Raw genomic sequence first — 56072 nt, 5'->3', positions numbered from 1 at the left:
GTGGCAGCCCTACTGGGGCCCTTGCTGGCACTGCCGCAAAAGTGGCATCTTCCTGTGGTGATTGGTGAGCTGCTGGCTGGCATCATTATTGGCCGCACCGCCCTAAACCTGGTGGATTCCACCGACCCCACGTTTACCTTCTTGGCGAACATGGGGTTCGCACTGGTCATGTTCGTTGCCGGCACCCATGTGCCGGTCCGGGACGCTGAAATTCGCTCCGCCCTGGGCCGTGGGGCACTTCGCCTGCTTGCTGTTTCTGTTGCGGCTGCTGCCGTCGGCATAGCGTTGGCCAGTGTATTTGGCAGCGGTCATGCGTCGTTGTACATAGTCTTGCTGGCGTCGTCGTCCGCTGCTTTAGTTTTGCCAATCGTTGGCTCGCTGGGTCTGGCCGGGCCCAGCGTACTGGCCATGACGGCCCAGGTGGCTTTGGCGGACACGCTTGCAATTATTGCGCTGCCACTTGCCCTTGACCCCAGCACTGCAGGGCGTGCGGCACTGGGATCCCTGGCGGTGTTGGCCTGCGCCGCCGTAGTGTTCTTCGTGTTGCGGCACGGCGAACGGACCGGCCTGCGGGCCCGCATCCACAAGGTGTCCGAATCCAGAAAGTTTGCCCTCGAGCTGCGTATCCAGCTCATCATCTTGTTTGCCCTAGCCGGACTGGCCGTTTGGGGCCACGTTTCCATCATGCTGGCCGGCTTTGTGTTCGGGCTGGTCGTTTCAGCCGCCGGGGAGCCCCGCCGCCTGGCTCGTCAGCTTTTTGCCGTCACCGAAGGCTTTCTGGGACCGTTGTTCTTCCTGTGGCTGGGTGCCTCCCTGAACCTGCACGAACTCGCTGCGCATCCGGCCATGATCCTGCTCGGGCTTGCCCTGGGTCTGGGCGCCATCGCGGTCCATTCCATCACCAAGTTCTTTGGCCTGCCCCTGCCGTTAGGTGTCCTCTCAGCCTCGCAACTGGGGGTGCCAATCGCCGCGGCAACCATCGGAATTCAGCAAAACCTGCTGGCCCCGGGTGAACCGTCGGCGCTGGTCCTTGGCGCCCTCGTGACCATTGCGGCCGCCACCATTTCCGCGGGCAGGTTTGCCGCGACCGCCGCCAAGGCCGGTGCCCTTCCAGCCCCGGACGCCGAGTAAGACGGAGCCGTGCCGAGACAGACGATCCGCAACGTCGGTTTCGGCACTTTCCGTCTGTCTCGGCGTAGGGGCCAGCTTAAAGCACGACGCCGGCACCCCAGGAGGGTACCGGCGTCGAACGCTATGCGGTGGCTGGGCCCACAGTCAGGGACCCGAACCTTGGGCCCACGCGCCCGAGGGCCCCAGAGCGAGGCACGAGCTCTGGGAGGGCGTGGGGACTAGCGCCCGCGGCGCTGGTTGGATGCAGGAGCCGAGGCGCGACGAGCGCCACCACCGGCACGTGCCGGACGGCCTGCGCCGCCACCGTTGGAGTTGAAGCTGCCACCTGAGGTGCCACCGGTATTGGAGGACCAGACGGCCCCACCCTGACCGGCGCCGCGTGAAGTGCTGCGCGGGGCGTCGTTGTTGTGCGAGGAACCGCGGGGTGCGGAACCCTGGCCTGCGCGGTTGCCGCGGGCCACGTCGCCGTCGCGGGCCGGGCGGCCTTCACCTGAACGGGCCGGACGGCCCTCACCGGAGCGTGCCGGGCGGCCTGCGCCGCCACCTGCGCCGCCGAAGCGGGCGCTCTGCGGCTGGCCTTCACGGCGCTCCGAACGGTTTCCCTCGGCGGGGGCGTCGCCTGAAACGCGACCGCGTCCACCGCGGCCGCCACGGCCACCGGCTGTGGGGGCTGCACCGGAGCGGACTGCGCGCTTGCGCTGGGCGTTGGCGCCGTTGGAGGTGCCCCCACCCTGGGCCGGCTGCTTCGCTGCAAGCAAAGCTGCGCGGGTGCGGGGGTCAATCTTGTCAGCGACATCGCCCACCAGGTTGGCAATGGTCGGTGAGCTGGCGGTGACGCGCTCAAAGTTCACGTCAACGCCGGCTGCCTTCATGAGCTTCTTGACGTCGCTCTGCTGCTCGGGAAGCGTCAAGGTGACAACAACGCCGTCGGAACCTGCACGGGCCGTACGGCCGGAGCGGTGCAGGTATGCCTTGTGCTCTGTGGGCGGGTCAACGTGGATGACCAGTTCGATGTCGTCAACGTGCACGCCGCGGGCGGCAACGTCGGTGGCAACCAGGACGCGGACGTCGCCGGTGGAGAACTCGGCCAGGTTCCGATCACGTGCGTTCTGTGACAGGTTTCCGTGAAGGTCGACGGCGGGGATGCCGGCGTCGGTCAGGGTCTTGGCCAGCTTGCGGGCGTGGTGCTTGGTGCGCATGAACAGGATGCGGCGCCCTTCGCCGGAGGCCAGCTCTACGATGACCTGCTTCTTGACGGTCTGGTCGTTGACCACCAGGACGTGGTGCTCCATGGTGGACACCGACGCAACGGGCTCGTCCACCGAGTGGGTGAGCTGGTTGGAGAGGTAGCGCTGAACAATCTTGTCCACGCCGTTGTCCAAGGTGGCGGAGAACAGCATGCGCTGGCCCTGGGTGGGGGTGGTGTCCAGGAGGCGCTTGACGACGGGCAGGAAGCCGAGGTCGGCCATGTGGTCGGCCTCATCCAGCACGGTGATCTCAACGTTTTCCAGTGAGACGATGCGCTGCTTCATGAGGTCTTCAAGGCGACCCGGGCAGGCGATGACGATGTCAACGCCGGCGCGCAGGGCCTTTTCCTGACGGGCCTGGGAGACACCGCCGTAGATGACTGTGGTGTTCAGGCCCATGGCCTTGGCAAGTGGCTCAATGGTGTTGTTCAGCTGGGTGGCCAGCTCGCGGGTGGGTGCCAGCACCAGGCCCATCGGCTTGCCGGGCTTGCGGAAGTACGGTGCTTCGCGCTCGGCCAGACGGGCAACGAGCGGGATAGCGAAGGCAATGGTCTTGCCTGATCCGGTGCGGCCGCGACCCAGAACATCGCGACCGGCCAGGGTGTCCGGCAGGGTCTTGATCTGGATGGGGAATGCTTCTTCAATGCCCTGAGCGGCGAGTGAAGCAACGATTTCCTTGGGCGCACCAAGGGCAGCAAAAGTTGTCATGTAAAGAGAGAATCTTTCGTAAGGCGGTTCAACGTCCCGGGATCAGTTTTGAGCCCGGGTTCGCCGATTCAATGCCAGAGCGTGTCAACCGCGAGTTGCTTGAAGCAAAATCATTGCGGGACAAGTTGCATGCGTTCATCGACGCAGAATGCGCAAGATGCACATTAAGTAGTTCCATTCTAACAGCGGCACGACGCCGGACCATCACGTTAGTGCCGCAACTCACCTTCCGCGGCGGTCCAGCCCCCGCACCTTATGCGCTGGACTCGAGCCGGACTGGACGCATGTTGTTCACCGGCGCAAGACCGAGACCCGGTTTCACGCATAGGGGAAGGATCCTGTCTGGGAAGTGTTCCAGCTACCGGCGGTGGCAGTGCACTCGTGGGCCGGTACCCTTAAAGCAATGAGTGAAAACCCAGCCTCCGAGATCCCCGCCGCACCAGCTTCCGCCGCCGAATTGCCGGCGGACGGGCGCGCACCGCGTACCGCAGACGGCTCAGCCCGCCCCATCACCCCGGGAAGTCAGGCCGCTGAGGGTACCTACCGCGCCCAGCCGGTGTCCTTTGTGCGACGCGGAACCCGGTTGCAGGGCCGCCGCCAGCAGGCCTGGAATGACCACTCCGACACCCTGGCCGTGGATGTTCCCCGCCACATTGCGGACACCTCCGTCCACCCCGACTACGTTTTTGACGCCGAGGCCGAGTTTGGCCGCGTAGCCCCGTTAGTGGTTGAGATCGGCTCGGGACTGGGGGACGCCGTGGTGCACGCCGCCAAGGAAAACCCCGACAAGGACTTCCTGGCCGTGGAGGTTTACACGCCGGGATTGGCCCAGACCATCCAAAAGATCGTCACCGCGCAGCTCAACAACGTCCGCGTGGTGCAGGCCAACGCCCCGGAGGTCCTCTCCACCATGCTCCCGGCCGGTTCGGTCAGCCAGGTTTGGGTGTTCTTCCCGGACCCGTGGCACAAGACGAAGCACAATAAGCGCCGCATGGTTAAGGACACCTTCGCTCCGCTGGTGGCCCGGGTCTTGGCGGAAGGCGGCCTGTGGCGCCTGGCCACCGATTGGTCCACCTACGCTGAGCAGATTCGCGACGTCGGCGCCAGTTCCGCAGACTTTGCCAACGTGCACGACGGCGAACGCACCGGTGCCGACAGCCCGCTCACGGAGGCGCGGCTCAGCGGCGTGGACTGCGAGCAAAGCGACGAGCCGGACACCGTGGGTGGCTGGGCTCCGCGCTTTGACGGGCGCATCCTGACCAGCTTTGAGAACAAGGCTCACAAGGCTGGTCGGGTCATCTTCGACCTGACCTTCCGCCGCAAATAGCAGTGGAGGGCCGTTCCAACGCCCAAAGGTCACGGAAATAATGTGGCTTTTGGGCGCGCCCGGAACTTACAAGGTGAAACTGGACACCAATCCCGCCTAAGATTGCTTAGATGTGGTTCACCGACTAAGAGCCGCACAACTCCGTAAGGAAGCAAGCTCTGTGACGTATTCCTCTGCCGGTTCGCAACTGCTGACGCGGATCGCCGAGTTCACCGATAATTCCATTGCCGCCGGCTGCGCCTACGCCGATCAAGGCAGGGTAAGCGAGATCATGCTGGAGCCTGGCACCGGCCTGCTCTCGGGAAAAGTCATGGGCACCAGCTTGTACCGTTCCACGGCGAAGCTTGTTCGCGAGCACGACGGCGTGGTGGCCTGCCGGGTGGGCATCTGCAACTGCCCGGTCCGCCAGAATTGCAAGCACGTGGTGGCGCTGATTGCGGCAGCCGAATCCGATCCCAACTTCCAGGACTTCTTTGTCCCGGAAGTTGCCCCCGCCGAACCCACCTTTTTGGAAACGCTGCTCGCCAACGCCAAGGGAGCCAAGGCGAGCAAGCCAGCCGCAGGCCAGCCTGATGGTTCGGCTGCACCGTCCCAGGCCCCGGACTGGGAAACCTCGCTGAGCGAATTGTTGCCGGCCGCCGTCGCCGTCCCCGATGCCGACGCCCCAGCCCTTGGCCTGCAATTTGAGCTACAGGTTCCACCGCCGCGTTTTTCCTACCGTGGCAAGGGCGGAAAAATACCGTCGGCCCCCATCTTGAATGTGCGCCCGGTGGTTATGGGGACCCGCGGAAAATGGGTCAAGACAGGCATCAGCTGGAACACTCTGGGCTACCTGAGCTACGGCCGCCAGCACGACCCTACCCAACTGGAATGGCTCAGCGAATTCCTGACCTCCCACAGTCCACGCCAGTACAGCCACAGCAGCGCCGCATCCTGGCTGGCCGTCAACGACTTTGCCGGTCGCAACTTGTGGCAGCTACTTGCTGACGCCCACAAATACGGCGTGGCACTGGTCCAGTCAAGCACCGGGGATCCCGTGCGTATCTCAACGGATGACGCCACGGTCCAGCTTGATATCTCCCGGTCCGACACCGGCGGCCTGGAGGTGGGATCCCTCATCGAGGCAGGTGGGGTTCCCGTAACGGAAGCCGTGGTGGGCATCATTGGAACGCCTGCTCATGGCCTGTTTTTCAGTGACCATCCTGACACCACGTCAAACGTGAGCAGTGGCACGTCCGGGCGCAACGCCGTCGTCCGCGGAACCATCACGTTGGCTCCTCTGTCAGCCAACACTCCCCCGCAGTTGCTGGACTTCGCCCTGCGCAAGGAGGCCGTCCATGTGCCGGCCGACGGCGAGGAAAAGTTCCTCACCCAGTTCTACCCCCAGCTCAAGCAGACGGCGCCGGTGGTTTCCGCTGACCATTCAGTAGAGCTGCCCGCCTATGTTGAGCCGACGCTTTCGCTGCTGGCCGCCTACGGGGATGACCACACCATGCGCCTGCATTGGGAGTGGCATTACCCTGTGGGTAACCGGATCAATTCGCGTCCGCTGTGGCCCGAGCTGGGCGAGTCCGCTATCCGCGATGCGGCCGCCGAGGAACGGATCATCGCAAGCGTGGGCCGCCCGTGGGAAGAAATCACGGCCATGGGTGTGGCCGCCAACAGCGCATGGGGCGAGCCCCGCCTGGCCGGTTCGGCATCCCTGACAGGGCTGGACACCATGACGTTCAGCGAGACTGTGCTGCCTCGCCTGCGCGAACTCCCCAGCGTTTCGGTGGAGACCAGCGGTGACCCCGCCAACTACCGCGAGGTCACCGAGGCGCCGATCGTGACGATCTCCACGCACGCCACCGACGAGCGTGACTGGTTTGATCTGGGCATCGTCATCACGGTGGAGGGCCAGTTTGTCTCCTTCGCCGCCGTCTTCTCGGCACTGGCCGCCGGCAACTCGCGGATGCTGCTGCCCAGCGGCGCCTATTTCTCCCTTGACCGCCCCGAATTGCACCAGTTGCGGGCGCTTATTGACGAGGCTCGCGGGCTCAACGACAACAAGGACGGCGCCCTGCGGATCAGCCGTTTCCAGGCCGGGCTCTGGGATGAACTGGCCCAGCTGGGCATTGTGGATGAGCAGGCAGAGGCCTGGCGGAAGGCCGTTTCGGGGCTGTTGGAGGGCGGGCCCACGGAGCCGTTGCCCACCCCGGAAACCCTGAACGCCACCTTGCGCCCCTACCAGTTGGAGGGTTTCAACTGGCTGCACTTCCTGTACACCCATGGTTTAGGCGGCGTACTGGCCGACGACATGGGCCTTGGTAAAACAGTGCAAACGCTGGCCCTGATCTGCCAGGTCAAGGCCGACGGCGGCAACAAGAAGCCTTTCCTGGTGGTGGCGCCGACGTCGGTGGTGGGTAACTGGGCCAGTGAAAGCATCAAGTTCGCCCCGGGGTTGAAGGTTGTCACGGTCTCAGAAACCTTTGCCAAGAGCGGGCTGGATTCTGCCACGTTCTTTGCTGGTGCGGATATTGTCATCACCTCCTACGCACTGTTCCGGATCGACTTCGCCGAGTACGGGATGCAGCCGTTTGCCGGCCTGATCCTGGATGAGGCCCAATTTGTGAAGAACCACCAATCCAAGGCTTACCAGTGTGCCCGGAAACTGAACGCCCCGTTCAAGCTGGCAGTCACCGGTACACCCATGGAAAACAACTTGATGGAGCTGTGGACGCTGCTCTCCATCGTGGCCCCGGGGCTCTTCCCGAGCCCCAAGCGTTTCGCCGAGATTTACCAGCGCCCCATTGAAAAGAATGGCAACAACGAGCTGCTAACCAGGCTCCGTTCCCGGGTGAAGCCGCTGATGCTGCGCCGTACCAAGGAACAGGTCATCAAGGATCTGCCGGCCAAGCAGGAACAAATTCTTGAGGTGGAGCTCAACCCGCGCCACCAAAAAATTTACCAGACGCATCTGCAGCGCGAGCGGGCCAAGATTCTGGGTCTTTTGGAGGATGTAAACAAAAACCGGTTCACCATTTTCCAGTCCCTGACGCTGCTGCGCCAGCTGAGTCTGGATGTGTCCCTCGTGGATGAAACCCAGGCAGGTGTGCGCTCCTCCAAGCTCGATGTGTTGTTTGAACAGCTCGAGGATGTGGTCAAGGAAGGCCACCGCGCCCTGATCTTTAGCCAGTTCACCGGCTTCCTGGGCAAGGTGCGCGACCGCCTGGTCGCTGAGGGCATCGACTTCACCTACCTGGACGGGGCCACCCGAAACCGTGCCGCCGTGGTCGAAGAGTTCAAGACCGGCACGGCGCCGCTGTTCCTGATCAGCCTCAAGGCCGGTGGCTTTGGCCTGAACCTGACCGAGGCCGACTACGTGTTCATCTTGGATCCGTGGTGGAACCCGGCCTCCGAGGCCCAAGCCGTGGACCGCACCCACCGCATCGGCCAGAAGAAGAATGTGATGGTCTACCGGCTGGTCGCCAAGGACACCATCGAGGAAAAGGTCATGGCGTTGAAGGCGAAGAAGTCGCAGCTGTTCTCCGACGTAATGAGCGGGGATTCCCTGGCGGGCGGGGCACTCACAGCCACAGACCTTGCCGGCCTGTTCCGCGACTAGTTTCCGCTGAAAACGGGGGGACCGACGAAACACTGTCGTATATCGGGGTCACATTGGTGGCGTGCTATCAGTCGCCAGCTAGGATTTTCCACGGGTCCGTTTCGGTCCCTGCGCGGGCAAACGGGGGGGAACTGTTTGTGCGGCACCGGTCTCACCCCGAAATGGACTCCCATGCGTCGTTTTCTTGCCCTGAGTAGCGCCACCGCGCTTCTCCTCGCCTCCACGGTGGGGCTCTCAAGCCCGGCCTTCGCAACAACAGATCCCACCGACTGTGGCACGGACTGCGCCGTGGCCACGCCCTTCGTCCTCCCGCCGTCAGCGCCGGGTGCACCGACGGGACTGATGGCCATCCTGGACCCTGCCAGTGGAGGCGCGACACTCTCGTGGCTAGAACCCGCCGACAATGGCGGTGAGGCCATCACAAGCTACGTCCTGGAAAAAAGCACGAGCACCACGGACTGGGGAGTTCTTGCCACTCTCGGGGCTGGCGTCTTTAGCTACAACGACGATGCAACCGAAGCAGGTGAGGTCACCTACTACCGTGTGGCAGCCTGGAACAGCGCTGGCATGGGACTCTACGCGAATACGGCATATTTGGCTTCACCTACAGTCCCAGGCGGCGTCACAAGTTTCGGCGCTACGAACGCCGAACCGAGAAGCACCACCCTTAGCTGGGGCGCCCCAACTGCGGACGGCGGAGCTCCGATCACCGGGTATACGGTGCAATTTGCCGTCACCAATTACGACGCCCCGCAGAACATTGCCGAAGATCTCTGGTCCACCGTTTCGATCGCGGTTGCATCTCCTTTCACTGTGACGGGTCTGGTCAATAACACCGACTACGTCTTCAGGATCCGGCCGGTCAACGCAGTGGGTTCCCCTGCGGGATGGGAGTACGCGTGGGCCACTCCGCAGCCCCCTAATTACAACTACAATTTCGCACCGAATTTCAATACCCCTGCAGGCCTCAAGGTGGCATACGGCACCACTTTAACGCCGGGAACTCAAATTGTCGTGTCGCAGTCCGGACTGCCGGTCGGTGCGAAACTGACCGCCACCCTTCAGAGCTCTGCCGGAAGGCATGGAGCGGGCACCGCGATAGTTGACGGCTCCGGCGCAGTGATGCTGACCATGGTCATTCCGTCAGAAGCCCCCGACGGTGAATACTCGATATTCACCGACTTGAGTGAATTGCCGGAGGGCTACCATCCCGCCCTTTCTTACTCCGCCTACTTCGACGTGAAAGCCGCCAGCGCTGGCAATACAGGCTCCGGATCACAGCCCGGTTCCGGCGTAACTGCCGCCCCAGCGGTTGCCGCCGCCGCCGTCGTGCCCGTAGCCGCGAACGCCCTCGCCAACACCGGGGCGAGCGCCACGACCTGGATTGCCTCGACGGGCGCACTGCTTCTTCTGGCCGGATTCGCCAGCCGCCTGGCGGCACGCCGCCGCCGCGTCTAATCAGAACCGAAACCAAAAATGGCCGTTCCAGGCTGCCGTGGCAGCCTGGAACGGCCATTTTTTACTCCGCCGAACAGTGGGACTGCTAAGTCCTAGCGCTGCGGGCGCCAGACCACCACGGCCTGGCTGCGCGGGCGCGGGCGCTGGCCGCGGGCAAGTGCAACGATGTCATCACCCGTCAGGCCCGCGGCAAACACGCGGCTGTTGGAACGCGACGGACGAGCGTCGGCCTCCGCCGTCGCTACTTGCAGCAGTTCGCTGAGCTCGGCCACCTTGGCTTGAAGCGAATCTACCTGGTTTTGCAACTGCATGATGCGGCGGATTCCCTCAAGAGAAACACCCGACTGTGAGAGCCGCTGCACCTCACGGAGCATGTCGACGTCGTGCTGCGAATAGCGCCTGGCCCGGCCCGGGGCCCGGTTGGGCATCACGATGCCCAGACGATCGTACTGGCGCAAAGTTTGCGGGTGCATATCAGCCAGTTCCGCCGCCACGGAGATCACAAAGATGGGCGTGTACGGGTCAACAATCATTGCAATCTCCTTCCTAGTGGTGGCGACCCGCCCGCCCCCTGGCCTGGGCCCACAAGCGCGAGGGCCCCGCTGTGAGCTTGCGAGCAGTGGGAGGGGCCGGCTGGGCCCACGCCCGCAGGGTTCCCTGGCCGAGGTACGAGGTTAGGGTGCGGGTGGGGACTAAAGCTTGGCTTTTTCTTTCAACGCTCCGCGGGGGTCGGCGTCGGCTGTGGCCGCGGCGAATGCGCGTACCGCCTCTTCGGCTTCCTTGCTGAGTTTCTGCGGCACGGCCACGTCAATAGTGACCAGGAGGTCTCCGTCGCCCTTGGACGTTTTCACGCCCGCACCTTTGACGCGCAGTGTGCGCCCAGACGGAGTTCCGGCCGGAACCCGCACCTTGACGGTCTCGCCGGTCAGCGTGGGAACGTCAATGTTGGCGCCCAGGGCCGCCTCGGGGAACGTCACCGGCACATGGATGCGGATGTTGTTTCCGTCGCGGACAAAGAAGTCATGAGGCTTGACGTTGACGGTGACCATGAGGTCCCCGGCACCGGCCGCGCCCGGCTGGCCCTTACCCTTGACCCGGACCTTTTGGCCGTCCTTGATACCCGCCGGAATACGCACGTCGATGACGTCCCCGTTGGGTTCGCGCAGACCAATCTTGGTGCCGTGGATGGAGCCTGCAAAGGAAATACTGGTCGACGCCGTACGATCGGCACCCTTGGTGGGTTGGGGTTGGTAGCCGCCAAAGCCGCCACCACCTCCGCCTCCGCCGAAGAGGTCGGCAAATTCCGGTGGAAGTCCCTGGCCGTTGAAGCCCTGGGAACCTCCGCGCGGAGCCCGGCCGCCGCGTCCGCCACCAAAAAGGTCGCCAAACACGTCTTCGAACCCGGCGCTGCCGCCGCTAGCACCCGAACCGCCTGCGCTGAATCGGGCTCCGCCGCCCATGGCACGGATGGCGTCGTACTGCTCGCGATCATCCTTGCTGGAGAGCACGGAATACGCCTCGGAGACGTCCTTGAAAGTCTTTTCCGCGGCAGGATCACCGGAGTTGGTATCCGGGTGATACTTTCGAGCCAGCTTCCGATAAGCCTTCTTGATGTCGGCCTCCGACGCATCCTTGGATACACCGAGAATCTTGTAGAAGTCCTTTTCTGCCCAGTCCTGACTTGCCAAGACGCCTCCTTTCTAAAAGTTTGTGGGGATAGTGCTACTGCTTGGGCCTGTCGAAACTTGAAGGTTTCGACAGGCCCAAGCAATGGTTGTTACTCGGGTACTGCCACGATCACCTGAGCGGCGCGCAGGATACGCTCGCCGGACTTGTAACCGTTGCGCAGGACCTGGCTGACGGTGTCAACCTCAACCTCGGCCGACGGCTGCTGAATCAGCGCCTCGTGCACGGTCGGATCGAAAGGAACGCCGGTGGCGTCAATCTTCTCCAGACCGTACGTTGCCAAGGCGGTTTCCAGCTTTGCCGCGATGGCCGCGAACGGACCATCAACGATGTCGCCGTGGGCACGCCCTGCATCAATGCCATCGAGCACGGGGAGCAGCGAGTTCAGTACACCGATAACGGCCATCTGTCCTGCCACTGCCCGGTCCCGCTCAACGCGCTTGCGGTAGTTGACGTACTCGGCCTGCAGGCGAAGAAGGTCGTTCTTCAACTCTGCGGCGTCGTCGGGAGCCGCACCCTGGGCAACGGCGTCCTCGGCAGGAACCTCAACGCCGTTGAGGATCTCCTCTGCCTGGGACAACGCATCGCCTTCGGGGATTCCGTTGTCCGGGACCTCTTCGGGATTTACTGACTCAGACATGATTACTTCTTCTCGTCTGCGTCTTCGTCGATGATCTCGGCGTCAACGATGTCCTCGTCAGCGGCACCATCCGATGCAGCGCCCTCGGAAGCTCCGGCGTCGGCCGGTGCACCCTCAGCGGCGGAGGCAGCGTAGATAGCCTCGCCCAACTTGGACTGCGAAGCCTGCAACTTCTCAAACGCGGTCTTCACGGCTGCGTCGTCGTCGCCGGCCAGGGCCGTCTTCAACTCGGTGACATCAGCCTTGACCTCGGTCTTGACGTCCTCGGGCAGCTTGTCATCGTTGTCGGCCAGAACCTTGTCCACCGAGTAGTGCAGCTGCTCGGCGCTGTTGCGCAGATCGGCTGCCTCGCGGCGAGTCTTGTCCTCGGCTGCGTGCTCTTCAGCGTCGCGAACCATGCGCTCGATGTCTTCCTTGGAAAGCGAGGAACCACCGGTGATGGTCATGGACTGCTCGACGCCGGTGCCCTTGTCCTTGGCGGACACGTGCACAATGCCGTTGGCATCGATGTCGAAGGTGACCTCAACCTGCGGGACGCCGCGCGGAGCCGGAGCAATACCGGTCAGCTCGAACGTGCCCAGCGGCTTGTTGTCGCGGGTGAACTGACGCTCGCCCTGGAAGACCTGGATGGCCACTGACGGCTGGTTGTCATCAGCGGTGGTGAAGGTCTCGCTACGCTTCGTGGGGATGGCCGTGTTGCGCTCGATCAGGTGCGTCATGACACCACCCTTGGTTTCGATACCCAGGGACAGCGGGGTGACGTCGATCAGCAGAACGTCCTTGCGCTCGCCCTTCAAAACGCCAGCCTGCAGTGCAGCACCAACGGCCACAACCTCATCCGGGTTGACGCCCTTGTTGGGCTCCTGGCCGCCAGCCAATTCCTTGACCAGTTCAGAAACGGCGGGCATACGGGTGGATCCACCAACGAGCACGATGTGGTCGATGTCGGAAACCTTGATGCCGGCTTCCTTGATGACGTCGTTGAACGGCTTCTTGGTGCGGTCCAGCAGGTCAGCAGTCAGTTCCTGGAACTTGGCGCGGGTCAGCTGCTCGTCCAAGTGAACCGGGCCGTCGGGGGTGACAGAGAGGTACTGGAGTGAAACGCTGGTGCTGGAAGCCGAGGAGAGTTCCTTCTTGGCCTGCTCAGCAGCTTCCTTCAGACGCTGCAGGGCGATCTTGTCCTTGGACAGGTCAATGCCCTTGACCTTGAGCTGGTTCAGCAGGTAGTCAACAACACGCTGGTCCCAGTCGTCGCCACCGAGGCGGTTGTCACCGGCGGTTGCACGAACCTGGATGGTGGAGAAGTTGTCTTCGTCCTTGCCAACTTCAAGCAGGGAAACGTCAAACGTTCCGCCACCGAGGTCGAAGACCAGGATGAGCTCGTCTTCCTTGCCCTTTTCCAGGCCGTAGGCCAAGGCAGCAGCCGTGGGCTCGTTGACAATGCGCAGTACCTTCAGGCCAGCAATTTCGCCGGCTTCCTTCGTGGCCTGGCGCTCGGCGTCGTTGAAGTAGGCCGGGACGGTGATAACAGCGTCGGTGACCTTTTCACCCAAGTAGGACTCGGCGTCGTTCTTGAGCTTCATCAGGATGCGGGCGGAGATTTCCTGCGCCGTGTACTTCTTGCCGTCAATGTCGACAGTCCAGTCGGTGCCCATGTGGCGCTTGACGGAGGCGATGGTGCGGTCAATGTTGTTGACGGCCTGGCGCTTGGCGATTTCGCCGACCAGAACTTCGCCGCTCTTGGAGAAGGCAACAACTGAGGGGGTAGTGCGGCCGCCTTCAGCGTTGGCGATAACGGTGGGCTCGCCACCTTCCAGGACGGATACAACAGAGTTGGTGGTTCCGAGGTCAATACCTACGGCACGTGACATAAGTGTGGTTCCTTTCATGAGCCGCTGCCTAAACAGTTCCGCCCGAGTGGCGGTTCGCTCAACCAGCGGTATTGAGCGTTCTGCACTCAACTTTACTCAGCCTCGCTTTCATGTCAAGTGAAGTTGAGCGTAGTTGACTCAACTTTCACTTTTGGCGAACAAGAACGACGCCGGCGGGTCAAATTTGGTGGCGCGAGTCACCTCGATAGCATGAAAGTCCCACTCCCCGGTTAGGACAAGAATGCCCCGATCAATAACACTCATCAATTCGAGTGAACTTTCAAACGCGCAATATTCCTATGCCGCGACCGCTCCACGCGACGCGCGGCTAATCTTCCTGGCGGGCTCCTGCCCGTTGGATGAAAACGGGTTCACGGTGGGCGTGGGCGATTACGCCGCCCAAGCGACGCAGGCCCTTCTAAACATGCAGACCGCACTGCGTGCCGCCGGGGCCACCCTCGAGGATGTCATTAGTACCCGCGTACTGGTTGCCTCCAACAAGCGAGCCGATCCGGTAGCCGCCTGGGACGTAGTTCGCGACGGCTTTGGTGAACACAGCGTTCCGAGCACCTTACTAGGCGTCACGGTGCTGGGATACGACGAGCAGCTCGTCGAGATCGAGGCCGTCGCCGCCGTCGTTGACTGAATCGAGCCTGCCCCAGTGAGTGCGCAGCTAATGGGACTTTGAGGCCCACAAGTCGCGTTATCTGCGCACCCAGCGTGGCAACGACCCCCTCATTAGAGGAAAAGTCCACATTCTGGACTCGTAATCTCACAATATGGAAGCGCCTGGTGGATGGAAGCCCTGCGGGAATAGTCTGCTCGCATGAGCGAGCAACCCAAATCCGGCGACGTCTACACCCACGGCCACCACGAAAGCGTGTTGAGGTCACACACTTCCCGAACTGCGGCAAACTCCGCCGCGTATCTCATTCCGCACCTCAGTCACGGCCTGACCGTGCTCGACGTCGGCTCTGGCCCTGGAACCATCACCGCCGATTTTGCCCGCCTCGTGGCACCGGGCGAAGTTTTGGGCCTGGACATGTCGCCCGACGTGGTTGCCGCCGCCACGGCGTTGGCCGCCGCGCAGCATCTGGACAATCTCAGCTTCGACACCGGCGACATTTATGCACTCGAGTTCCCGGATGATTCCTTTGACGTGGTGCATGCCCACCAGGTTCTGCAGCATTTGAGCGACCCCGTGGCGGCATTGCGTGAGATGCGCCGGGTAGCCAAACCGGGCGGCATTGTGGCCGTCCGGGACGCGGATTTTCATGGCATGTCCTGGTATCCGGAGCTGCCCGAACTCGACGAATGGATGGCGCTGTACCAGCAGGTGGCGCGGCACAACCAGGCAGAACCCGACGCCGGCCGACGCTTGATCCACTGGGCGCAAGAGGCGGGATTCACCGAGGTGGCGCCGTCGTCCGCCAACTGGCTGTACGCAACACCGCAGCAGCGCGACTGGCTTGCAGGGGTCTGGGCGGACAGGGTGGTGGGCTCGGCCTTTGCGGAGCAGGCGGTGGCCTACGGTTTGGCGGACACCTCCACCTTGGCCCGAATCAGCGCCAGCTGGCGGAAATGGGGCGCCTCCCACGATGGCTGGTTCCTGATGCCCAACGGGGAAATCATCGCCAGGGCTTAATCCTTGGCTCGGAACCCCACACTGACCGAGTCAACGAGGAGGGACGGATGGAGAAGAACCGGCTTGAGGCGCTCAGTGACGGGGTCCTGGCGATCATCATCACCATCATGGTGCTTGAGTTCAGGACCCCGGAGACTGCCGACTGGGCGGGTCTGGCCAGCATTTTTCCGACCCTACTGAGCTACCTGTTGAGCTTCATCTACATCGGGATCTACTGGAACAACCATCACCATTTGATCAAACTGGCGAACGAGGTCACCGGCGGCATTCTGTGGGCCAATCTGCACCTGCTCTTTTGGCTGTCGCTGGTGCCGTTCATGACCCGATGGATGGATGAATCCGGGTTCGCGATGGTCCCGGTCTTCATTTACGGCGTCAATTTGCTACTCGCAGCCGTCGCCTACGCCATCCTGCAAACGGGATTTGTGCGCCAACAGGGCCCGGATGGCCCCTTGGCAACGGCCCTTGGAAAGAACCTCAAGGCCCGAATTTCCCCCGTCATCTATGTGGCCGGTTGCGCCCTGACCTTCATCTCACCCGTTTTCGGCTTGGCCGCCTACACCGTGGTGGCCGCGATCTGGCTGGTACCCGATCGCAGCTTGGAGCGGGCCATCCGAAACGGGGCAGCCGGGCGCTCCACTTAGCGTTTGGCCAACACCGTCTGGATTGCGGCACGGAGCGTCTCCAGCGTCGGTTGGCCGGCCAGTCCGTCTGGGGTGGCGTACACGCGGCAGCTCACCGCCGGTTCGGTGTTCGAGGGAAAGAGATCTTCCCCATTGGCCGTGAACGTGGGTGAGCCATGAAACCCCAGCTCAAGCGCCTCGGCGTCGCTGTTGACCTGGCGCAGCGCCGGGACGGTCTGCCCATCGGTTTCAAGCGCTACAGCGCGGGCAAACAACTCTCCTGCCGAGGTCTCGTGCGGGCATCCGGCAATGGTGCGTAATTCAAAGTCCATGCCGCCATTCTCCCAGCACCAAGAACGCACAGGAAGCGGTGACGTCACCCTCTTCGCGCACCGTATGCTGGGCGAGTGGAATTCTCTTTGTGGCTGGCCCTTGCTGGCGCCGGCGCCATGATCAGCCTGACTCCCGGCGCGGGTGCCATCAACACGATGTCCAACGCGCTCACCTCCGGCTTCAAACGGTCCTTTTGGGGCATCTTGGGCCAGCAGGTGGCCCTGGTCATCCATGTGATCATCGTGGCCGCCGGTGTGGGCATCCTGGTCTCCAGTTCACCCTTCCTCTTTCACCTGATCCGCTATGTCGGTGCCGCATATCTTGTCTATTTGGGTATCCGGAAGCTGCTGGCCAAGGCCGAGAAGAACGACGACGGCGCGTCACCTGCCGCGGTGGAGTCCGGGTTCTCCATGTTCCGGCGCGGCTTGTGGGTGAACTTACTCAACCCCAAGGCGATTGTCTTCTTCCTCGCCTTCATGCCGCAGTTCATTCGGCCGAACCAGCCCCTGCTGCCGCAGTACGTGGTCCTTACGGCCACCGTGGTGGTCATCGACATCATCGTCATGTGGTTCATCTTCGCCGCTGGAGCCAAACAGCTCAAGCACCTGACTACCAGCGAGCGCGGGCAGCTGATTCTCAACAGAATCTTCGGCATCTTGTTCATCGGCGTGGGCATTTTGCTGGCGCTCGTCTAAACGGCGCTCGGCCGAGCCGCATGGGGACAGCACCCCATAGGCAGCCGCTGCCCGTCGTGATTGAGTGGGAGTAAGACACCAACAAGTAAGCACAAAGGACCTCCATGACTGAGCCGTCGAACCCCAGCCAAGAAATACCGCGCGAACCCTTTGCTTACATGAGCCAACCCGGCGGTTCGCGGGCAAAGATCCGCAGCCCTCTAGGCTTGATCCTCTTCGCGGTATTCCTCATGGCTAGCGGCGTGGCCATTTTCGCCATAGCTGTGGCCTCCTCCCCTACCCGGGGCGGCGGCGCCATTGCCGCGGGAATCATGATGCTACTGATGTTTGGTGGGCTCGGGGTCACGGCACTCGTGATGGGGATCAAGCGACTGCGGTGGAAAAACCAGTACGTGCACGTCACCGGCCACCAGCCGTGGACCTGAAACCACGGTCACTTAGGTCATCGGAGCCGTAGAGACGAGCCCTACCGTCCGTATCGCCTCGATAGACTGATCCAATGACCAATCCCTACCGGATCATCGCCGTCTGTACCGGCAACATCGCCCGCTCCCCCATGGCAGAGTTCATGCTGGCCAGCGCCGCAGAGGCTGCCGGCTTGGACGTGGTGATTGACTCGGCGGGAACCACCGCCTGGGAAGTCGGCAACCCGATGGATCCGCGCACACTGGACGTTTTGAACAGCCACGGCATTCACACCACAGCCCACGTGGCTCGCAAGTTCCAGACCGCCTGGTTCGCTGAACGGGATTTGATCCTGGCCTTGGACACGGACCACTTCGACGCCCTGAAGGCCATGGCCCCTTCCCCGGAGGCTGCCGCCAAGGTCCACATGCTGCGATCCTTTGATCCCGCCATGGCCGGGCAAAACCCCCAAACTCAGGGCATCTATGACCCCTGGTACGGCGACGAACACGACTTCCAAGCCAGTTGGGACATGATTTCTGCGGCGGTACCCGGGGTCCTGGCCTATGCAACCGCACACGGCACTGCCCGTGGCTGATCCCCTGTTCCTCCCACCGCTCGCAAGCTCGCCGCGGGACCCTCGAAACAGTGGGCCCAACCAGTCCCGCGCACGCCCGGTGATCATCGCCGTCGACGGCCGCTCGGGTGCCGGAAAAACCACCGTTGCCCTGGAACTGGCGGCCCTCTTACGTCGCCACCACACAGTTTCCCTGTTCCACCTTGAGGACATCTACCCGGGCTGGGACGGACTGGCGGACGGCGTGGAACGCTATGTCTCCACCGTTTTGGAGCCCTTGCGCCTCGGCCAGCCCGCCACCTGGACGGCATGGGATTGGGCGGCCAAGCACGACGGCGCCTCCCGCACCACCGCTGTGTCCGACGTCGTGCTGGTGGAAGGTGTTGGTGCCGCCCATTCCAGCGCGATGCCCTTGGTGGACGTGGTGATTTGGGTGGAGGCGCCCACGCCGCAGCGCAAGCGCCGGGCACTGGATCGCGACGGCGAAACCTACGCACCATTTTGGGACCGCTGGGCGGCTCAAGAGGAACTGCTTTTTGCTAGCGGTTCCGCCGCGGCGGCAGCGGACATCATGGTGGACGGTTCCGCCGGCGTGGCCTCGGCCCCCGTCCGCGTGCTCTCCGCGTTGACCGAGCTGCCGGCCATGGAATCGCTCATGGCCCCGGAACTGGCACGGCGCCGCGGGCTGGAATTCACCGCCGAACGAGTTGATTCCTACCCTTGCGGGCCCGCGCTCTTCGCCGCCCTCTACGGCAACTCACCCGACGCTGTGTGGCTGGACAGTTCCATCGCCGATTCCCAGGACGGGGAATCCATCACGTTCCCGGCCGGACGCTCCCGGTTTTCCATCATGGCCGACGCCGGGGGCTGGTTTGGTCGCATCGCCGAACATTCGGCCGGGCTGACCACGGTCCGGGCCGGCCACATCACCTCCCGCATTCGCGCCCCGTTCTTCCGATGGTTGGACACCGCTTGGGGGCGCAAGGCCGTCCGCGCCCCCGAACATTACCCGGGCGACTTCACCCTCGGCTGGCTGGGCTACCTGGGCTACGGCCTTAAGAGTGAAACCGGCGGCAGCCAGACACCCCCGGCCATGGCCGGGGAGAATGCCCCTAAGGCGGCGCCACCCACCGCGGCACTGCTATTCGCTGGGCGGGCTGTGGTGATTGACCACCAAGAAAAATGCTTGTTCCTGCTGACCCTGACCGAGGCCAACAACCCGCTCTCCCGTACCGAAGCCGCAGCGTGGACCCACGATGTGCACCAGAGACTTGCCCAGACGCTGAGCCAGAACGAACCGGCACTGCCCCCCGGACCCGATTTCACCCTGGCAGACACCGAGGCCCGCTACAAGGCCATGATTGCCGCCTCCCGCCACCAGATCCACGAAGGAAACTCCTACGAGGTCTGCCTGACAACACAGCTGATGGCGCAAACGGCGGCACCCGTTGATGCGTGGGACACCTACCGGGCTTTGCGCCGGCGCAGCCCGGCCCCCTTCGCCGCCTTCCTGCGCTTTGGCACGCTTAGCGTGTGCAGCACCTCGCCCGAGAGGTTCCTGCGGATCGATTCGGCCGGGCAGATGCGCGCCGAACCCATCAAGGGCACACGCCGCCGCGACCCCAACCCGGCCGTGGACGCTGCCCTGAAGGCCGATCTGGCATCTTCCCCCAAGGACCGGGCCGAGAACGTGATGATCGTTGACCTGCTGCGCAATGACCTCTCGCATTTCGCCTTGCCCGAGACACTGAGGGTCCCCCGCCTGTGCGTCATCGAAAGCTACGCGACAGTCCACCAACTGGTCAGCACCATCGAGGCTCAACTGGCCCCGGGAAGCTCGCGCGCCCAAGCACTGGCCGCCGCCTTCCCCGCCGGATCCATGACCGGCGCCCCTAAGATCAGCACCATGGCCATCATTGACGCCTTGGAGGCTGGTCCCCGCGGGATCTACTCCGGGGCCATCGGCTATTTTTCTCTCAACGCTGCCATGGACTTGTCGGTCACCATCCGCACCCTTGTCTTGAATGACGCGCCCGACGGCGGCACTCACCTTTCGCTGGGGGTGGGCGGTGCCATCACGGCCGACTCCGATGACGAGGCGGAGTGGCAGGAGATCCAGGCCAAGGCTTTCGGCGTACTTTCCACCCTGGGCTCGGGCTTCCCGGCCTGAACAAAGCCAGCATTCGAGGGCGCCGGAGCCGGTCTTACTGCAGGGTGGCCGTCAGGCGGGCCACGTTGTCAATGTAGCGGGCAAGGACCGGCCTGTTCACCCACTCGTCAAAGTGGAGTTCGCGTGAAACCTTGCGGTAGGCGTCTTCGACGTCACGCATATCCTTCACCACGTCCTTGTCGATCATCATCACCGACACCTCAAGGTTCAAGGAGAAGCTGCGCATGTCCATGTTGGAGGAGCCAATGATTGCCACATCCTCATCAACTGTGAAGTGCTTGGCGTGCAGCACCAGCGGCTTGGGGTACAGGAAGATCCGCACGCCAGCCCTGAGCAGGGCCTCATAGTAGGAGCGCTGGGCATGGTGCACCAGGAACTGATCGCCCTTTTCGGAAACAAACAATTCCACCCGGACCCCGCGTTGCGCCGCCGTCGTAATGGCGTAGAGCAGGGAGTCGTCGGGCACAAAGTACGGGCTGGAGATGGTGATACGTTCCTCCGCCGAATACAGCAGTGTGTTGAACAGGCGCAGGTTGTTTTCCGTGACGAAGCCCGGACCACTCGGCACCACCTGGCACAGTACCCCGTCGGTAAAGGAGTCCCAGTGATGGGTGGCCAGCTGGGATTCCAGGTTCTCCTCGGTCTCACTGGACCAGTCGGTGGCGAACATGACGTTGAGGGTGCCAACAATGGGACCCTCAAGCCGTGCCATCAGCTCAACCCATTCGCGCCCCACCTTGTGGTTGGCTTTCTTGCGGTAAGAGGGTTCAATGACATTTTGTGACCCCGTGTAGCCCACACGGCCATCAACCACCAGGATCTTGCGGTGGTTGCGCAGATCCGGCCGACGCCACTGGCCTTTCACGGGCAGTAGGGGCAGCATTCGCCGCCACTGGATATCGCTTGCCTTCAGCCGGTGAATCATCTTGCGGTAGCCGGGCACCCGCAGCGAACCGATATGGTCAAAAAGAACGCGAACCCGCACACCGCGGGCGGCTGCTTCTTCAAGCGCCCTGAACAAATTATCCGTGGATTCATCCGAGCTCATAATGTAAAACTCGGCATTGACATAGTGGGAAGCCGTACGAATCTCCGCAGCCATAGCGTCAAGGGATTGTTGGTAACCCTTGATCAATTCCACCGAATTTCCGCCCAGGGCCGGGAAGAAACCGAGATTTCTGTTCAATTGAATGGCCGAATTCACCCAGGCGGGGCCCTCGTAGGCATTGACCTGTGCAGCAATTTCCTGGGTGCCTTCCACAATCCGAAGATTGACAGCAGCCTGGGTCTCACGCCGTCGTCGTGAAAGCCGGAAGTTACCGAACATCAGGAACAAGGCCAAGCCAATATAGGGCAAGAAGAAAATACACAGTAGCCAGGCCATGGCCGTGGTGGGGCGACGGTTGCCTGGTATAACGCCGAGAACCACAATGCGGATGACCAGATCAATCAGGGCCACCACCACCGACAACCAGACACTTGAGGTGGGCACACTAAACACGGTCCAGATCAAGCGGTCCTCCTTGGCATGCGGCTGTTGACTTTAGCCTACCGTCCCCCTCGAAAAGCCACCCCACGCAACATTGGTCAGGGAATTGAGGCGGCCACCGGCTAGTGTTTAGAGCAATCGCATTTATGCACCACTTTTAGGAGAGAAACCATGAGCTCACCGCAGTCCCCCACTTTTACCCTCGACGAATTCGCCCTTGACCCGGCAAAGCTGGCCAAGTCAGCCATCAAGGGTATTCGCTTAGCCTTTGGCATCAGCGGTGCCGTTGCCCTGATTTTGGGTGTTGTTTTGCTTTTCTGGCCCACCAAAACCCTGGCCGTTGTAGCCATCTTCCTTGGCATCAATTTCCTTATCACCGGCGCCATCAAAGTGGCTTTGGGAATTTTCACGTACGGATTGTCCGCAGGAATGCGAATTCTGGACATCCTCTTCGGCCTGATCTTGCTGGTAGCGGGCATCGTTGCCATTAAGAACTCCGCGGCCACGGGTGAAGTTTTGCTCATCTTCACGGTCATCATCATTGGCATTGGTTGGATTATTGAAGGCATCTTGGCCATCGTCGAGTCGGGCAAGACCGCCTCACGCACCTGGGCCGTCGTCTTCGGCGGCCTGAGCATTGTGGCCGGCATTGTTGTGCTGGTTGTCCCCACCTGGTCTGCCTTGTGGCTGCTGCTCATCACCGGCATCTCCCTGGTCATCCTGGGTGTCCTGGGCATTGTCCGCGCCATCACCTTTGGCCGCGGCGTCCTCTCGAACCTGAGCTGAACCAACCACAGGCATTAAGCTTTCACGTATGACTGTTTTGGTGTTTCTAGACCCCGCTTTCCCCGCCGGACGCCTCGTTGACGCCGGCACGCCCGCCCTCCTGGCCACCGACCAGGGCGTGACCCGCGGCGACGGCATCTTCGAATCGCTGCTGGCCGTGAACGGCGAGCCGCGCAAGGTTGCAGCCCACCTTGCGCGGCTGGCGGACTCCGCTGACACCATGGATCTGCTGATCCCGGAGGATGGGACCTGGCTGGCAGCCATGACGACGGCGGTCACTGCTTTCCTCGCCGCCGAACCTCCCGCCGCGGACGAGTTTGGCAACACCAACGTGGTGCTGAAACTCATTGTCACCCGTGGCCCGGAGGGCTCGAACAAGCCCACCGCCTGGGTCCAGGCCACCGGACTTTCCCCCGCCCTGGCCGAACAGCGCGCCAACGGCCTTGAGGTGATCCTCCTTGACCGTGGCTACGACACCACTGTTTCCCAGCGCGCCCCCTGGCTCCTGCTGGGCGCCAAGACACTCTCCTACGCCGTAAACATGGCAGCCCTGCGTCACGCCCAGAAGCAGGGCGCCGACGACGTGATCTTCACCAGTAGTGACGGAAAAGTGTTGGAGGGCCCGACGTCGTCGGTCCTGCTGGCGCATATCACCGACGACGACGGAGCCCCCGTCAAGCGCCTCATCACACCCAACCTGGACAGCGGTATTTTGCCCGGCACCACCCAGGGTGCGTTGTTCGCCGCCGCAAGTGAGGCTGGATGGGAACTGGGCTACGGCCCGGTGGAGCCGGCGGACCTCCTGGACGCCGACGCCGTGTGGCTGATCTCCAGCCTGCGGCTACTAGCCCCAGTCAATCGGATCGACGGGCAGGAAATCGGCACCGCAGAGACTCGGGCACGCTTGAGTGCTGAGCTGGGCGCGCTCCTGGCCACCACCTTGTAGGCAGTCGCCCGGACCTGTCACTGGGTAGGGGCCTTGGCCGTCATTTGTCGCAGGAATCGGCCACTGTCACGCGCCGAAAGCTCCGGCAGATACGCGGCCGTGATGGCAAGGCCAATGGCCGGTAGGGCCAGCGGATCGTTGTAAAACAAGAAAAGTGTCTGGTGAACAGGCTGGAATCTGGATTTGAAGGCAGCCAGAGACCGGAACCCGTACATGGGTTCAAGTGCGTTGCCCAACATCACCAGCACCTTCTCAATGGCCGAGGGCTCCTGATCCGTGCCGGCGTCGCCCGTGGATGCCAGCGGCGAACCAGAGAGCGAAATGACTGACACTTCCTCCTTGAAGTGCGTCACGGCACTGGCAATCAGGAATTCCATGACCCCCTTGAACCCGTTGGAACGCCTCCTCATGAAATCCAAGGTCCAGCTGGTGACCTTTCGTTCTGTATGAACCGGCAGCCAACTGGTGACGCCGTGGACTAGCCCATCCCCGTCCACGGCCACGCAACACAAGACGGCCGGATCCTTGAGCTCGTTCAGACCACCAAGGGTGAATCCCATCTCCGGCAGTGACTTCTCGGACACCCACTCTTCGGAAATTTCGGCAAGCTGGGCGCGGATACCGGGCGGCATGGCCGAATAGCTGTACCACTGGTCCTTGATACCCAGTTTGTCGGCCCGGTTGAGCGCCGTCCGAACGTTTTGCCATTCCTTACCCTTGAACGTCATGGACTCTAGGGGCAGCAGCGTCTCCTCGGCCACGTCCAAGCGTTCAAAGGACAAGCCCTCCAATGACTCGCCCACGGCGGCTGTGGCCGAATAGAAGCACGGGATCAGTCCTTCTTCCGTGCAGTGGGCGACAAAGTCCCGGCCTGCTTGGGCTTGTCCGTCGGCGGCGCCAAAAGGACCGGCCAGCGTCAACGCGACCCCGTTGTGAACTTGATAGGCAACAGCATTGCGCCCGCCCTCGCTCAACCAGTAGACATTGTTCGCCCAAAGAGACATCCACGACAAGGACCCGCCGCCGTCTTGGAGAAGGTCACGGATTCGACCCTGCTCCTGCTTCGCATTGCTCGAATTGACCGTGTAAGCCCGCAGATCCCTCAGTGCCAGCGCACCGAAGGACAGCCAGAGCACGGCACCACCAAATCCGTAGACGATGGTTGTCACCAGGCCCTGCGGCAGCACAATGACAATCGGCAGCGGGAACGGTATGAGGATGTGAGTCAGTTGGGCCAGGAGGTCGCCAATGTTGGACCGCCCAAGATTGCCCTCAACAAACCACATGAGCGAGTACAACAAGATCAGGGCCACTGCAATAGTCAGGGTCCTGCGCACCAGTTTCCCGGCCGCCGAAGCACTCGACTCCACCGGAAACTTCCCCCGGTGCAAGAACAGCACAAGTGCAATCGCCGCAGGTACCAGTCCCGCTGGGAAGATGTAGACGGCGAGGAAACCCCAGTCCAAGTCCCCCGTGGCAAGATCCGGCGACGTCAGGAATACCACGATGGAAACCAGCACAACCACGGCAATAAGTGCGTTGATGACCAGGGCGGTCCACAGCGCCAGACGTCGCCCCCGCCGCAGTCCCTCCGAACACACCAGCAACAAGAGCACCGGAACCAAAGACAGCAACACACCGCCGACGCTGCTGACGCCCACTATGGACTGCAGCTTCATACACGCGGTGTCCCCGTTGCATAGCTCCTGAAGTTCATCCGCGTTCGGGCCCACCTGGAGCATGAGGGACGAGGCTGTGGATAACGGTCCCATGGCAAAAGTGGCTGTCACCTGGGCCAGCAGTGGTCCGACGGCGAACACCCCAACAATGGTCGCCAGCAGGAACCGGGCCTCCCGCAGGGATGGCGGGGGAAACAACTTCACGCTCTCCTGGCGTCGGCCAGTGCCCAGCAAACGCCCGATCAGGATGCCAAATACCGCTCCGATCAGAAGCTGCAGTGTCTGGGCCACCCCGACATACAGGGCAAACATCAAGGAAAACGCCAGAAGCCAGGTGCGCAAGCGATGTCGCCATAGATTGTTCAGGGAGGCTGTGGCCGCTCCAAGGGCCGCCGCAGCGCCGCCGTAGGCCCCCACCACGTAGTCGCCGCCAAGGTAGCTGAGCCAGCTGTCGTTTCCTGCGGTCCCGGCAGCCACCAGGACAAGTAGGCCCACGGAACTGACAACGCTGCCGATCAAGAACATGCTCACAGCACGGAGCGAACCAACAATGCGTTCGGCAATGCCCATACCCAGCGCAATAGTCAGCAACGCAAGCAGGCAGTCCGGCCACGACGTGGCAAAGAAGGCGCTGACCAACAGGGTCCACCAGGATTCGGCCACGTTGCTAAGGTCGATCCCCACCAACGCGAGGGTCTCCTCGGATGGACCAGTACTCAATCCGCCGATGGCGGCTGTGGCGGCGAGGACGACGAGCATCAGCGCCGCCGTCGCCGGAGACCTCCGCACGGCAGAAATCAGGCCGCCCCACAGCTGTTTGGCTAGGCTGACGTCCGCCGACTGGGTGCTCATGGTTTTCCTCGTGTTAGTTTGCTCAAGCGGCGACGTCGGCCAATCGTCTGGTGGTGCCGGGGCAAACAGCTAGGCGGCGACGTGGGCCGGTTGGACCGGCGGGACCAGAGGGCGCAGCTTGTTGCCGAGCACAATCAGCACCGTGCTGGTGACAATGAACGCCACGGCAATGAGCACGCAGGTCACAGCCACCGCACCATAACCACCGTTGGCCGGGTTCAGGAACGGATAGGCGTACCAGTCAATGGCGGCGCCCCGGATCAGCGAGTACGCAAGATAGACCAGGGGAAAGATCACGGCGATGCCGAGCTTGCTCAAGGGAATCCGCAGGCGAGGCGACTGCACCAGCCAGTCCGCCACGACGGCGATGGGCATAATGTAGTGCATCCAGGTGTTGACCCACGGCAGCAAGGACCCCAGGTCCACGTTGCGCAGCAGGGCGCTGAACACTATGCCGACCAGGGCCATGCACACCACGGAGACGCAGCGCAGGACCTGCCACAACGGGCCCAATTCCTTCCCGCGCCAGATCAGCACAGCCTCCACCATCAGCACCACGGCGGCCAGCAAGTTGCCCAGATTGGTGAAATAGCTGAAGAAGTTCACCACGGGGAAACCGTTGCCGACGTGAATGCTTAGCTGGGTGCCCATGGCGATCAAGGTCACGGCACCGAGGATGAACCTGATCGCCGCGAGGATTCGTCGTGTAGTCATGGCAATATCCTGCCATCCCGGCACCATTTATGGTGACCATAACGCCGTCATGTTCGGCAATACTTCTCGTCACGATTCATCAGCCACCCACAGGGGTGTGTTAGTTTCAAAGGGAGTAATGAGTGCCAGTTTTAAGCCCTGACTTGCTGGCCGGCAACCCTCTTTTGCGGTGGGGTGCCTCAGGTGACTACTCGGCAAACCCAGTTACCCACGGCTGTGGCTTGCAAGCGCGAATACCCTGCCTTGGCTGCACAACTCTCACTGTGGAAGCCCCGTAGGTGGATGTCCCGTTTGCAGGCGACGCCAATTGCACTCAAGGAGTCCATGTGTCCGCCGAAGATACCCCACTCACCTACCGCCTGATTACCGGCCCAGACGACCGTTCCTTTTGTGAGCGCATCTCCGCGGCCCTGGACGATGGATACATCTTGCACGGCGGACCGGCCGTGACGTTCAATGGCACCACGGTGATTGCCGCCCAGGCCGTCATACTGCCCCATGCCGTGGCCCATGCCGACTCCGCCATTGCGGACGCCGTCCTTGACCTCGAAGAGGACGAAGAGTTCGACGGCGAGGGAATCGCATGAGCTACGCCGGAGACTTGGCCCCCGCAGCCGCCTGGGACAAGCTTTCCCAGGGTGCCGTCCTGGTGGACGTGCGTACCGAGGGCGAATGGGCCCACATTGGCGTCCCCGACATTTCCGCGCTGGGCGCGGCGCCGGTATTCATCCAGTGGAACCTGGCCGACGGTTCCCACAACGCTGGCTTTGCCGCTGAGCTGGCAGCCGCCGTCCCGACCGAAAAGTCGCTGGTGATCCTGTGCCGTTCCGGGGCACGTTCCGTTGCCGCCGCGCAGGCCGCCACGGCCGCCGGCTACACGGCGTTCAACGTCCTGGAAGGCTTTGAGGGCGAGCCGGACGGCTTTGGTGAGCGGACCGTCAATGGGTGGAAGAACCGTCAGCTGCCCTGGAAGTAGACCTTTCCCGTACCTAAACACCGCATCATCTGTGAACGCTAAGGAAACACGCGAACGTGAGCAATTTTAATGAGCATGCCCCCACCTGGGCCGAAGACACCCAGGCAGTCCGGGGCGGGCTGGACCGCAGTAATTTCCAGGAAACCTCCGAGGCCATCTTCCTCAATTCCGGTTTCGTCTACGAATCCGCCGAGGCCGCCGAACAGGCGTTCACCGGCGAGGTAGACCGTTTTGTGTACTCCCGCTACGGCAACCCGTCGGTGGCCACGTTCCAAGAACGCCTGCGCCTGCTCGAGGGCAAGGAGGCGTGCTTTGCGACGGCGTCCGGGATGTCTGCGGTGTTCACCGCCCTGGGTGCGTTGCTGGCGGCCGGGGACCGGGTGGTTGCCTCCCGTTCGCTTTTTGGTTCCTGTTTTGTGATCCTCAACGAGCTGCTGCCCCGCTGGGGTGTGGAAACCGTGTTTGTGGACGGCTACGACCTTGAGCAGTGGCGTGAGGCCCTGTCCGTGCCGACCACCGCGGTGTTCTTCGAATCGCCGTCGAACCCCATGCAGGAGATTGTGGACGTGCAGGCCGTGTGCGATCTGGCCCATGCGGCCGGCGCCAAGGTGGTGGCCGACAACGTGTTCGCCACTCCCCTGTTGCAGCGGTGCGGCGACTTTGGTGCGGACATCATTGTCTACTCCGGCACCAAGCACATTGACGGCCAGGGCCGGGTGCTGGGCGGGGCCATTCTGGGCACCAAGGAGTTTATCGACGGTCCGGTCAAGAATTTGATGCGGCACACCGGGCCGGCATTGTCGGCGTTCAACGCCTGGGTGCTAACCAAGGGCTTGGAAACCATGAACTTGCGCGTCACTCATTCGTGCAACAACGCGCTGGCCCTGGGCGAGTTCCTCGAATCCCAGCCGCAGATCAAACGCGTTCTGTACCCGCACCTGCCCTCGCACCCGCAATATGAGCTGGCCAAGAAGCAGATGAAGGCTGGCGGCACGGTGCTGACCTTTGAACTAGCCGAACCCGCCACGGGTACCACCAAGGACGCCGCGTTTGCGTTGCTCAATGCCCTGCAAATCATTGATATCTCGAACAATTTGGGCGACGCCAAATCCCTGATCACCCATCCGGCCACCACCACGCACCGTGCCATGGGCGCCGAAGGCCGGGCCGCCATCGGCCTCAGCGACGGCTTCCTGCGACTTTCGGTTGGCCTGGAAGACGTGGTGGACTTGAAAACCGACTTGGCGCGGGCGCTGGCCGCTATTTAGCAACCTTGCGCGCCAGCCCCTCCACCCATGCAGAGAAACTCTTCACATCAACACCGGAGAGTACTGCCAGAGGAGGGTCAGTCATCGGAGCCAAGAGCAGCACCAGGGAGTCATCCGGGAGCTTGCTAGTCCAGGGGTAGAAGTCCGTCCCTTTCCAGACGCTTCCCGTCCGGACAAAGAATGCCATTTTCGCGACGTCCCAGGAATCGGCGATGTCAGTGCGCCCGGTGACGAGGGCAAGCAGCTCGGCAGGGTGCAGATTGAACTGTGCGCCGGCTGCCGTGAGTTGCACGCGGCGAACCATGCGGGATCCGGACTTCTTCCAGAGAACATCCACTTCCTCGGCCCTCAGCACTGGGTTGATCCAGGGTGAGGACAGGATCGGTGTGGGGGCTGCGGAATCACGTTTGAACCAGGAGAACATTCGCCCGATCTTACCGGACCAGGTGAAAGGGCCGGCCACCTCATCGATAAGGTGACCGGCCGCCGTCGTGCTTAAGGACTCTAGTCCTGGAAGTACTCGATCTCTGCGCCAATGGTGTTCAGACGCTCAGCCAGGTCCTCATAGCCGCGCTCAATGACGTAGATGTTGCGCAGTTCGCTGGTGCCCTTGGCTGCGAGCATGGCCAGCAGGATGCAAGCTGCCGGCCGTAGTGCTGGCGGGCAACCAATCTCGGCCGCACGCCATGCCGTGGGGCCCTTGATGTCGATGCGGTGCGGGTCCAGCAGTCGGACGCCGGCACCGAGCCGGTTCAGCTCCGTCAGGTAGATGGCGCGGCCCTCGTAGACCCAGTCGTGGATCAGTGTGGTGCCCTCGGCGCAGGAGGCGATCACGGCGAAGAAGGGCAGGTTGTCTATGTTCAGGCCGGGGAACGGCATGGGGTGGATCTTATCCGGTGCCGCGCGCAGCTCGGAGGGCAGCGTGGTGATGTCCACCAGGCGGGTTTTGCCGTTGCGGGCCACATATTCGGCGCTCTTGAGGTAGCGGAACCCCATCTGCTCGAGCACCTTGAGCTCGATCTCCATGAACTCGATGGGAACGCGCTTGATGGTCACTTCGGACTTGGTCACAATGCCGGCGGTCATCAGGCTCATGGCCTCGATGGGATCCTCCGAGGGGAAGTATTCGATGTCCACATCGATCCGGGCCTTGCCGCGAATGGTGAGCGTGGTGGATCCAACGCCCTCCACCTCCACGCCGAGGCCCTGAAGGTAGAAGCAGAGATCCTGAACCATGTAGTTGGGACTGGCGTTGCGGATGATGGTGGTGCCAGCACGGTGCGCGGCCGCCATGATGGCGTTCTCCGTCACGGTGTCCCCCCGCTCGGTCAGCACAAAGGTCCTGTCGGTGGCGTCACTGACGGGGGCCTGCACCTGATAGAAACCGTTGTGCGCGGTGACGTCAAGACCAAACTCACGCAGTGCCTGCATGTGCGGTTCCACGGTACGGGTGCCGAGATCACAACCACCAGCGTAGGGAATCCTGTAGACGTCCTGCTCGTCCAGAAGAGGGCCCAGCAACATGATGACACTGCGGGTTCGCTTGGCCGCGTCGATGTCCATGGATCCGAGGTTCAGCACGGCGGGGCGGCGGATCTGGAGGTCGTTGGCGTTGAGCCACTTGCACTCCACCCCGATGCTTGTCAGCAGCTCCACAATCCGGTTGACCTCTTCGATGCGGGCCAGCCGGCGCAGCGTGGTGGTGCCGCGGTTGATCAGGCTGGCGCACAGCAGGGCGACGCCGGCATTCTTGCTGGAGTTGACCTCCACACTGCCGGAAAGTTCGCGTCCGCCGTGGACCCGCAGGTGGGTGACGGTGTTTTTGGGCGAGTTGCCCACGTTGACAATGTTGGTGCCCAGCAGGGATTCCATGCGCTGGATCATCTTCAGGCTCAGGTTCTGTTTGCCCTGCTCCATGCGGGCTACGGCACTTTGACTGGTGCCCAGCTGCGCCGCCAACTCCAATTGCGTCCACCCTCGATCGTTCCGAGCGTCACGCACTAATACACCAACAGTTTCTGCAGCCACCTGAGTCATAACAACTTTTATATCATGAGAAGCATATTTAGTTGGACTTTAGTGACTAAGCTAGCCAAATAGACAGTATTGTCATCAAATTAACCATTACGTGCGATAAATTCGCCATGGCTATTCGTGCTTTTACTTGCCTTAACGCTACCCCCTCTGCGCCAGCCCCTTAGCCAGGCCGCCCCGGAGTCGATACTGGCTAGGAGAACAAGGCGATTGAGGCGGCCAGCGTCTCCGCGGAGTGCTGTAGCTGCTCGGTTTCGCGGGCGTCCATGGGAGTGTCCAGGATGCGCTGTACCCCACCTGCCCCGACGATCGATGGCACGCTCAGAGCCACACCATCAATACCGTGGTACCCGTGCAGAACACTGGAGACAGGCAGGATGCTCCGCTCGTCCTGCAAGACGGCTTCCACGATGCGTGCTCCGGAGAGGCCGATCGCATAGTTTGTTGCCCCCTTACCGGCAATGACCTTATAGGCGGCGTTGACCACGTCGTGGGTCAGAGTTTCAAGGCGTTCGCGAGGAAAGATCAGGCTTCCCGAAGAATCGGTCCATTCACGCAGCGGAGTCTGCCCGATCGTGGCGGCGGACCACAGCGGAAACTCCGTATCGCCGTGCTCGCCCACAATCTGCGCGTGCACACTTTGCGGCGCCACCCCGGCGGCCTCCGCCACGAGCCAGCGCAACCGGGACGAGTCAAGCACCGTGCCAGAGCTGAAGATACGGCCATGCGGCAGATTGGTCATGCGTTCTGCCACCGCCGTGAGCACATCGCAGGGGTTCGTCACCAGGATGAAGACCGCATTGGGGGCCAGGTCCACCAACACCGGCAGCATTTTCTCCAGGATGCCCACATTGACGCCCGCCAGCTCCAGCCGGGTCTGACCCGGTTCTTGCTTGGCACCTGCGGTGATCACCACGACGTCGGAATCAGCCACTAACCCGATGTCGCTGCCGCCGGTGATACTTGAGGCCCCAACGAACGGCGTGCCGTGGGCCAGGTCAAGCACTTCCGCCTCGACCTTGGCCGTGGCGATGTCATACAGCACAACTTCCCGGGCGGAGCCGCGAATGAGTGCCGCATAGGCCAGCGAGGTGCCAACGCTTCCGGCGCCGACAATGGTGAGCTTGGTGTTGCGGGCGATCGTCATGATCCCAGTATCCAGCCTCCCCCACCCTCGCTGGGACTATTTCCGCATATGTCGCCGTGCCCGCCCTGTCCTGCCGCGACGGGGCGGGCCAGCTATGCGGCTCCTAACCAAACACAGGATTCCAACTGCCCAGCACGACGGCGGCGCTCACCGACACTGCGGCGATCACCAATCCGCCGGCCAGCACCGCTAGGTCCTGTCCCGAATAGCGTGATTCCCTGGCCCAGGTGCGTGGACCGGCGCCGAATCCTTTCGCTTCCATGGTGACGGCCAGCCGGGAGGCGCGGCGGATGGCCTGAACAAGCAATGCCATGGCCTGCCCCGCACCGGCCTTGACGCCGCTGAACAGGCCCGGCTCACCGCCCACACCGCGGGCCCGCCGCGCCATGCCCAGGGTTTGCCACTCCGCCACAAGCAGTCCCACCAGCCGCATGGCGGCCAGGGCTCCCAGTACGAATCTGTGCGGCAGCCGCAGCTTTTGCGCCAGGGCATCGGCAAGGTCCGTGGGGTCGGTGCTGGCCAGGACAATAATTCCCGGCAGCGCAATTGCCAGGCCACGCAGGGCGATGGCCGCCCCGGCCTCCACCGACCCACTGGTAAAGCTCACCGGTCCCATGACCAGCAGAAGCTCGCCGGTCTTGGGCGCCAGCAGAGCCGTCCCGTACCCGCCCACGGCCGCTGCGATGAGGATGGGCCAGCCCCGGCGCAGCAAAGCGCCGGCGCTCAACCCCGCGAGCGGTAGCAACAATACTTCCAACGCCAGCGCCACGGTGGCGGAGACCCAATCCACACTCAGGAGCAAAACGATGGTGATCACCATTCCGGCACCAAGTTTGGCCAGCGGATTGGCACCGGCCAGCCAGGCCGTGGATCGGGGTGCCGCCAGCACATCCACGCTCATCGCAGCACCGCCTTGCTTTGGGCCGCGCCACCGGCACCACATTCGGTCTCCGCTTGGGGTCCCAGCACCAACGTTTCCCCGCCCAAGATCTGGGTAAAGAGGGCGTCGTGCGTCACGGAGAGGACGGCGGTTCCGGCGTCCAGCAACTCTGTCAGCAACGACGCCAGTTCCGCCCAGGTATTGGCATCCTGACCAAACGTTGGTTCGTCCAGAATCAGAATCTGCGGGCTCGCCGCTAGCACAGTGGCCACGGAAAGGCGCCGCTTCTCCCCGCCGGAGAGTGTAAACGGGTTGGCGTCGGCCAGGTGTTCCAGCCGCAGCCGGGATAAGAGCTCATCCACCTTTTCACCCCCCTGGCCCAGCAGGCGCGGGGCAAACCGCAACTCGTCCCGGACACTTCCGGTGACAAATTGATGCTCCGGCTCCTGAAAGACCGTGCCGATCCTGCTGATGAGGTCGCGGCCGCGCCATTTCAGTGGAGAGCTTCCTGCCCCGCGGGCAAGGGCGTCCGTGGCCAGCAGACTTCCGCTTGCCGGCGGCAATAGCCCCGCCAGGGTCAGTGCCAGGGTGGACTTTCCTACCCCGTTGGGCCCCGTCACGCTCAAGGCTTGTCCCGCGGAGAGGTACAAGGAGGGTACGACGGCGGCCGGCACGGCCGGGTGACGGCGCCGGTTTTTGCTCCGCGAGACACCCAGATCTGCCGCCTGAAGCAACAGACCGGCGCCGTTCTGCCGGTCCCCCGACTTGCGTGGGGTACGTTGGCGAACGGCCGGCACATGCCCGGGAACCCACACGCCGGCGGAGGCCAGCAGTTGCGCGCCCTGCGCCAGCACGGTGGCGGGCGGCCCGTCGAGCAGAACGCCCCCGGGTTCCCCCGCCGCACTGGGTGCCAGCACCACAATCCTGTCCACCACATCGAGCCACACCGAGACCCGGTGTTCCACCACTACAAGCGTGGCGCCGGTTTCATCGAGGCTGCGGCGGACGGCGTCGCGCACATCCATCACCCCTGCGGGGTCCAAGTTGGCGGTGGGCTCATCCAATAGCAACAGGCCCGGCCGCATGGCCAGCATGCCGGCCAGGCCAAGGCGCTGCTTTTGTCCGCCCGAAAGCGCCGACGTCGGATGGTCCAATGGCAGCGCCAAACCCACGGCATCCAAGGCGGCAGGGACCCGCCGCCAGATTTCATCCCTGGGCACGGAGAGGTTTTCCGCACCAAAGGCGACGTCATCGCCCACCCGGGACAGCACCACCTGCGCGTCCGGATCCTGTTGCATGAGCCCGGTCCGGCCGCGGGCGGCGGCCACCGGCTCCCCGTCGATGAGCAGGGAGCCGAACTCGTCGGCGTCTTCATCGGCACCCAAGACGCCGGCAAGGGCGTGCAGGAGCGTCGATTTTCCGGCGCCCGAGGGGCCCAGCAAAAGCACCCGTTCACCGGGCGCTATCTCCAAATCAAGGTCGTGAACTGCCTTGGTGGCACGGCCGGAATGCTGCCACCCCCACCCCTTGGCGCTGATCCGGGCCGGGGCAACGCCCCGGTCCGACACATCGTTTCCGTGAACAGCCACGGGCTAGAGCACCGGCTCGGCGGCTGCCCCACGTGAGGGCAGATTGGCCAACGCCCCGGTTTTGGCCAGGCCGCGGACGGCAAGCCAGGACAGGAGCCCGGCAATGATGGCACCGGACACGGCGGCCAGCACCACGTAGACGGCCTTCCACTCAAACGCCCAGGCCACGTTGTAGACAAGGCTGTCGTTCAGGCCCATGGCCACGCCGGACAGAGCGCCGGCAAACAGGGCCACCGGCAGCGTGAACTTGCGGTAACGGAACAGCGCAAAGATCGCCTCCGCACCGAGCCCCTGGACCAGGCCTGAGAGCAGCACTGTGAAACCAAAGTGGGTGCCCAGCAGACCCTCCACGGTGGCTGCCACCAGCTCGCAATACAGCGCGGCTCCGGGTTTGCGGATCACCAGGGCACCCAGCACGCCGGCGATAAGCCAGCCGCCGCCGTACAGTGCGCCGATGGGCGGAAAGGCGATGGTGAAGGCGCTGATGAGGCCGTAGCCGGCTGACCAGAGCCAAAAGATGACACCCACGGCAACGGCCAGAACTGAGGCCACCACAATGTCCACCACGCGCCAGGTGCTTTTGGGGGCTGCTTTGGGGTTTGCGGGATTGCCCGCCACTGACTTACTCATTGAGGTTCCTCCTTTTCAGGAGGGGCGGCTGCCTCGGTATTTCCGCGCAGCCGAAGAGAACTCGACTCCCTTCGCCGGTACTAACCGGAGCAGGTTCGAGGGTCTGCGGCGAACCGCACTCTCAGCGCCGGTACCCATTAGCGGGTAGACGCTCCCCTGTCGTGTTGAAATGCTCTCACCAGCTTACGCGCATGGTTGGCTGTTGTGGCCCCTTGCGACGCTGCACCGTGAAAGGGGTGACCCGGCTAAGCCTCCGGCACACGCTAGGCTAGCTTCAACAGCGAACGGCCGGGTGGAATCCTCCCGCCCATGGTTCAAGGAGACTTGCATGAACATCGTATTCAAACTGCTAAGCACCGGCATCAGCCTGGGCGCGGGATTCGCGGCAAGCAAGATCGTTGACACCGTGTGGGAAAAGAGCACCGGCAACAAGCCGCCCAAGGATGGCGCCGACTTGGAAAACAGCCTCCGCTCAGCGCTGACGTTTGCCCTGGTGTCCTCCGCGGTGGCAGCCATCATTCAGGTGATTGCCGGGCGCACCACGCAAAAGGCCATCGCCCGTTTCAACAGCCACCCCGAAGAGGTCTAGGGCGTTCCCTAGTTGTTGGGTTGGGTGTCCTCGCGGACGGCCTCAACCACTGCGTTGAGCTCGTCGGTGCTCAGCAGTTCGGGGCGGCGGTGCTTGGTTCTGTAACCCGCACGGCCCACCATGTGAGCCGACACGGGCACCGTCAGCAGCTGGAACAGCCACGCCACAATCAGGATCGGCACCAGCGACCAGGCACGCATTTGCAAACCCACGGCGGCAAGCATCAAGAACAGGCCCAGCACCTGCGGCTTCGTGGCCGCGTGCATGCGGCTCATCAGGTCCGGGAAACGCAGCAAGCCGATGGCCGCAGCCAGGCTCATCAGAGCCCCACCCAGTAGGCAAATTGCCGTGAGGACGTTGATCACGCCGTCAACACTCATGCGTCCTCCTTCTTGTGCGCAACGAACCTGGCCACGGTGACCGAGCCAATGAAGCCAATCACGCTGAGCACCACCAACAGTGCCAGGTTGTCCGTGTGCTTGTTCAGGGCCATCTCGGTGGCCAGGGACGCGCCGAAAATCGCCAGCAAAACATCTGCGGCGATGACCCTATCCAGCAGGGAGGGCCCCGCCGCAATGCGGTAGATGGTCCCGGCGGCTGCCACTGAAAGTACGACGGCGACGATCACCACCACTATTTGCAAGCCTGTCATGGTGTCTCCTTGGGCGACGGCGGGGCCGTCTCGGCTTTGAGGGCTGCCACTTCTTCGCGGCTTCCCATGATGCGGATCAGCCCGGCCTCGATCGCCTGGATACCCGCCCGTACCTTTTCGGCGTCCTCGGCTGTGGCGACATTCAGTGCATGCACGTAAAGCGTGGAGGTACCGCGATCAACCTCAACCACCAGAGAACCGGGAATCAGTGACAGCACGTGTCCGGTGGCGGTCATCATCAGATCCGACTTGCTGCGCAGCGGCACGGCGATCACGGCATTGCGGATGGCCGGCCCTCGTACCACCGCCAGGTAGAGCACCTCGAAGCTGGCTACCGTCACATCGAACAAGAATCGCAGGGCAAAGACTGCCGCCCGCAGGACGTTGAAACGCCCCGTCAACTCCACCGGCGGAAGGTAGAACGCCTTGGACACCCCGATAGCTATCAACGCGCCAAACACCAGGTTGCCCAGGCTGAAGTCCTGCCAGAGCGCACCCCACACAATGACCAGCCAGATCAGCAACGGCAGTTTTTGCCAGGTGCCCGACTTTCGCTCGTTCAGTGGCTTGCTCATGGTGTACCCGCCCCACTGCCCAAAACGGCCTCGATATAGGGAGTTCGTGCAAGCATGTCCTGGGCGGCATGTTGGCTCAGATCAAACAGTGGTCCCGCAAATACGCTCATGGCAAGGCCCAAAGCTACCAAGCCCAGGGTGGAGTACACCATCATCTTGGGCAGGATCGGAACCTCGTTCTCACCGGCAAACCGGCCCTCGGTAGTCTCCACATGCTTGCTGGTGCGCAGGGCGCTCATGCTTCGCCCGCCTTCACCAATCGGGGCGGATGCCAGCAGGACAGGGTCGGGATCCTCGGCGTCCGAGGCGCTGCGCCAAAACACCCGGTTCCAGACGCGGGCCATGACCAGAAGGGTCAGCAGGCTGGCCACAACCCCGCCCACTACCAGCACATAGGCCAGCGGTGAGCCGTTGGCGACGCCAGCTTGCAAGAGGCCCAATTTGCCCAGGAACCCGGAAAATGGTGGGATTCCTGCCAGGTTCATGGCGGGGATGAAGTACAGCACGGCCAGGATCGGCGAGAGTTTGGCAAGGCCGCCCAACCGCATGATGGCCGAGGTCCCGCCGCGGCGTTCAATCAGGCCTGTCACCATGAACAGGCTGGTTTGGATGGTGATGTGGTGGATGACGTAGAAGATGGTGGCGGCCAGGCCCAGCACGGAGGACAGGGCTACGCCGAAGATCATGTACCCAATATGGCTCACCAGGGTGAAGGAGAGCATACGTTTAATATCCGTTTGCGCCACGGCACCCAAGATTCCCACCAACATTGTCAGCAACGCCACCCAGAGCAGGACGTCATTGAAGTGATCCGTGGGGAACAGTAACGTCTCGGTGCGGATGATCGCGTAGACGCCTACCTTGGTGAGCAGGCCGGCAAACACTGCCGTGACGGGTGCCGGGGCCGTGGGGTAGGAGTCGGGAAGCCAGAAGGACAGCGGGAACACGGCCGCCTTGATGCCAAACGCCACCAGCAGCAGCACGTGCAGCAGGTGCTGGGTACCAGGGTCCAGGGCGCCGAGCTTGATGGCCAGGTCGGCCAGTGTCACGGTGCCCGTAGCGCCGTAGATCATGGCGATCGCTATCAGGAACAGCAGTGAGGACACCACACTGACCACCACATAGGTGATGCCGGCACGGATGCGGGAGCCTGTGCCACCCAAGGTCATCAGCACATAGCTGGCGGTCAGCAGGATCTCAAAACCCACATAGAGGTTGAAGAGATCCCCGGCCAGGAAGGCGTTGGAAACGCCAGCCACCAGGATCAGGTAGGTGGGGTGAAAGACGGAGACGGGTCCGCTTTCCTCCCCGTCCGCGGCACCCTGACCGGAGGCATAGGCCAGCACCGCAAGGCTGACGGCGGAGGAGACCACCAGCAGCAGTGAGGAGAACTGGTCCGCCACCATCACAATGCCAAAGGGCGGCGCCCAGCCTCCCAAATGCACGGCCACGGGACCGGAATTCCACACCACCGCCAGGACCCAGACTTCAAGGGCCAAGGTAATGGTCAGGGTTCCCAGGCTGACCCGCCGCTGTGCGCGGGGGTGGCGGATGAGAACAAAGGCAATGGCCGCACCAAGGAACGGCAGCGCCACCGCAAGTGGGGCCAGGGACCCGACATTCATGAGAGGTCCTTAGGCGCCGGGGGGTGGGCACTGGGCGTGGTGGTCGATTTTTTCAAGGTGACTTCCGGGATCATCTCTCGGCTTTCCAGGGGTTGATCGTTCTCATGGAAGTCGGAAATCTCGATGGCGATCTCGGAGTCCTCTTCAACGTCATAGAGGTCCTGCTTGGCCACGCGAAGGTCTTCACGGTCGTCCTGGATGACGTCGGCGTGGCTGAGCAGCCATGACCGGTAGATCAGGCTGAGCATGAATGCGGTGACGGCAAAGGAAATGACAATTGAGGTCAGAATGAAAGCCTGGGGCAGGGGGTCGTTGAATTCCGTTGCGGGAATGTTTTTGTTGAAGATGGGGGCAAGCCCGGCGTAGCCGCCTGTTGTCAGCAGCAAGATGTTGGTGGCATTAGCCAGCAGCATCAATCCCAGCAGGACGCGGGTCAGGCTGCGCTCCAGCAGCAGGTAAATGCCAATGGCGTAGAGGACACCCATCACCAGCAGCAGGGTCATGTTGATGCTCATCGGCCCACCTCCAAAGGCTCGTCATCTTCAATCAACGTGATGCCACCGATCCCGTCCTCTTCATGCTGGTCAATTTCGGAGCCCAGGCTGCGCAGGACGTCAACAACCAGGCCCACCACTACCAGGTACACGCCAATGTCGAACACGGTGGAGGTAACAAATTTCACGTGCCCAAACACCGGCAGGTCAAAGGTGAGTATGGCGCTTTGGAAGATTTCCCCGCCGAAGAACAGTGGCGCGATCCCTGTAAGAGCCGCGGCTGCGAGCCCCACACCCAGCAGGGTTCCCGCCGAAATCCGGGTTGCCTCGGCCAGCTCAAACCGGCCACCGGCGAGGTACCGGATGGTCAGGGCCAGGCCGGCCACCAGGCCGCCGGCAAAACCTCCGCCTGTGCCATTGTGCCCGGCAAGGAGCAGGTAGATGGAGAGCACGATGATGCTGTGGAACACCAGCCGGGTGACCACCTCAATGATGATGGAACGCCGTTCCGGGGCCAGTGTCCTGCCGGCCACCAGCCAGGCGTTCCCGGGGGCGGACGTAAAGCGTTTGGCGAGTTCCGCCGTCGTACTTTGAGCGCTGCCGGCTTCCGCGACGCGACCAATGCTGCCGGTGGGTACCGTCTCCGCCCGGGCAAGGCGCTGTCCGCGTCCGCGAACAAAGATCAAGCTGGCCACGCCCGTTGCGGCAATGGCGAGAACGGAGATCTCGCCAAAGGTGTCCCAGGCACGAATGTCCACCAGCGTCACGTTGACCACGTTCAGGCCCCCGCCGCCTTCATAGGCCATCTTGGGCAGTTCAAGGCTGATGGGCGTGGCTATCCGCGAGCCCATGGCCACAATGGCCACCACCACCATGACCGCCCCGAAGGTGACGCCCAGGATGATCCGCAGAATCTTGTGGTTCCCGGCCGTACGTTCCTGCAATCCGGGCGGTAGCGAGCGCATGGCCAGCACGAACGCCACCAAGATGATGGTTTCCACCAGCATCTGGGTCAGCGCCAGATCCGGAGCCCCTTGCAGCGCGAAGATCAGTGCCACCCCGTAACCGGTGACAGACACCATCAGCACGGCCATGAAGCGCCTGTTGGCCCTGGCCGCCGCCAACGCGCCCACCACGATGGCGACACCAGCGACAATTTGGAACGGCGAACCGGGGTCCAGGAAGTAGATCCTGTCGCTCCAATGCTGTTCGGTGATGATCAGAACCGCGCCAACGGAGGCGATGGCGGTGCTCAGAATGACCGCCAGATAGAAGAACAGCGAGCCTCGCTGGGTCCGACCGGTGACCCAGATGGACACCAAATCCAACCCCAGAATGGATTGCCGGTAGCCGCGTTCAAAGTCGATGACCGGGGGCAGTTTAGCTTGCAACTTTTCAAAGCGTTTGCGAGCCACGAAGAGGCCAAGTCCACCGGCCACCACCACCGCGCTCAGCAGCAGGGGCAGCGAGAAACCATGCCACAGCGCCAGGTGCATGGCCTCGTGGTCGTAGGCGGGGAACTGGGCACTGTAGGGCGCAATCCAGGTTTCCACGGCCTTCGGGAACAGGCCGTAGGCCACGGTGAGCAGGCTCAGTAGGGCCGGGGCGCCCAGGAACAGTGCACCCACCGGCTTGAACGCGGTGGCCATGCCCTTGGACTTCTTAGCGAAACCGCCCCACATGAAGCGTGCACTGTAGGCGAAGGTCAGGATGGAGCCGAGCACCATGACGGCAAGAACCAGGACCCCAATTCCGGTACCGGCCGGGCCGTAGCGGGCGTTGGCCTCAAAGGCTGCAAACACCGATTCTTTGGCGACAAACCCAGCAAGCGGCGGCAGACCTGCCATGGAGGCGGCACCTATAAGTGCCACGACGCCCAGCAAGGGTGCAGATCTGAAAACCCCGGAGAGTTCGCGAATATCACGGGTGCCCGATTGGTGGTCAATGATGCCCACCACCAGGAACAGCGCCGCCTTGAAGAGCCCGTGTGCCAGGACCATGGCCATGCCCGCCATGGCAGCCTCTTTGCTGCCCAGCCCGACAACGACGGTCAGGAAACCAAGCTGGCTGACGGTTCCGTAGGCCAGGATCAGCTTGAGGTCATGTTGGCGAAGCGCCCGCCAACCACCCACCAGCATGGTGGCAAGGCCCAGGACCGTGATGAGCAACTGCCAGTATTCGGTGCCGGAAAAACCGGGTGCCAACCGAGCGATCAGGTAGATTCCGGCCTTCACCATGGCTGCGGCATGCAGGTAGGCGCTGACGGGGGTGGGTGCCGCCATGGCGCCGGGCAGCCAGAAGTGGAAGGGCACCAGGGCCGACTTCGTTACGGCCCCCACAAGGATCAGGGCAATGCCAATGTTCAAAACCGTGCCGGGCGTGCCGGTTGCGGCCACCAGTTCGGGGGCCTTGGCCAGGACCGCAGAAATTCGGTAAGTACCTGCGCTCTCCCCCACCATAATCAGCCCCACCAGCATGGCCAGGCCGCCAAAAGTGGTGACCATCAGTGCTTGCAGGGCGGCGCGGCGGGCCGCGATTCGGGTGCGGGCATACCCGATCAACAGGTAGGAAAGGACTGTTGTCAGTTCCCAGAAGACAAACAAAAGGATCAGGTTATCGGCCGTGACGAGGCCAAACATGACACCGGCGAAAGCCAGGAGTTGGGCACCAAAGCCGCCCAGTCCGGCGTCGTCCGTCTTGAAATATCGGGCACAGTACGCCAGGACCAGGGCGCCAACGCCGAGCACCAGCAGCGACATCATCCACGAAAGCTCGTCCATCCGGAACGATAGGTTCGTGTCCAGGACCGGGATCCAGGGGATGTCCACCGACGGACTTATGGCCGCTGGGGAATATACGGCGTCGTATTGGGTCAGCAGCCAAATGAAGCTCGCGGCTGGGACGGCGGCCAGGACATAAAACGTCGCACGTCCCCACCGGGTAAACAAAAAGGGCGCAAGAATAGCCACAAGGAAATGCGCACTCAGGACAATCAACACAGTGGGCTCCGCATGTTTGGGGCTAGCGTCACAAGCACGGACAGAGAAGTCGTAAAACCGACCGTTTCAGCCTACCAAGTTCGGCGCCGGATGTGACGCGGCACAAGCAGCGCGGGCCCGAGCGTGCGCCTAATCACAGTCATGAGCCGGATACGATGTGGCGTATGACTGAGTACCCACCAGCTGCAGCCTTCCCGCCCCTGCCAGCGACCGCCGCCAAAACAACTGGCACCACCTGGCAGATTGCGGCATGGTCGCTCTGGGACTGGGGCGGTGCCGCCTTCAACGCAGTTATGACCACCTTTGTCTTCACCGCCCTCTACCTCACCGGGAATGCCTTTGGCGGGGCCGACCACGCCACAGCCGTTCTGGCCTTTGCCATGTCAGTGTCCGGCCTGTTCATTGCACTGCTGGCACCTGTGGCCGGGCAGCGCAGCGACCACAGCGGGCGGCGCAAACTGTGGCTGGGCATCAACACGCTCATTGTGGCTGTCCTGACCGGCGCCTGCTTCTTTGTCCAGCCCAACGAGTCGTACCTGCTCTTTGGCTGCCTACTCATAGCCGCCGGCCACGTGTTCTTCGAACTGGCAAGCGTCAACTACAACGCCATGCTGTTGCAGATTTCCACCAAAACCACCATTGGAAAGATCAGCGGCTTTGGCTGGGCCGCCGGTTACCTTGGCGGGATCGTGGCACTGCTGATCGTCTTCTTCGCCTTGATCAAACCCGAGGTGGGGATCTTCGGCATCACGGCCGCAGACGGCATGACGTACCGCGCAGTGGCCGTTTTCTCCGCCCTGTGGATCATCATTTTCTCCATCCCGGTCCTGCTGGCCATCCCGGAATCCAAACCCGATCGCAGCATGCCCAAGGTGGGATTCTTTCAGTCCTATAGGGAGCTGTTCCGCACCATTGTCCGGCTGGGCAAAACCTCACCCCACACCCTGTATTTCCTGATTTCCTCGGCCATTTTCCGTGACGGCCTGGCCGCCATTTTCACTTTCGGGGCGGTCCTGGCGGTTGGCTCCTTCGGGTTCAAGACCGGGGATGTGCTGATTTTTGCCATTGCCGGAAATGTTGTTGCGGCCGTGGGGGCACTCTCAGCTGGCTTCTTTGACGACAAGTTTGGCCCCAAGGCGGTCATTGTCACCTCACTGTGCGGGCTGTTGATTTCCGGCGGCTTGCTGCTGTTCCTTGAAGGCAAGACGGCGTTCTGGATCTTTGGGCTGATCCTGTGCCTGTTCGTGGGGCCGGCACAGTCCTCGGCGCGCACGTTCATGGGCCGGCTGGCGCCGGAGGGGCAAGAAGGTGAGATGTTTGGCCTCTACGCCACCACGGGCCGCGCAGTTTCATTCCTGGCGCCGCAGCTCTTTGGCTGGTCAATAGTCATCTTTGGCGCCCAGAAGTGGGGCATTCTCGGGATCCTGGTGGTCCTGCTGGCCGGGCTGCTGATGCTTCTGCCGGTCAAGAAACCCCAGCTCGCTCGCGAACCGTGAGATAGGGCGGCCACGAACGTGCCGTAGCCGCCATATCTCACGGCTCGCGCGGCTAGATCTGGGTTTTGTGGAAGTTCTGGAAGGAACGCGACGCCGTGGGGCCGCGCTGCCCCTGGTAACGGTTCAGGTACGGGCCCGTTCCGTACGGGTTTTCCGCCGGTGAGGACAGCTGGAAGAAGCACAGCTGGCCAATCTTCATCCCCGGCCACAACTTGATGGGCAGCGTGGCCACATTGGAAAGCTCCAAGGTGATGTGGCCCGAGAAACCCGGATCGATAAAACCGGCCGTGGAGTGCGTGACAAGGCCCAAACGCCCCAGCGAAGACTTACCCTCCAGGCGGGCCGCCAGGTTGTCGGGCAGGGTGACGGTCTCATAGGTGGAGCTCAGCACAAACTCGCCGGGGTGCAAGACGAATGGCTCATTGGCGTCAACTTCCACCAGGCGCGTCAGGTCAGGCTGTTCCTCCGACGGGTCAATGTGGGCGTAGCGATGGTTGTCGAAAAGCCGGAAGAACCTGTCCATGCGCACGTCAACACTTGACGGTTGCACCATGGAGGGATCATAGGGGTCCAAGACAATGCGCTTGGCGTCAATTTCGGCTCGTATGTCGCGGTCTGAGATCAGCACCTTCTAAAAATAGCGCATTTGCGCGCGTATCCCCGTGTAGAGCTGGCGCACACGCAGGGTTCCGGGACTATTTGCGGTGATATGAACGTTGATATGAAACGGCGGTCACGCCACGTTTCAGCGATAGGGTAGGACCATGAATATTGAAGAGACCCCTCTTCCGGGCATTGGGGTTCGCCGGGAATTGCGGCTCGCATCAGGGCGCCGGGTGGGCGTGGTAACCCACCGGGACGGCCTGACTGAATTGATCCTTTCCCGCGTTGATGACCCCGACGCTTGCGCCGCTTCCATCCCGCTTAGTGCCGAGGAAGCATCCGCGCTGGGAACCCTCTTGGGTTCCGCACAGCTCATTGCCCAGCTCAGTGCCGAGCAGGAAAATGTATCCGGGGTGACCACCCACCAAATTTTGATCCGCAAGGGCTCGCTCTACGCGGGCCGCCCGTTGGGCGACACCCAGATGCGCACCCGGACAGGCACCTCCATCGTTGCCCTGCTGCGCGATGACGACGTGATCGGTTCACCGCGCCCGGACGAGGTCCTCCATGTTGGGGACTTGGTTGTCATTGTGGGCACCGACGAGGGCTTGGCGGAAGCCGCCGCCATTTTGCAGTCCAGGTAGAAGTTCGCCTATGGATTCGACGACTCTCTCACTCATACAGCTCGGCATCGTCTTTTTCGGGCTCGGATTTTTGGGACGTCTCGCCGGGCGCATTGGCATGTCACCGGTTCCGCTGTATCTGCTGGGCGGGCTTGCCTTTGGTGAAGGCGGCTTCGTCAACCTGGCGGGGATCGACGGTTTTGCCCACATCGCCAGCGAGATCGGCGTCATCCTCCTCCTACTTATGCTTGGTTTGGAATATACAGCCAAGGAGCTGGTAACGGGACTGCGGCAGTCCTGGATGGCCGGGTTGCTGGACATCGTGCTGAACATGCTTCCCGGCGTAGTGGTGGCCTTGATTCTGGGTTGGGGGCCGGTGGGTGCCTTGGTCATGGCGGGCATCACCTACATTTCCTCCTCCGGCATCATCGCCAAGGTCCTGGGCGATCTTGGCCGGCTGGGTAACCGGGAGACCCCCGTAATCCTCTCAATTTTGGTCATCGAGGATCTGGCCATGGCAGCTTACCTGCCCATCCTCACCGCCGTCCTGGCCGGGGTGTCCCTGGCCGGCGGATTGACCGCCGTCGGAATTTCACTGGCGGTCATCACAGCTGTGCTGGTGGTGGCACTGCGCTTCGGGCACATAGTTTCCAAGGCCCTAGACAGTCCGGATAGGGAGTCGTTCCTGCTCAAGGTGCTCGGCGCCGCCCTGCTGGTGGCGGGCATGGCCTCAGCCCTGCAGGTCTCGGCCGCCGTGGGGGCGTTCCTGCTGGGAATCGCGATTTCCGGCGGCACGGCAGAAAGTGCCACCCGCGTCCTGGAACCATTGCGCGACCTCTTTGCCGCCATGTTCTTTGTGCTGTTCGGGCTGAACACCGACCCTCGCACCATTCCCCCGGTGCTCGGTTTCGCCCTGGTGTTGGCCATTGTTTCGGCCGGGACCAAGGTACTCACGGGCTGGTGGGCTGCCAAGCAACAAGGCATCGCCGTCCTGGGCCGCGCACGTGCGGGCGCCGCGCTGATTGCCCGCGGCGAGTTCTCCATTGTCATTGCCGGGCTGGCCGTGGCTTCCGGTGCCGTCCCTGCCGAATTGGCCGCCCTGGCCACCACCTATGTGCTAATCATGGCCGTCTTTGGTCCCATCGCAACCCGCTACGTGGAGCCCGTAGTGCGGTTCTTCCAGGGTAAGAAGCCGCAGGGCAAGGAGCCCGAACTTTCCTTCTAGCGCTGCGCGTGAATGTTCGATGGCGTCATGTGGCCGGTGTTTCCCTTTATCGGTTTGGCGCGGCGACCGTATGATGAACACATGAGCGGGTGCGTTTGCCCCGATCAGTTCCTCATCAAGGAGTTCAGCATGGCTTTTGGACGACGTAACCGACCTTCTCTTTTGGGAACGGCGGCCCGCACCGCAGTCATCGCCGGCACTGCCACGGCGGCCAGCAACGCGGTGAACAACAAGGCGGCAAACCAGCAGGCGGCCGCTCAGCAGGCTGCCCAGCAGCAACAGTTGGCGCAGCAGGCCCAGGCACCCATGCTTCCGGTTCCCGCCGCGGCCCCGGTAGCCGCCCCCGCTGAGGACCTGTTGGGAAAACTGGAGCGACTCGCCGCATTGCACGCCTCCGGCGCCCTCACCGATGCCGAATTTGCCTCGGTCAAGGCCTCAATCATCAGCTAGTTCACTTTGGGACGGGCGCTTGTCCGGCCCGTCATGTTCAATCGGGCCACGAACATCCGCTAGACTTTTCATCGAAGCGCAGCACAAAGGATCTTTCTGCTGATGCGGTGCTTCCTGTGCGGGCGTAGCTCAATGGTAGAGCGCTAGCTTCCCAAGCTCGATACGCGGGTTCGATTCCCGTCGCCCGCTCTGTTTAGTAAGAAAACTGATGCCCCGCTGCCAGCAGCGGGGCATCAGCCATTTCCGCGGGTCTTCGCCCCGCCAGCGCTACCGTTCCCCGCCGTCGCGCCCGTTCTACATGGCGCGAGACCGGGGAGCGGGCGCGAAAGCCCGTTCCGACGGCGCCGTGGTGCGTGTAGGGTCAGGTCAGGGGCCACTTGGGTTCCTTCGACGGGAGCTAATATGAGCCAGGATCAGCAAGTTGACGGGCAAAGCCAGCCAACCACGGAACTGCGCTTGGGCGTCTTGGGCGCGTCACGGAAGCCAGATGAGCGCCGCGCGGCAATCCATCCCGAACACCTTCTGCGCATCGATGAACAGCTGCGCAAGCGCATGACCCTGGAAACGGGCTACGGCGAACGCTTCGGATACCCCGATTCCGAGCTCGCACCACTCGTTGGTGCCATCGCATCACGGGCCGACGTTATTGCCTCCTCGGATATTGTCCTGCTGCCCAAACCGCAGGCGTCAGATCTCGCCGAGTTCAAGGACGGACAGATCATGTGGGGCTGGCCACACTGCGTCCAGGACAGGGCCATCACCCAACTGGCCATCGATAAGAAGCTGACCATCATTGCCTTCGAGGTCATGAACCACTGGAATAGCGACGGCAGTTTTGGCCTGCACGTTTTCCACAAGAACAATGAGCTTGCCGGGTACAGCTCCGTACTCCATGCGCTCTCCCTGACCGGCTCCACCGGCGACTACGGCCGCCGGCTCAAGGCCGTGGTGATCGGCTTTGGTGCCACGGCTCGCGGAGCCGTCACGGCACTGAACGCCTTGGGCATTTCCGAAGTGCAGGTGCTGACCAGCCGCAGCGTGGCAGCCGTTGCGGCACCCATCCATTCCACGGAGATGGTGCAATTCGACTTCTCCGACGAATACCCCCACATTGGCAATGTGATGTTGGAGGACGGCGACGTCCCGTTGGCGGAATTCCTGGCCGAGGCCGACATTGTCATCAACTGCACGCTCCAGGATCCCAACGCCCCCATGATGTACCTGCGGGAAGCCGATCTGGGCGCATTTCGCCGCGGCAGCCTTATCATTGACGTCTCCTGCGATGAGGGCATGGGCTTTAGCTGGGCCCGGTCCACCACGTTCGCGGACCCCATCTTTGAAGTCGGCGATCACATCAACTACTACGCCGTAGACCACAGCCCCAGCTACCTCTGGAATTCCGCCACCTGGGAGATCAGCGAGGGTCTGCTGCCATTCCTTGAAACGGTCATGTCAGGTCCCGCCGCGTGGAAGGAAAGTGAGACCATCTCGCGCGCCATTGAAATTCACGACGGCGTCATCGGCAACCCTGCCATCCTTGAGTTCCAGCGTCGTGCAGAAAGCTACCCGCACCTGCCGCTAGCTGACTCCTAGATACGCCGGCGCCTAGCGGTACTGGCGCACCAATGGGCAGTCGAAGGGATCCGCCGCCGAAAGCCCCACCCGGTTCAGGTAAGTCACCACCATCTTGTACGACTGCATCAACCCGGTCTCCGTGAAGGCAATGTTGTTGTGGGCGCAGGCCTCACGGACCAGGGCGTTGGCTTGGCGTAGCTGCGGCCGGGCCATGTCCGGGAACAGGTGGTGCTCCACCTGGTGGTTCAGGCCCCCCATTAGCGTGTCCATGAAGAACCCGCCACGAATGTTTCTGCTGGTGACCACCTGGCGGGTGAGGAAGTCCACCCGGCTTCCCGCCTCCAACACAGGCATGCCCTTGTGGTTGGGGGCGAAGGAGGCGCCCATATAAAAACCAAAGACCGCCATCTGTACCCCAACGAACGCGGCAGCCAACCCCGGCGACAGCACGAGGAACAAAATGCCCAAGTACAGTCCGAACCGGAACACCAGCAGGGCAATTTCCACGTAGCGAAAACTCACCCCGCGTTTGCCGAACAGTGTCTTGGCCGAGTCCATGATCAGGCTAATCCCCAGGAAAAGGATCATCGGGAATAGCAGTGTGCCCTGGTGGCGGGTGATGATGGCCGCAAACCCGTGTTTCCCCGCGGCACCCTCTTCATGAAACGCCACCACCCCCGTACGAATATCCGGGTCTTTGCCCTTCACATTGGGATTTTGGTGGTGGGCGGTGTGTTTTTTCACCCACATGGCGTAGCTCATGCCCACCAGCAGCGGCCCCAGAATCCGTGCCGACCAATCGTTGGCGCGGCCGGAGGCAAAGATCTGGTGGTGCGCCGCCTCATGGGCCAAAAACGCGAATTGGGTAAACAGGACTCCCAGAACGGCGGCAATGAGCAACTGGAACCAGGTGTCACCCAACAGCACAAAGCCTGTCCCGGCGGCCGCCAAGACCAGCAGCAATATGGCGAAAATTAGCACATAAAAAGTTCGACGCCGTCGCATCAGTCCCGCGGCCCGTACCGTTTTCAGCAACTCGGCATAGGACTTGACCACTGTGTTGGTGGGCGGATGCGCACCGGGCGAGAGCCCAAGCGCGGTGGAACGGCTGATGGAGTTTTGCATGGTGTCACCGGCGGGTCAGGGTCGACCATCGAAGCCGGCATTTGAAACCGTAATGAATTTACGTTCACTCATTTTATCGCTTCCAGCCCCAAAAAGACCCGGCCCGGCTCGTTTGGTTTCCCTTCACCAGGGGGTCCGGTCCTACTATGCCGGTTGCTGCCCCGCACCCTTGGGCACTATGAAGACCGGGCGCCTGGCACTGCGCAGGTTCACCTTGAGTGTGAGCTGCCCCCGTTTGGCCAGAATCAGGCCAATCACGACGGCGGCCAGCGCCGGCATGCCGCCCGCCACCAGCATGGCCCACTGCACGCCCCAATGCTCGGCAAGCCAGCCCATGAGCGGGCCACCCAAGGCCTGGCCGCCAATGAGCACCATGATGTACAGGCTCATGACCCTGCCTCTGATGAGCACGTTGGTGGACATTTGCACCAACTGGTTGGCGCTGGTTAAGAACAGGAGGGAAGCGAATCCGGCCACCACCATAACGGCACCGAAGGATGCCATGCTCGGAGCCATCGAGGCGATCATGAGCACCACACCGTAGGCGCCGGCAGCAACCATCACTGTGCGCAGCCGCAATACTGCAACCCTGGTGGACGCCAGCGCCCCGCAAAGAGCGCCGAGCGCAACCAGCGTGTTCAGCAGGCCGTAGCCTTGGGCACCGGCGTCGAACACGTTGTTGGCATAGGCGGCCATCAGGACCGCCAAGCTCAGGCCAAAGACCGCAAAGAATGCTGCCATGACGGTGGGCCAGAAGATGGTGGGCTTTTTCAGAACGTAGCGCACGCCTTCCATCAGCTGTCCCTTGGACCGTTTGGCGGGGGCCATCTTATTGAGTTCGTTGGGGCGGATAAGTGCCAGCGAACTCACAGTCACGGCGCAGGCCAGCGCATTGACGGCGAACGCCCAGCCCCCGCCCACGGCCGTGATGAGGATGCCGCTGACTGCCGGGCCCACCATGCCGCCCATCTGGAAGATCGAGGAGTTCAAGCTGATGGCGTTGCGAAGTTGCCGCGGACCCACCAGCTCATTGACGAAAACCTGCCGTGCGGGCTGGTCGGCAACCACCACCAGGCCCAGAACAAAGGCGATGACGTAAATGTGCCAGACCTCAAGGTGCCCCGTGAGTGCGAGGACCGCCATGAGGGCCGCAAGGATTCCGGCGGCGCTTTGGCTGATCATCAGGATCAGGCGCTTGGAGTACCTGTCGGCCAGAATGCCACCCAACGGCATGAGGACCAGGGAGGGGATGAATTGCATGAAGACGGTAATGCCGACGGCGGTCACCGAACCGGAGAGTTCAAGGACCATCCAGTCCTGGGCCACCCGCTGCATCCACACCGCAATGACTGCCAGGAGGTTCGCGGAGGCAAAAATGCGGTAATTGCGGACCTTGAGGGAGGAAAAGGTCTGATTCCACGGCGGGCGGATAGCGACCGTGGGCATGGGGGCTGTGTAGGCGGCGGATGTTCGGACAGCATTCTGACTTGCTGGAGGGGGCGTCAACGCAATGGTCCTGTGCCTTGAAGGAGTGGGATTGTAGCTATTTCAACTTTAGGCCCGGGCCAATCCATACAGAAAGAGTATGGTGGCTATAAGTACCATTACGTTCTGCAATAGCGAGGCGGAAACCCTGATGCACGACTCCCCCACCTTCGACCCCGCGCAGCTCAAGAGTTTCTTGGCCGTGGCCGAAACCCGGAACTTCACCCGCGCTGCCGAACGCCTGCGCATCAGCCAGCCCACGGTCAGCCAGCATGTGCGCAAGCTGGAGCAGGCCGCCGGGCGAATCCTGGTGGCGCGTGACACCCGTGAGGTCAGGCTGACAGACAACGGTGATGCGATGGCCGGCTTCGCCCGCACCATCCTGGCCGCCAACGACGCCGCCGCCCGCTACTTTTCAGGCGCTGCCATGCGTGGACGGCTGCGCTTTGGCACGGCGGACGACCTAGCCATCACCGGACTCCCCCGCATTTTGCGCGAGTTCCGCCAGCTGTACCCACAGATCAACCTTGAGCTCACCGTCAGTCAAAGCGACCAGCTGCACCGCCGACTCAAGGCCGGAGCGCTGGATCTGGTGTTCGTGAAATGGGTCTCCGGAACTCAGGAGGGCGAGGTGGTCAAAAAGGACACCTTCGCCTGGGTGGGACTGGAAGAAACAGTCCTGGAACCCGGCGCGCCCGTACCCGTCATCGTCTACCCGGCGCCGAGCCTGAGCCGAAAATTGGCCCTCGACGCCCTCGAGGAAGCCGGAAAAACCTGGCAGGTCACCTGCACCACCAAACAGATCAGTGGGGTCCTCGCGGCGGTACGTGCGGGGATAGGCATCGCCGCTATGCCGACGTCGTTGGTTCCGGATGACTTGAAAATCATCACGAAACGCTTTGACCTCCCTGTTGTGGGAGACGTCGACTTCACGCTGATCCGCAACCCGCTGGCCAACACCGAGGTGATTGATGCCCTAACCCGGGCCATCATGGGACGCAAACTTACGCCATTGGGCCGGCGATAGGGCACGGTCCACCCCCTTGCGCGCAACGGTAGACTTGTCTCGTTATGATGCGAACCATGTTTAAGTCCAAAATCCACCGCGCCACCGTGACCCACGCCGACCTGCACTACGTCGGCTCCGTCACCGTCGATGCCGACCTCTTGGACGCCGCTGACATCCTCCCGGGCGAGCTCGTCTCCATTGTGGACATCACCAACGGTGCGCGCCTGGAGACATATACGATTGCCGGTGAGCGCGGCTCCGGTGTTATCGGAATCAATGGCGCCGCAGCCCACCTGGTGAACGTGGGCGATCTTGTCATCTTGATTACCTACGCCCAAATGAACGACGCCGAGGCCCGCGCCTTTGCGCCCGCGGTGGTCCACGTGGACGCCGCTAACAAGATCGTCATGCTGGGCAGCGACCCCGCCGAGGCGGTCACCGACGGGCTCTTGCGCCCCGCTTTGGCGCTTTAGTTTTCGCGGGCCGGTTCCGGGCTCGCGGGGACGATTTCCCCGGCGCCGTTGCGCGGCAGCCCCAGCGCCCCGAGCCACGCCACCACCGTCAGTCCGGTCAGCACCAAGCCGACTTGGTGCAGCGCCTCAACCGGCCCCACGGACGCCGCCGCGGACGCGTAAAACGTTGCCACAAGCGCCACGCCCAGCGACCCGGCAACCCGTTGAACAATGTTGAACAACGTGTTGGCGTCGGTCGTCTGGGAGTCTGTAAGGCGTGAGCTCATGGCCAGCAGCAGCGGCGTGCTGACCAGCCCGATCGATGCCGAACGACCCGTCAGGATGACGGCCGTTACCGCCAGCGGCGTACCCGCCGTCACGAGAAGTAACAGCAGCGTGCTGCCGCCCAGCAGCGCCAACCCGCCCAGGACCGTGACCCGCACGCCGATCCGGCCCTGCAGCCAGCTGCCCAGGCTCGCCCCGAGCCCCGTCATGACCCCCGCCGGCAGCATCGCCAGCCCGGTCGCGACGGCCGAGTGCCCCTGTACGGCCTGGGCGAAGGTCGGCACCAGCAAGATGGCCGAATACGTGGATACCGAGGCCATCCCGCACAGCACGATGGACAGCGCCGGACCGCGGCTGCGCAGGACTGCGAGGTCCACCACCGGGTTGCTCCGTCGCAGGGCGTGCCACGCGTAGGCGGCCAGCAGCACCGCTCCCCCACCCAGCAGCAGCGCCGTTCGCGGGGCGTCCCAGCCACGGCTACTGCCGGCGTCGACCCCGGAGAGCATCGCCACGAGTCCCGCCGCCAGCAACACGAAACCAACGACGTCGAACCTCGCACCTTCCTGCCGCGCAGGCGCCACTTCAGTTGGGATCCGCAGGGCTGACGCCACGGCCAGGACGCCGATAGGCACATTGACCAGGAAGATCCAGCGCCAGCCGCCCGCGCTAATCAGTAGGCCGCCCAGTGACGGACCGAACGCGGGCGCGGCAAACAGCAGGATTCCCGCCACGGGAGATACGGACTTCGCGCCGCGGCCGTTACCCAGCAACATCCCCATGGCCAACGGCACCAAGGGCGCGCCGCAGACGCCCTGAAGCACCCTTGCCGCGACAAGCAGGTCCAGCGACGGGACCGTGGCGCACAGCAGGGACGCCAGGGTGAACCCGGCCATCGCCGCGATGTAGAGGTTTTTCCCGCCGATCTTCCGTGCCAGATACGGCGTCACCGAGAGCCCCGCCCCCAGCGCCAGCAGGTAGCCACTGATGGTCCACTGGACCTGGGCAAGGCCCGACGACGTCTCCTTGGCAATGGCGGGAAGCGCGACATTGACGATGCTCGAATCCACCATGGACAGCAGCGGACCGGCCAGCAACGCAAATTGGACCGTGGCGCCAAGCCGGCGGTTCCGTGTCACATCGTCCGCAATTTCCATCACAAGAGATACATTACTCCAGATGTATCTACATTCATATAGTCTGCAGTCATGCGCGGATTTGAACTGTACAGGTTGGCCCGGCGGCTCCGGGAGGTCGCCCTTGCCACCAGTGCGGACCCGAGCGAGTACCCCGTCTCCGCCGGTGAGCTGGCCATCATCGAGGACGTCTCACGCCATCCAGCCAGCCCCATCCGCGACATCGCCCAGCGCACGCGACTGGCACAAAGCCTTGTCTCCAAGACCGTCGCCCTCATGCGCGAGGGTGGAATCTTCATCACCGAGACAGACCCGAACGACGGCCGCAAGTCCCTGGTGAGCGTAGACCCGCAGGCGCGCATGGAAGTCTTTGCCGAACGCGGGGCCCGGACCATCACGTCCACTCTCGCCGAAGCGCTCCCCACGGCGGACGCGGAAACACTGGCCCGCATGGAGCGCCTCCTAGCGGAGGCCTACGCGATCGTCCAAGAACACGGACAGGCCTAGTACGGAACAGCGATTTCGAGCAACACATTCACCCGGTGCCGGTCACGCCGTCCCGCCACGAGTGCGCCGGCTCGTAACCGATAAATTTCCGTGCTGCGTCAATGGCCAGCAACGTCTGAAACCCGGGCACGTCCCTGCGCCGTTCAAGCGTCGGGAAGAACTCGGCCAGCAAATCAGCAGATGGCCGATTCATGAGCGTGTCCGCGGCCGCAATAATCACGTTCTCACTACCGGTGCTTTGGGCCTCGATGGCGTTGCGGCACGCGGCGCCCACGTCGCGCGAGTCCACATAACCCCACAGATTCCATGCGCGGGACAGGGGTTCGGCCCAAAAGTCCGGCAGCTTCTCATACTCTGCCTCATTGAAGATGTTCGTCAGCCGTAGACCCACGAACGGGATGCCCGACCACGCCGCGAACTGGGCCGCGGCCACCTCACCCAATACCTTAGACAAGGCGTAGCTCGAAGAAGGATAAGGGAAATGCGCCTCGTCGACCGGCGCATAACGCAAGGTCCCGCCGTCGGAGGCAAAAGGCAAACCCAAGGTCGTCTCGCTTGAAGCCCAGACCACGCGCGCCAGACCCAGCGCCTGCGACGCCATGAACACATTGTGGTTCATGGCGGTGTTACGGTTCAACGTCTCGGCCGGAGGGAACATGCCCGGCTCGGGAATGTTGGCCATGTGAACGACGGCGTCGGCACCGGTAAGTGCCTGCAGCGTCTGCCCGTAGCTGGTCAGGTCCACCCGCATAGTGGGCGCGCCGAGGTCCGAGTTTCGGCCGGCCGGACCGGCAACATCGCAGGCCAGTACGTTGTAGCCGTGCGCCAAGAACTCGGCAACGGCAGCCCTGCCAGCCTTGCCGTGGGCCCCAGTGATGGCAACGGTCTTGATGGGCTGAGCGGTCATACAAGTCTCCTTGGGTGCTTCATTGCGGGGAATCTGTCGGCACTGTTTAGGCTTGGGGGGTGCCTACCTCCAACGCCCTCAGCCTACGCCCGCCGTGCTAGCGGTCATCGAGGGGTTCTCGGTAGTCTGGCTCGTCATCCTGGTTGGCTGGTTCGTGGGCCGGACGAAAGTACTCGGCGAAAACGCACAAATTGTTCTTAGCCGACTCTCCTTTTTCGTTGCCAGCCCCGCCTTGCTGGTGGAAACACTCGGCCGAGCCGATCTAAAAACGGTTTTCTCCGAGCCCCTCTTGGTAGCCGCTGTGAGCGCTGTGTTCACAGCCAGCCTGTTCTTGCTCATCACCAAACTCTGGCTTAAACGCCCGCTGGCGGAGGCACTGCTCTCGGCCATGTCCTCCTCGACGGCCAATGCCGCAAACCTTGGCATCCCCATCGCCGCTTACGTTCTAGGCGACGCCGCCCTCATTGCGCCCGTGCTTGTTTTTCAGCTGGCTATCTACACACCCTGTTATTTGCTGCTGCTAGATAGTCTCACCAGCGGACACCGGGCCACCCCTTTGCGAGTCGTTTTGCAGATTTTCCGCAATCCCATGATCCTTGCAACCGCGGCGGGGCTCATTTTGGCCGCAACCGGCTGGATGCTGCCAAATCTACTCGCCGAGCCCATCCATTTGATCGGCGGGGCGGCGATCCCGGCGATCCTCATGGCCTTTGGCATGTCACTGGGCGCCAGCAAGCCGCTGTCTGCAGTGGATGGCCGGCGCGCCGACATCTTGCTGGCAACCGGGTTCAAGCTGGTGGTGCACCCGTGCGTTGCGTTCCTCCTTGGACACTTTGCCCTGGGCATGAGCGGACCCGCACTGTTCGCCGTGGTGGTGGCCGCGTCCCTTCCTACGGCTCAAAACGTCTACGTCACGGCCCAGCGGTATCAGGTTGGTGTTGCCGTGGCCAAGGACACTGTACTGATAACCACCATCTTGGCCATTCCTGCAATGTTCGCGGTGGCACTCTTGCTGGGCTGAGCCCCAACTCGTTTGTTAGAATATATGTTCTTGAATTCTATCTTTGTTTCTATTGAAATAGGTTATGTGTTCTATTAGAATGGTGGTATGAGCAGTCGGGTGCATGACCCCGGACGCCGGGGTGGCGAC

At 62.6% G+C, this 56072-nt stretch carries 52 protein-coding genes, 1 tRNA gene and 2 riboswitches (1 of these 55 running past the window's edge); of the genes, 27 read left to right on the top strand and 26 right to left on the bottom strand.

Features of this window, described 5'->3' with window-relative positions; translation table 11 throughout:
• On the top strand, positions 1-1131 hold the 3' portion of the coding sequence (locus CXQ94_RS00265) for a cation:proton antiporter (protein ID WP_104086228.1). 30 nt of this gene lie to the left of the window's left edge; 1131 of the gene's 1161 nt are visible here — the last part of the coding sequence; its start codon lies off the left edge, out of view; the stop codon is at positions 1129-1131.
• Positions 1132-1349: 218 nt separating this feature from the next.
• Here CXQ94_RS00265 and CXQ94_RS00260 read toward each other — a convergent pair whose 3' ends face one another.
• On the bottom strand, positions 1350-3086 hold the full coding sequence (locus CXQ94_RS00260; protein ID WP_104086227.1) for a DEAD/DEAH box helicase: 1737 nt from the start codon (positions 3084-3086) through the stop codon (positions 1350-1352).
• Positions 3087-3489: 403 nt separating this feature from the next.
• Here CXQ94_RS00260 and trmB point away from each other — a divergent pair, with 403 nt between their 5' ends.
• The 3 genes from trmB to CXQ94_RS00245 all read left to right on the top strand — a co-directional run bounded on the left by trmB (position 3490) and on the right by CXQ94_RS00245 (position 9478).
• Positions 3490-4413, top strand: a complete 924-nt coding sequence (gene trmB, locus CXQ94_RS00255; protein ID WP_104086764.1) for a tRNA (guanosine(46)-N7)-methyltransferase TrmB — start codon at positions 3490-3492, stop codon at positions 4411-4413.
• 160 nt (positions 4414-4573) lie between these two features.
• Positions 4574-8020, top strand: coding sequence for a DEAD/DEAH box helicase (locus CXQ94_RS00250; protein ID WP_258066512.1), 3447 nt, complete (start codon positions 4574-4576; stop codon positions 8018-8020).
• A gap of 171 nt (positions 8021-8191) precedes the next feature.
• Positions 8192-9478: a fibronectin type III domain-containing protein gene (locus tag CXQ94_RS00245; RefSeq protein ID WP_104086226.1), complete on the top strand. Its 1287-nt coding sequence runs from the start codon at positions 8192-8194 to the stop codon at positions 9476-9478.
• Between the two features lie 92 nt (positions 9479-9570).
• Here CXQ94_RS00245 and CXQ94_RS00240 read toward each other — a convergent pair whose 3' ends face one another.
• From CXQ94_RS00240 to dnaK, 4 genes are all read right to left on the bottom strand, one after another.
• Positions 9571-10011 (bottom strand): heat shock protein transcriptional repressor HspR, encoded by a 441-nt coding sequence (locus CXQ94_RS00240; protein ID WP_104086225.1) that lies wholly within the window; start codon positions 10009-10011, stop codon positions 9571-9573.
• A 159-nt stretch (positions 10012-10170) separates the two neighbouring features.
• Positions 10171-11166, bottom strand: a complete 996-nt coding sequence (locus CXQ94_RS00235) for a DnaJ C-terminal domain-containing protein (RefSeq protein ID WP_104086224.1) — start codon at positions 11164-11166, stop codon at positions 10171-10173.
• An 89-nt stretch (positions 11167-11255) separates the two neighbouring features.
• Positions 11256-11804 (bottom strand): nucleotide exchange factor GrpE, encoded by a 549-nt coding sequence (locus CXQ94_RS00230; RefSeq protein ID WP_104086223.1) that lies wholly within the window; start codon positions 11802-11804, stop codon positions 11256-11258.
• A 2-nt stretch (positions 11805-11806) separates the two neighbouring features.
• Complete coding sequence (gene dnaK / locus CXQ94_RS00225) at positions 11807-13675, bottom strand: molecular chaperone DnaK (RefSeq protein ID WP_104086222.1); 1869 nt, start codon at positions 13673-13675, stop codon at positions 11807-11809.
• A 241-nt stretch (positions 13676-13916) separates the two neighbouring features.
• Between dnaK and CXQ94_RS00220 the strand changes: the two genes are divergently transcribed.
• The 3 genes from CXQ94_RS00220 to CXQ94_RS00210 all read left to right on the top strand — a co-directional run bounded on the left by CXQ94_RS00220 (position 13917) and on the right by CXQ94_RS00210 (position 15964).
• On the top strand, positions 13917-14321 hold the full coding sequence (locus tag CXQ94_RS00220; protein ID WP_104086221.1) for a RidA family protein: 405 nt from the start codon (positions 13917-13919) through the stop codon (positions 14319-14321).
• Positions 14322-14501: 180 nt separating this feature from the next.
• Positions 14502-15320, top strand: a complete 819-nt coding sequence (locus tag CXQ94_RS00215) for a methyltransferase domain-containing protein (RefSeq protein ID WP_104086220.1) — start codon at positions 14502-14504, stop codon at positions 15318-15320.
• A gap of 47 nt (positions 15321-15367) precedes the next feature.
• Positions 15368-15964 (top strand): TMEM175 family protein, encoded by a 597-nt coding sequence (locus tag CXQ94_RS00210; RefSeq protein WP_104086219.1) that lies wholly within the window; start codon positions 15368-15370, stop codon positions 15962-15964.
• On the opposite strand, the gene CXQ94_RS00205 is transcribed toward CXQ94_RS00210, so the two are convergent.
• Positions 15961-16275 (bottom strand): hypothetical protein, encoded by a 315-nt coding sequence (locus CXQ94_RS00205; RefSeq protein WP_104086218.1) that lies wholly within the window; start codon positions 16273-16275, stop codon positions 15961-15963. The two genes, CXQ94_RS00210 and CXQ94_RS00205, sit on opposite strands and share 4 nt — an antisense overlap.
• A 75-nt stretch (positions 16276-16350) precedes the next feature.
• Here CXQ94_RS00205 and CXQ94_RS00200 point away from each other — a divergent pair, with 75 nt between their 5' ends.
• The 4 genes from CXQ94_RS00200 (at position 16351) to pabB (ending at position 20123) form a co-directional block, all read left to right on the top strand.
• Positions 16351-16971, top strand: coding sequence for a LysE family transporter (locus tag CXQ94_RS00200; protein WP_104086217.1), 621 nt, complete (start codon positions 16351-16353; stop codon positions 16969-16971).
• A gap of 104 nt (positions 16972-17075) precedes the next feature.
• Positions 17076-17396 (top strand): hypothetical protein, encoded by a 321-nt coding sequence (locus tag CXQ94_RS00195; protein ID WP_104086216.1) that lies wholly within the window; start codon positions 17076-17078, stop codon positions 17394-17396.
• A 74-nt stretch (positions 17397-17470) separates the two neighbouring features.
• Positions 17471-17974 (top strand): low molecular weight protein-tyrosine-phosphatase, encoded by a 504-nt coding sequence (locus CXQ94_RS00190; protein WP_104086215.1) that lies wholly within the window; start codon positions 17471-17473, stop codon positions 17972-17974.
• 79 nt (positions 17975-18053) lie between these two features.
• On the top strand, positions 18054-20123 hold the full coding sequence (gene pabB / locus CXQ94_RS00185) for an aminodeoxychorismate synthase component I (RefSeq protein WP_258066603.1): 2070 nt from the start codon (positions 18054-18056) through the stop codon (positions 20121-20123).
• A gap of 34 nt (positions 20124-20157) precedes the next feature.
• Here the strand turns inward: pabB and cls are convergent, their stop codons facing one another.
• Positions 20158-21633, bottom strand: coding sequence for a cardiolipin synthase (cls, locus tag CXQ94_RS00180; RefSeq protein ID WP_258066601.1), 1476 nt, complete (start codon positions 21631-21633; stop codon positions 20158-20160).
• Positions 21634-21783: 150 nt separating this feature from the next.
• On the opposite strand from cls, the gene CXQ94_RS00175 reads away from it, so the two are divergent.
• On the top strand, positions 21784-22398 hold the full coding sequence (locus CXQ94_RS00175; protein WP_104086213.1) for an HdeD family acid-resistance protein: 615 nt from the start codon (positions 21784-21786) through the stop codon (positions 22396-22398).
• A 28-nt stretch (positions 22399-22426) separates the two neighbouring features.
• A complete protein-coding gene (locus tag CXQ94_RS00170; RefSeq protein WP_104086212.1) occupies positions 22427-23344 on the top strand; it encodes an aminodeoxychorismate lyase in 918 nt (305 codons plus the stop codon).
• Positions 23345-23361: 17 nt separating this feature from the next.
• On the opposite strand, the gene CXQ94_RS00165 is transcribed toward CXQ94_RS00170, so the two are convergent.
• Both CXQ94_RS00165 and CXQ94_RS00160 read right to left on the bottom strand, forming a co-directional pair.
• Entirely contained in the window at positions 23362-25875 is a 2514-nt protein-coding gene (locus CXQ94_RS00165; protein WP_104086211.1) for a bifunctional lysylphosphatidylglycerol flippase/synthetase MprF, read from the bottom strand.
• 69 nt (positions 25876-25944) lie between these two features.
• A complete protein-coding gene (locus CXQ94_RS00160; RefSeq protein ID WP_104086210.1) occupies positions 25945-26589 on the bottom strand; it encodes a Pr6Pr family membrane protein in 645 nt (214 codons plus the stop codon).
• 114 nt (positions 26590-26703) lie between these two features.
• A riboswitch (SAM riboswitch) is annotated at positions 26704-26825 on the top strand.
• 90 nt (positions 26826-26915) lie between these two features.
• Between CXQ94_RS00160 and CXQ94_RS00155 the strand changes: the two genes are divergently transcribed.
• The 3 genes from CXQ94_RS00155 to CXQ94_RS00145 are packed head-to-tail and all read left to right on the top strand — an operon-like array spanning position 26916 to position 28833.
• Entirely contained in the window at positions 26916-27176 is a 261-nt protein-coding gene (locus tag CXQ94_RS00155) for a DUF1737 domain-containing protein (RefSeq protein ID WP_104086209.1), read from the top strand.
• Complete coding sequence (locus CXQ94_RS00150; RefSeq protein WP_104086208.1) at positions 27173-27565, top strand: rhodanese-like domain-containing protein; 393 nt, start codon at positions 27173-27175, stop codon at positions 27563-27565. Before CXQ94_RS00155 ends, CXQ94_RS00150 begins: the two co-directional genes overlap by 4 nt.
• A 56-nt stretch (positions 27566-27621) precedes the next feature.
• The gene (locus CXQ94_RS00145) at positions 27622-28833 is read left to right on the top strand and encodes an O-succinylhomoserine sulfhydrylase (RefSeq protein WP_104086207.1); all 1212 of its coding nucleotides are present in this window, start codon (positions 27622-27624) and stop codon (positions 28831-28833) included.
• On the opposite strand, the gene CXQ94_RS00140 is transcribed toward CXQ94_RS00145, so the two are convergent.
• From CXQ94_RS00140 to CXQ94_RS00115, 6 genes are all read right to left on the bottom strand, one after another.
• Positions 28826-29257 carry a hypothetical protein gene (locus tag CXQ94_RS00140; RefSeq protein WP_104086206.1) on the bottom strand — a complete coding sequence of 144 codons (432 nt, stop codon included), beginning with the start codon at positions 29255-29257 and terminating at the stop codon, positions 28826-28828. The two genes, CXQ94_RS00145 and CXQ94_RS00140, sit on opposite strands and share 8 nt — an antisense overlap.
• 80 nt (positions 29258-29337) lie before the next feature.
• A complete protein-coding gene (locus tag CXQ94_RS00135) occupies positions 29338-30870 on the bottom strand; it encodes a UDP-N-acetylglucosamine 1-carboxyvinyltransferase (protein ID WP_104086205.1) in 1533 nt (510 codons plus the stop codon).
• A gap of 190 nt (positions 30871-31060) precedes the next feature.
• The gene (locus CXQ94_RS00130) at positions 31061-32014 is read right to left on the bottom strand and encodes an L-lactate dehydrogenase (protein WP_104086204.1); all 954 of its coding nucleotides are present in this window, start codon (positions 32012-32014) and stop codon (positions 31061-31063) included.
• 103 nt (positions 32015-32117) lie between these two features.
• On the bottom strand, positions 32118-32915 hold the full coding sequence (locus CXQ94_RS00125) for an energy-coupling factor transporter transmembrane protein EcfT (RefSeq protein ID WP_104086203.1): 798 nt from the start codon (positions 32913-32915) through the stop codon (positions 32118-32120).
• Positions 32912-34483: an ABC transporter ATP-binding protein gene (locus CXQ94_RS00120; protein WP_258066507.1), complete on the bottom strand. Its 1572-nt coding sequence runs from the start codon at positions 34481-34483 to the stop codon at positions 32912-32914. Before CXQ94_RS00120 ends, CXQ94_RS00125 begins: the two co-directional genes overlap by 4 nt.
• Positions 34484-34486: 3 nt before the next feature.
• A complete protein-coding gene (locus tag CXQ94_RS00115) occupies positions 34487-35113 on the bottom strand; it encodes an ECF transporter S component (protein ID WP_104086201.1) in 627 nt (208 codons plus the stop codon).
• 49 nt (positions 35114-35162) lie between these two features.
• Positions 35163-35281, bottom strand: a riboswitch (TPP riboswitch).
• 160 nt (positions 35282-35441) lie between these two features.
• Here CXQ94_RS00115 and CXQ94_RS00110 point away from each other — a divergent pair.
• A complete protein-coding gene (locus CXQ94_RS00110; protein ID WP_104086200.1) occupies positions 35442-35702 on the top strand; it encodes a DUF4235 domain-containing protein in 261 nt (86 codons plus the stop codon).
• 8 nt (positions 35703-35710) lie between these two features.
• Here the strand turns inward: CXQ94_RS00110 and mnhG are convergent, their stop codons facing one another.
• From mnhG to CXQ94_RS00080, 6 genes are read right to left on the bottom strand one after another with little or no spacing between them, the layout of a single operon-like run.
• The gene (gene mnhG, locus CXQ94_RS00105; protein ID WP_104086199.1) at positions 35711-36082 is read right to left on the bottom strand and encodes a monovalent cation/H(+) antiporter subunit G; all 372 of its coding nucleotides are present in this window, start codon (positions 36080-36082) and stop codon (positions 35711-35713) included.
• A complete protein-coding gene (locus CXQ94_RS00100; protein ID WP_104086198.1) occupies positions 36079-36354 on the bottom strand; it encodes a monovalent cation/H+ antiporter complex subunit F in 276 nt (91 codons plus the stop codon). The genes mnhG and CXQ94_RS00100 overlap by 4 nt, the downstream gene beginning before the upstream one ends.
• Entirely contained in the window at positions 36351-36929 is a 579-nt protein-coding gene (locus tag CXQ94_RS00095) for a Na+/H+ antiporter subunit E (RefSeq protein WP_104086197.1), read from the bottom strand. The genes CXQ94_RS00100 and CXQ94_RS00095 overlap by 4 nt, the downstream gene beginning before the upstream one ends.
• Complete coding sequence (locus tag CXQ94_RS00090; protein ID WP_104086196.1) at positions 36926-38554, bottom strand: Na+/H+ antiporter subunit D; 1629 nt, start codon at positions 38552-38554, stop codon at positions 36926-36928. Before CXQ94_RS00090 ends, CXQ94_RS00095 begins: the two co-directional genes overlap by 4 nt.
• Positions 38551-39069 carry a Na(+)/H(+) antiporter subunit C gene (locus tag CXQ94_RS00085; RefSeq protein WP_104086195.1) on the bottom strand — a complete coding sequence of 173 codons (519 nt, stop codon included), beginning with the start codon at positions 39067-39069 and terminating at the stop codon, positions 38551-38553. Before CXQ94_RS00085 ends, CXQ94_RS00090 begins: the two co-directional genes overlap by 4 nt.
• The gene (locus CXQ94_RS00080) at positions 39066-42047 is read right to left on the bottom strand and encodes a Na+/H+ antiporter subunit A (RefSeq protein WP_104086194.1); all 2982 of its coding nucleotides are present in this window, start codon (positions 42045-42047) and stop codon (positions 39066-39068) included. The genes CXQ94_RS00085 and CXQ94_RS00080 overlap by 4 nt, the downstream gene beginning before the upstream one ends.
• Positions 42048-42211: 164 nt before the next feature.
• On the opposite strand from CXQ94_RS00080, the gene CXQ94_RS00075 reads away from it, so the two are divergent.
• A complete protein-coding gene (locus CXQ94_RS00075; protein ID WP_104086193.1) occupies positions 42212-43543 on the top strand; it encodes an MFS transporter in 1332 nt (443 codons plus the stop codon).
• Positions 43544-43595: 52 nt separating this feature from the next.
• Here the strand turns inward: CXQ94_RS00075 and dcd are convergent, their stop codons facing one another.
• The gene (gene dcd / locus CXQ94_RS00070) at positions 43596-44171 is read right to left on the bottom strand and encodes a dCTP deaminase (protein WP_104086192.1); all 576 of its coding nucleotides are present in this window, start codon (positions 44169-44171) and stop codon (positions 43596-43598) included.
• Positions 44172-44307: 136 nt separating this feature from the next.
• On the opposite strand from dcd, the gene CXQ94_RS00065 reads away from it, so the two are divergent.
• The 5 genes from CXQ94_RS00065 to CXQ94_RS00045 all read left to right on the top strand — a co-directional run bounded on the left by CXQ94_RS00065 (position 44308) and on the right by CXQ94_RS00045 (position 48037).
• Positions 44308-44790 carry a cation:proton antiporter regulatory subunit gene (locus CXQ94_RS00065; protein WP_104086191.1) on the top strand — a complete coding sequence of 161 codons (483 nt, stop codon included), beginning with the start codon at positions 44308-44310 and terminating at the stop codon, positions 44788-44790.
• 10 nt (positions 44791-44800) lie between these two features.
• A complete protein-coding gene (locus CXQ94_RS00060) occupies positions 44801-45994 on the top strand; it encodes a cation:proton antiporter (protein ID WP_104086190.1) in 1194 nt (397 codons plus the stop codon).
• 129 nt (positions 45995-46123) lie between these two features.
• The gene (locus tag CXQ94_RS00055; RefSeq protein WP_104086761.1) at positions 46124-46444 is read left to right on the top strand and encodes an SHOCT domain-containing protein; all 321 of its coding nucleotides are present in this window, start codon (positions 46124-46126) and stop codon (positions 46442-46444) included.
• Between the two features lie 118 nt (positions 46445-46562).
• Positions 46563-46633 (top strand) — tRNA-Gly (locus CXQ94_RS00050).
• Positions 46634-46846: 213 nt separating this feature from the next.
• Positions 46847-48037, top strand: coding sequence for a N(5)-(carboxyethyl)ornithine synthase (locus tag CXQ94_RS00045; RefSeq protein ID WP_104086189.1), 1191 nt, complete (start codon positions 46847-46849; stop codon positions 48035-48037).
• Between the two features lie 12 nt (positions 48038-48049).
• On the opposite strand, the gene CXQ94_RS00040 is transcribed toward CXQ94_RS00045, so the two are convergent.
• Positions 48050-49144 carry an acyl-CoA desaturase gene (locus CXQ94_RS00040; RefSeq protein WP_104086188.1) on the bottom strand — a complete coding sequence of 365 codons (1095 nt, stop codon included), beginning with the start codon at positions 49142-49144 and terminating at the stop codon, positions 48050-48052.
• A gap of 144 nt (positions 49145-49288) precedes the next feature.
• Entirely contained in the window at positions 49289-50590 is a 1302-nt protein-coding gene (locus CXQ94_RS00035) for an MFS transporter (RefSeq protein ID WP_104086187.1), read from the bottom strand.
• 190 nt (positions 50591-50780) lie between these two features.
• Here CXQ94_RS00035 and CXQ94_RS00030 point away from each other — a divergent pair, with 190 nt between their 5' ends.
• A complete protein-coding gene (locus tag CXQ94_RS00030; RefSeq protein WP_104086186.1) occupies positions 50781-51656 on the top strand; it encodes a LysR substrate-binding domain-containing protein in 876 nt (291 codons plus the stop codon).
• A 44-nt stretch (positions 51657-51700) separates the two neighbouring features.
• Complete coding sequence (panD, locus tag CXQ94_RS00025) at positions 51701-52111, top strand: aspartate 1-decarboxylase (protein WP_104086185.1); 411 nt, start codon at positions 51701-51703, stop codon at positions 52109-52111.
• On the opposite strand, the gene CXQ94_RS00020 is transcribed toward panD, so the two are convergent.
• Positions 52108-53529 (bottom strand): DHA2 family efflux MFS transporter permease subunit, encoded by a 1422-nt coding sequence (locus CXQ94_RS00020; RefSeq protein ID WP_104086184.1) that lies wholly within the window; start codon positions 53527-53529, stop codon positions 52108-52110. The two genes, panD and CXQ94_RS00020, sit on opposite strands and share 4 nt — an antisense overlap.
• A gap of 51 nt (positions 53530-53580) precedes the next feature.
• Between CXQ94_RS00020 and CXQ94_RS00015 the strand changes: the two genes are divergently transcribed.
• On the top strand, positions 53581-54015 hold the full coding sequence (locus tag CXQ94_RS00015; protein ID WP_104086183.1) for a helix-turn-helix domain-containing protein: 435 nt from the start codon (positions 53581-53583) through the stop codon (positions 54013-54015).
• Between the two features lie 28 nt (positions 54016-54043).
• On the opposite strand, the gene CXQ94_RS00010 is transcribed toward CXQ94_RS00015, so the two are convergent.
• Complete coding sequence (locus CXQ94_RS00010) at positions 54044-54922, bottom strand: NAD(P)-dependent oxidoreductase (protein ID WP_258066505.1); 879 nt, start codon at positions 54920-54922, stop codon at positions 54044-54046.
• 94 nt (positions 54923-55016) lie between these two features.
• Between CXQ94_RS00010 and CXQ94_RS00005 the strand changes: the two genes are divergently transcribed.
• Positions 55017-55943 (top strand): AEC family transporter, encoded by a 927-nt coding sequence (locus CXQ94_RS00005; protein ID WP_104086759.1) that lies wholly within the window; start codon positions 55017-55019, stop codon positions 55941-55943.
• Positions 55944-56072 lie beyond the last annotated feature (129 nt).

Source organism: Arthrobacter sp. GMC3 (genome assembly GCF_002929305.1).
Lineage (GTDB): Bacteria > Actinomycetota > Actinomycetes > Actinomycetales > Micrococcaceae > Specibacter.
Note: the sequence above shows the minus strand (reverse complement) of the source record. Positions and strands in the feature narration are given on the sequence as shown.

Excerpts from the sequence above, each read along its gene's own strand:
- CXQ94_RS00210 (WP_104086219.1), top strand. The coding sequence starts at position 15,368 with ATGGAGAAGAACCGGCTTGAGGCGCTCAGTGACGGGGTCCTGGCGATC.
- CXQ94_RS00150 (WP_104086208.1), top strand. The coding sequence starts at position 27,173 with ATGAGCTACGCCGGAGACTTGGCCCCCGCAGCCGCCTGGGACAAGCTT.
- CXQ94_RS00125 (WP_104086203.1), bottom strand. The coding sequence starts at position 32,915 with ATGAGCGTGGATGTGCTGGCGGCACCCCGATCCACGGCCTGGCTGGCC.
- CXQ94_RS00195 (WP_104086216.1), top strand. The coding sequence starts at position 17,076 with ATGACTGAGCCGTCGAACCCCAGCCAAGAAATACCGCGCGAACCCTTT.
- dnaK (WP_104086222.1), bottom strand. The coding sequence starts at position 13,675 with ATGTCACGTGCCGTAGGTATTGACCTCGGAACCACCAACTCTGTTGTA.
- CXQ94_RS00220 (WP_104086221.1), top strand. The coding sequence starts at position 13,917 with ATGCCCCGATCAATAACACTCATCAATTCGAGTGAACTTTCAAACGCG.
- CXQ94_RS00035 (WP_104086187.1), bottom strand. The coding sequence starts at position 50,590 with ATGCCCACGGTCGCTATCCGCCCGCCGTGGAATCAGACCTTTTCCTCC.
- CXQ94_RS00060 (WP_104086190.1), top strand. The coding sequence starts at position 44,801 with ATGGATTCGACGACTCTCTCACTCATACAGCTCGGCATCGTCTTTTTC.
- CXQ94_RS00135 (WP_104086205.1), bottom strand. The coding sequence starts at position 30,870 with ATGACTCAGGTGGCTGCAGAAACTGTTGGTGTATTAGTGCGTGACGCT.
- CXQ94_RS00090 (WP_104086196.1), bottom strand. The coding sequence starts at position 38,554 with ATGAATGTCGGGTCCCTGGCCCCACTTGCGGTGGCGCTGCCGTTCCTT.
- CXQ94_RS00040 (WP_104086188.1), bottom strand. The coding sequence starts at position 49,144 with ATGCAAAACTCCATCAGCCGTTCCACCGCGCTTGGGCTCTCGCCCGGT.
- trmB (WP_104086764.1), top strand. The coding sequence starts at position 3,490 with ATGAGTGAAAACCCAGCCTCCGAGATCCCCGCCGCACCAGCTTCCGCC.
- CXQ94_RS00010 (WP_258066505.1), bottom strand. The coding sequence starts at position 54,922 with ATGACCGCTCAGCCCATCAAGACCGTTGCCATCACTGGGGCCCACGGC.
- CXQ94_RS00030 (WP_104086186.1), top strand. The coding sequence starts at position 50,781 with ATGCACGACTCCCCCACCTTCGACCCCGCGCAGCTCAAGAGTTTCTTG.
- CXQ94_RS00055 (WP_104086761.1), top strand. The coding sequence starts at position 46,124 with ATGGCTTTTGGACGACGTAACCGACCTTCTCTTTTGGGAACGGCGGCC.
- CXQ94_RS00260 (WP_104086227.1), bottom strand. The coding sequence starts at position 3,086 with ATGACAACTTTTGCTGCCCTTGGTGCGCCCAAGGAAATCGTTGCTTCA.
- CXQ94_RS00215 (WP_104086220.1), top strand. The coding sequence starts at position 14,502 with ATGAGCGAGCAACCCAAATCCGGCGACGTCTACACCCACGGCCACCAC.
- CXQ94_RS00170 (WP_104086212.1), top strand. The coding sequence starts at position 22,427 with ATGACTGTTTTGGTGTTTCTAGACCCCGCTTTCCCCGCCGGACGCCTC.
- CXQ94_RS00245 (WP_104086226.1), top strand. The coding sequence starts at position 8,192 with ATGCGTCGTTTTCTTGCCCTGAGTAGCGCCACCGCGCTTCTCCTCGCC.
- CXQ94_RS00020 (WP_104086184.1), bottom strand. The coding sequence starts at position 53,529 with ATGGAAATTGCGGACGATGTGACACGGAACCGCCGGCTTGGCGCCACG.
- panD (WP_104086185.1), top strand. The coding sequence starts at position 51,701 with ATGATGCGAACCATGTTTAAGTCCAAAATCCACCGCGCCACCGTGACC.
- CXQ94_RS00085 (WP_104086195.1), bottom strand. The coding sequence starts at position 39,069 with ATGAGCATCAACATGACCCTGCTGCTGGTGATGGGTGTCCTCTACGCC.
- CXQ94_RS00140 (WP_104086206.1), bottom strand. The coding sequence starts at position 29,257 with ATGTTCTCCTGGTTCAAACGTGATTCCGCAGCCCCCACACCGATCCTG.
- CXQ94_RS00165 (WP_104086211.1), bottom strand. The coding sequence starts at position 25,875 with ATGAGCACCCAGTCGGCGGACGTCAGCCTAGCCAAACAGCTGTGGGGC.
- CXQ94_RS00160 (WP_104086210.1), bottom strand. The coding sequence starts at position 26,589 with ATGACTACACGACGAATCCTCGCGGCGATCAGGTTCATCCTCGGTGCC.
- CXQ94_RS00115 (WP_104086201.1), bottom strand. The coding sequence starts at position 35,113 with ATGAGTAAGTCAGTGGCGGGCAATCCCGCAAACCCCAAAGCAGCCCCC.
- CXQ94_RS00095 (WP_104086197.1), bottom strand. The coding sequence starts at position 36,929 with ATGAGCAAGCCACTGAACGAGCGAAAGTCGGGCACCTGGCAAAAACTG.
- CXQ94_RS00175 (WP_104086213.1), top strand. The coding sequence starts at position 21,784 with ATGAGCTCACCGCAGTCCCCCACTTTTACCCTCGACGAATTCGCCCTT.
- CXQ94_RS00075 (WP_104086193.1), top strand. The coding sequence starts at position 42,212 with ATGACTGAGTACCCACCAGCTGCAGCCTTCCCGCCCCTGCCAGCGACC.
- mnhG (WP_104086199.1), bottom strand. The coding sequence starts at position 36,082 with ATGAGTGTTGACGGCGTGATCAACGTCCTCACGGCAATTTGCCTACTG.
- CXQ94_RS00015 (WP_104086183.1), top strand. The coding sequence starts at position 53,581 with ATGCGCGGATTTGAACTGTACAGGTTGGCCCGGCGGCTCCGGGAGGTC.
- CXQ94_RS00100 (WP_104086198.1), bottom strand. The coding sequence starts at position 36,354 with ATGACAGGCTTGCAAATAGTGGTGGTGATCGTCGCCGTCGTACTTTCA.
- CXQ94_RS00205 (WP_104086218.1), bottom strand. The coding sequence starts at position 16,275 with ATGGACTTTGAATTACGCACCATTGCCGGATGCCCGCACGAGACCTCG.
- CXQ94_RS00065 (WP_104086191.1), top strand. The coding sequence starts at position 44,308 with ATGAATATTGAAGAGACCCCTCTTCCGGGCATTGGGGTTCGCCGGGAA.
- CXQ94_RS00230 (WP_104086223.1), bottom strand. The coding sequence starts at position 11,804 with ATGTCTGAGTCAGTAAATCCCGAAGAGGTCCCGGACAACGGAATCCCC.
- CXQ94_RS00130 (WP_104086204.1), bottom strand. The coding sequence starts at position 32,014 with ATGACGATCGCCCGCAACACCAAGCTCACCATTGTCGGCGCCGGAAGC.
- CXQ94_RS00110 (WP_104086200.1), top strand. The coding sequence starts at position 35,442 with ATGAACATCGTATTCAAACTGCTAAGCACCGGCATCAGCCTGGGCGCG.
- CXQ94_RS00045 (WP_104086189.1), top strand. The coding sequence starts at position 46,847 with ATGAGCCAGGATCAGCAAGTTGACGGGCAAAGCCAGCCAACCACGGAA.
- CXQ94_RS00190 (WP_104086215.1), top strand. The coding sequence starts at position 17,471 with ATGACCAATCCCTACCGGATCATCGCCGTCTGTACCGGCAACATCGCC.
- CXQ94_RS00240 (WP_104086225.1), bottom strand. The coding sequence starts at position 10,011 with ATGATTGTTGACCCGTACACGCCCATCTTTGTGATCTCCGTGGCGGCG.